Below are 57,443 nucleotides of genomic sequence, written 5' to 3'. Positions count from 1 at the left end.
GTCGGGCATGTTCCTCCGACTCGCGTTCGCGGTGGCGATCCACGTCGAACTGGACGTGCTCCTGATGGATGAGATTCTCTCGGTCGGGGACGTGCCGTTCCGAGAGAAATGTCGCGTGAAGTTCGAGGAGCTCCTCGCTGCGGGCAAGACGCTCGTCGTTGTCAGTCACGACATGGAGATGGTCCGTGATCTGTGCACGAGGGGCGTGGTCATCAACAAGGGCAGAGTCGTCTACGACGGCGAACTCGAGGGTGCGATCGCGCTGGTGGAAGGGTGAGCGCTGACTGGCTCGGGCAGATCCCGGCGTTCCTCATCGCATGCGTGCTCCTTGTCGGGCCTGGTCTTCCCGCAGCTCTGCTGCTGCGTTTGCGGGGGGTAGTGCTCCTCGCTGGTGCGATCGTCGTGTCGTTGGCCAGCATCGGCGCGGGGAGTCTGCTCGCGCCGTTGGTGGGGCTTCGCTGGTCTTTCGTCCCGGTCGTGATCGTCGCCGCAGTGATCACTGCGATCGCGGCCGGGCTGTGGTTCGTCCGGCGGTCTGCCGAGAGCATTCGCGGAGGCGATGGCCGGGGCGTATGGATCGGAATCGGCACCGCCGCGCTTGGCTGGATCGCGATCCTGGTCGTCGGCATCTCGAGTGTTGAGCACCCGACTCAGCTCTACGACGGCCTGTTCCACCTCAACGCCGTCGAGTTCATCCTGAGTAACGGCGATGCGTCGCCGTTTCACATGACGATGGTGCTCCCGGGTGCCACGAGCACGTTCTACCCGACGCTCTGGCACGCTTTGGTCGCGTTGATCGTCCCGTTCACTTCAGCGGTCGTCCCCGCGACCAACATCATGACGATCGCTGTGATCGCCGTCATCTGGCCGGTGGCGCTCGCGACGGTGACCAGCGTCCTGTTCCCTCGCCACCGTGCGGCGGCTGCCTGGGCCCCGCTCGTCGGATTCGGGTTCAGTGTTTTCCCGCTCGGCTTTCTGAACTGGGGCGTGCTCTATCCGAATCTGATCGGAACCCTGCAGATTCCGCTCATCCTCGCTTTCGTGATCCTGGCCTGCCGTCAGGGGCTGCCATGGGCGCAGCGCGTCGGACTGGCGCTGACGGCAATCGCGGCGATGGGCGCGACTGCCCTCGGCCACCCCTCGGCACTGCTCGGCGCGGTCGCGCTGCTGGTGCCGTTCGCTGCGTGGCGCGCCTGGCAGATGGCGAGAGCGGGAGGGATGCGCACCAGGGTGATCGTCGCGATCGTGGGTGCCGGCTGCGCCGTGGCGCTTCTCACCGTCTGGCGGTTCGCCAATGTGACCACCCACGAGTGGCTTCCGAACTCGACCCTCGCTGCCGCGCTCGGCGAGGTCGCCTTCCTGAGCCCGGTGGGGCGGGCAACCGGTCTCCTCGTGGGGCCGCTCGCGTTCATCGGCATCTGGACCGTCGTCAAGAGTCGACGATGGTGGATCCTCGCAAGTCACGCACTCGCGATCTTCCTTTTCCTCGCCGCGACCTGGCTGCCTGTGCTCTCGCTGCGGAGCGCGATCGTCGGCGTCTGGTATGACGACGCCACCCGTGTCGCAGCGCTCCTCGGTGTGATGGGCTTGCCGCTGGCCGCACTCGGGGCGACCGTCAGCTGGGACTGGATCCGCACACAGAAACAACAAGGCCGCACCGTCCGTGCCGTCGCGGTCCTCGTCGTCGGCATCCTGCTGGCTGCGACCCACCTGAGCGCCGTCGTCAGCGACGTGCGGTACATGCGGAACGTCAGCTTCCGCTTCGACGCGCAGTCGCAGGGCCTGTCTTCTGAAGAGGCCGAGCTGTTCTCCCTGGCGGCGACGAAACTCGGACCTGACAGCCTCGTGATCGGCGACCCCCTGACGGGCGCTGCACTGCTCTACGCCTACACCGGACGCGACGTCGTCTTCCCCCATGTCACGGGTAAGTACGGGGCTGACGCGGAATTCCTGGCGCGGTCTCTGAACACGGGGACCGCGGAGGTCTGCCAATCGATTGACGCTCTCGGCGTGACTCACGTTCTGGATTTCGGTGAGAGAGAACTCTTCGAGAACCACTTCACGACGTATCGCGGCCTGCACGAGCTTGCAGGTTCGCCGATTCTCACCCAGGTCGCCAGCGTAGGGGAGAGCGCAACGCTCTACGAGGTCACGGGGTGCCGGTGAGTTCCCCGTTTCACCGCGGGGAATGAGGCCGGGACACCGCCAGCACGCGGGGGAGCGTCAGGCGCGGTCGTTGTCGGACGGTAGTCGACGAGCTTCTTTCTCCGCCGCTTCGAGCAAGGCGATCTTGCGCGACAACAGGGTCAACTGGCGCTGGAGCTGGGTGTTGCGGCGGTATTGCGTGTACACGAACGCGAGGAACATCACGATGAGTCCGTACAGCACCAGGTCGGTACCGCGGCCCACGCCGACCAGCTGAGCGAGCCACGACAGCCATTGGGGAAAGAGCACCGAGAGCACGGCGACGACGACGAACAGCCCCATCAGGATGCGACGGATCGCCAAGTGGCTGTCGGCACCGGTTCGACGCATCATGAACACGGCGAGCACGATGATCGCCGAGATGAGAAGGATCTGAATCCACATGGGTCACCTCACCACGAGATCGACGAGGATGTTGACCGAGTTGAGCACGCTCTGTCCCTTGGCCTTCGAATAGTCGGTGTACAGAAGCTCCACGGGATACTCGCGCCAGGGCAGTCCGGTGCGTCCGAGCTCGAGCACGATCTCGGTAGCGTGCGCCATGCGATCCTGCTTCAGGTCGATGCCCTCGGCGGCGTCACGGCGGATCACCCGTAGTCCGTTGTGCGCATCGGTGAGCTTCAGACTGGTCGTCAGGTTCGTCACCCAGACGGCGGTCTTCAACACGATCTTCTTGACCCACCCGGGGTTCGTCCGGTCATCGAGAAACCGTGAACCGAAGACGATCGCGAGATCCTCGGCACGAGCCAGGTCCAGCATCCCGAGGGCATCCTCGATCCGGTGCTGTCCGTCGGCGTCGAACGTGACGATGTAATCGCATTCCGGATGCGTGAGAGCGAAGGAGATCCCGGTCTGCAGCGCGGCGCCCTGACCCAGGTTCACCGGGTGCTGGACGAGCATCGCGCCCGCCTCCGCGGCGACGCGGGCTGAGCCGTCCGTGGACCCGTCGTCGACGCAGACGACGTGGGTGAACTCCTCGCGTAGTTGAGTGATCACACCGCCGATGACGCTGGCTTCGTTGTACAACGGGATCACGATCCAGGCACGCCGCTGGGGCGTTCGAGGAGGGGGGACGCTCGCGGACATGATTCCATTGTGTCAGGTGTCTCCTCTGGACACCGCGAATCCCGACCCGTTGGACGTGATGACGAACCGAAATCGAGTGATCGTCGCGACGCGGCTGTACACCCCCGAGGTGACAGCGGCCAGTTTCCGTATGGAGGCCCTGGTGCGCGCCCTGGAGACGAACGCGGACGTGACCGTGCTCACCACCCGACCGCCGCTGGGCGTCGTCCCGGAAGGCGAGATGGGTTCGGCGAGGATCAAGCGCATGCCTGTGTTGCGCGATCGTTCTGGGGCCATCCGTGGCTACGTGCAGTACCTCTCGTTCGACGTCCCGTTGTTCTTCCGCCTGTTGGCGAACCGCTCCGACGTCATCGTTGCGGAGGCTCCGCCGACGACGGGACTGGTCGCTGCCGTCGCTGGCATGCTCACCCGGCGACCCGTCGTGTACTACCCGGGCGATGTGTGGTCGGACGCCGTGGCGTCCACGGATGCGCCGGGGCTGGTGGTGCGGCTGATGACCGCGGTCGAGCGGTTCGTGCTCCGGCGCTCCGCGCGATCCATCGCTGTGTCGGCGGAGGTCGCTGAGCGCCTGACCGCTGTGGGCGCAGAATCGGAGCGCGTCGTCGAAGTCGGCAACGGCATCGACACGAGCGTGTTCCACCCGGACGTTCCTCCGGCTCGAGCCGACCGCCCTTACTTCGTGTACACCGGCACGATGTCGGAGTGGCAGCAACCGGACGTGTTCGTTCGCGCGCTGGCCGAGCTCTCCGACCTCGACGTCGACATCCGGTTTTTCGGGCAGGGATCGGTGGAGACGGAACTGAGGGCACAGGCAGACGCCCTAGTGCCCGGACGAGTGCATTTCGGCGGCCTGGTGCCGCCGGATCTCTCCGCGTCCTGGATCAGGGGAGCAGTGGGTGCCCTCGTGAGCATCGTTCCCGGGATCGGTTACGATTTTGCACGTCCTACGAAGACCTATGCGGCGGCGGCAGTGGGGACCCCGGTGCTCTTCGCCGGTGCACCTACCGGCGCTGAGGTCGTGCGATCGGCGTCACTCGGCGAGACGAGCGATTTCACGGTGACGGCCGTCGCACAGGCGATGCGACGGCTCGTCGCGCAGGCACAGGACGGGACCACGGAGCGCGAACGTCGACGTCGAGCGCAGTGGGCCGTCTCCACGGTTTCCTGGCAGACGGTCGGCGGCAAGGCTGCGGACGTCGTTCGGGCGGTGCTTCAGGGAAAGCCTGGATGACGTCGGTAGAATCGCATGCGGTGCCGCCCTGTCCTGGCATCGTGCAAGGAGAGCAGTGACCGATTCATCCCGCGTGCGGATCGTGGATTCCGCCGATGTGTCCCCCGATGCGATCATCGGCGACGGCTCCTCGATCTGGCACCTCGCGCAGGTGCGCGAGCAGGCGCAGCTCGGTCAGAACTGTATCGTCGGACGCGGCTCGTACATCGGCAGCGGCGTCGTCATGGGCGACAACTGCAAGGTTCAGAACTACGCGTTGGTGTATGAGCCGGCGCGCCTGGGGGATGGCGTCTTCATCGGGCCGGCGGTGGTTCTCACCAATGACACCTACCCGCGTGCCATCAACCCCGACGGCTCGATCAAGAGCGCGCACGATTGGGCGCCGGTCGGAGTGACGATCGAGAAGGGCGCCGCAATCGGCGCCAGGGCGACGTGCGTCGCTCCGGTGACCATCGGCGCGTGGGCGACCGTCGCAGCGGGCGCGGTCGTCGTGAAGGACGTGCCCGCCTACGCACTCGTCGCCGGCGTCCCGGCCAAGCGCATCGGCTGGGTCGGTGAGTCGGGGGTGCCCTTGGCAGCCGACGGCGACACCGGTGGCTGGATCTGCCCGCGGAGCGGCGACCGCTACACAGAGAACGATGGAATCCTGACCAAGGAGGCAGTGTGAGCGAGTTCATCTCCCCGGCGAAGCCGATCATCGGCGACGAGGAGCGCGAGGCCGTCGATCGGGTGCTGCGCAGCGGCATGGTCGCGCAGGGCCCGGAGGTTGCAGCGTTCGAGGCCGAGTTCTCGGAGCATTTCGTGCCGGGTCGCCCGTCCGTCGCTGTCAACAGCGGCACCGCAGGCCTGCACCTGGGTCTGCTCGCCGCGGGCGTGGGACCGGGCGACGAGGTGATCGTTCCGTCATTCACGTTCGCGGCGACCGGGAACTCCGTCGCGCTGACCGGCGGGACGCCGGTGTTCGCCGACATCGAGCCCGAGACCTTCACACTGGATCCCGAGGCGGTCGCCGCAGCGATCACCCCGAAGACCAAGGGCATCCTTCCGGTGCACCTTTACGGCCACCCGGCCCGCATGCGCGAACTGGAAGCGCTGGCCGCCGAACGCGGCGTGGCGCTCTATGAAGATGCCGCGCAGGCGCATGGCGCGTCCTTGGACGGTCGCCCGGTCGGCAGCTTCGGACAATTCGCGATGTTCAGCCTCTACCCGACCAAGAACATGACCAGCGGCGAGGGCGGCATGGTCACAGCGGCGAACGAGGAAGTGGCCCGCATGCTCAAGCTTCTGCGCAACCAGGGCATGGAGCGTCAGTACGAGAACGAGATCATCGGCTTCAACGCCCGGATGACCGACATCCACGCCGCCATCGGCCGCGTGCAGCTCACGAAGGTCGACGCCTGGACGACCCAGCGCAGGGCCAACGCCGCCTTCCTGGATAGGAATCTGCGGGGCGTCGTGACGCCTCCGGTCGCCGACGGCGCCGTGCACGTCTATCATCAGTACACGGTCCGCGTCCCCGAAGACCGCGACGGATTCGTCGCCGCCCTGAAAGCGGAGTACAACGTGGGGTCGGGTGTCTACTATCCGATTCCGAACCACCGCCTGCCCTCGCTCGCGCCGTATGCCCCGGGGGTGCATCTTCCCGAGACCGAGCGAGCGGCCGGTGAGGTCGTATCACTGCCTGTACATCCATCGCTGTCGCAGAATGACCTCGACCGCATCGTGACCGCGGTGAACGCCCTCGCCGGAGCAGGCGCCTGATGGCGTTGAGGGCGGGCCTGCTCGGCGTCGGCATGATGGGGCGCCATCATGCGCGAGTGCTCCGCGAGGTGGACGGAATCGACCTGGTCGCGATCGCCGACCCGGGCGGCGACCCGCACGGCGTTGCGGGCGATCTGCGCATCTTGCCGGACATCGACGCGCTCATCAGCGAGGGAATCGACCTCGCCGTGGTCGCGGTGCCCACCCGTTTCCATGAGGAGGCGGCGCTCAAGCTGGCAGCCGCAGGCGTGCACACTCTCGTCGAGAAGCCGATCGCGCATAGCATCGAAGCGGGGCAGCGTATGGTCGACGCTTTCGCGGAAGCCGGTCTGATTGGCGCGGTCGGTCACATCGAGCGCTTCAATCCGGCCGTCCAGGAGCTGCGCCGCCGGATCGAGGCGGGTGAGCTCGGTGCGGTGTATCAGGTGGTCACGCGTCGGCAAGGACCCTTCCCCGCCCGCATCGCCGATGTGGGTGTCGCCAAGGATCTGGCCTCCCACGACGTGGATCTCACCGCCTGGGTCGTGCAGTCCGACTACGAGCGTGTCTTCGCTCAGACCGCCTTCAAGAGCGGCCGGGAGCACGAGGACATGATCACGATCACCGGGCGTACGGCGTCCGGCGTCATCGTGAACAACATCGTGAACTGGTTGTCTCCGATGAAAGAGCGGCTCACGGTCGTCACGGGCGAGAAGGGGGCGTTCGTCGCCGACACGTCGACAGGCGATCTCACGTTCTACGCAAACGGAACCATTCCGCTGGAGTGGGAATCGGTATCGACCTTCCGGGGCGTGTCCGAGGGCGACGTCACCCGGTATGCGTTCGCAAAGCGCGAGCCGCTTCGAGTCGAGCACGAGGCGTTCCGCGACGCGGTGCTCGGCGAGCGAAACGACGTCGTCACGATGGCGCAGGGGTTGCGCACGCTCGTCGTCGTGGAGGCAGCGCTGGACTCTGCACGCACCGGGGGCTCGATCTCGCTCTGAGCTCCCGGGATTTGGGGCGGCTCATCGAGCGGAGCCTCAGACGGCGTATTCCTCGAGAGCATCGAGGAATAGCCGGCTCTGGGCATCGCGAGTGAACTGCTCCGCATTCGCGAGCGCCGGGGCCTCCACGCGGCCTGTGCGCGTCTTCTGCTCGGCCATCGCGTGCAGGGCGTTCGCGATCTCCGAGGGATCGTTGCTCACGGTACCGAGGCCGTTCTCTCGGATCAGGTCGCCCGCCGCGCTCGCCTCGAGACCGGTCATGATGATCGGTCGTGCGGCGCCGATGTATTCGAAGACCTTGCCGCTCAGAACTCCCTTCTCGCCGGGGTCGTTCCAGAGCAGCAGCAGCAGGGCGTCGGAGTCGGCTTGGATCTCCAGCGACTCGGCGTGGCTCACCTTTCCGTGCTGGCGGGCCACTGCTTCGAGCCCGAGCGAGTCGATGGCTGCAGCCACCTCAGATGAGTGCGGACCATAGAAATCGACGGAGATTCGGGTACCGGGGTGCTGCCGGAGGAGCTCGGCCACACCGCCCAGGAATGGCAGGGGATCGCGGCGTTTCGGGATCACCCAGCCGCAGTACGCGATGCGCAGCTCGGACGAGGACGGACGGTAATCGAGGTGCACGAAGTCTTGCGGGTCATACCCGTTCGTCACGACGATGGTGCGGACGCCGTACGCCGCCTCGAGTTCCTCGGCGAGTGGCCCGCTGACTGTCGTGAGCATCGCTGCATCCGACACATGACGGCGTTCGACGGCGGCGTCCAGCCTGCGGCGCAGCGCGCCGTAAGGATAGTAGGCACCGTTCGAGAGCAGATCGCGGTAGTCGACCACGAGCTTCGCCCCGAACCTCTTCGCTAGCTTCGATCCGAGCATGAGGGCGCTGAACGGGCCGACGCTCGTCACGACGACATCAGGGCGCCAGTCCCAAGTGGTGGCATGGCGTCCGGCCGCCTTCGCCCAACGTCCGTAGATGTCGGGCCAGATGAACCTCATCGCGATCGCGTAGGCGATCGCGGCGGGACGGTGCCACCACCGGGGGCGTTGCGGCTTGAGGCCTTGCACGCCCGACACGGCCTTCATCATGGGGTCCGCGACTCGATGGACCGCGAGTCCAGGGTGCTCAGGGATCGCGAGGCCCTCATCGGCGCCGTCGCGGGTGAGAACGCGCACCTCGTGTCCTGCGGAGGCCCAATAGGAGGCGAGCTTCGAGATGCGCACTGCGGCGATCTTGTTCTCCGGCGGGAAGAACGGGCAGATGAGCAGGATTCGCATATTCCGGGTCTCTCCTGGGGAGGGGTAGCGGGGGTGTATGTGTTCGGCGCTAGGACACGAGTCCGGCCAGCGCAGCCTGGAATCGGAAGTCGGGCACTTGGTCGACGACCTCGTCGAAGGTACCGAATCCCTTGATCTGCCCCTGGTCGAGGTAGCAGACCTGGTCGTACTGACGGATCGTTGCGAGGCGGTGCGCGACGGTGATGAACGTGACCTGACCGCGTAGTTCGTTCATCGACTCGACCACGCGGTTCTCGGTGGCCGTGTCGAGCGAGCTCGTGGCCTCGTCCATCACCATCACGAGCGGATCCGTGTAGAGAGCGCGAGCGATTCCCAAGCGCTGCTGTTGTCCGCCGGACAGGGAGGATCCGCGTTCGCCAAGATGCTCCCCGAGCCCGCCCGGACGCTGTGCGAGTTCACTGATGTGTGCGCGGCGCAGCGCCTGGAGGACGCGATCCGAGTCGTAATCCGTCTCCCAGGTGAGCGCAACATTCTGTGCCACCGAGCCGTCGAACAGGGCCACCCGTTGCGGCACATATCCGACGTGGGTGCGCCACTGATGCAGCACGCTGTCGACCGGGTGCCCATCAATCTCGAGGGACCCTTCGGTCGGAACGCTGAGTCCGAGGATGATGTCGATCAGAGTGGACTTGCCGGCACCGGAAGGCCCTACGATTGCCAGGCTCGACCCGAACGGAACGCGCAGATCGACGTCCTTCAAGACCGGCTCGCGGTTGCCCGCGTAGCGGAAGGAGATGTTCCGCAGTCGCAGTTCGCGAGGGTGCTCAGGAAGTTCTTCCGTATCGCGCGGCTCGGTCTGTACGCTCGTGCTCGTCTCGGAGAGTTGCCGAATAACGTCCTTGGCATAAGCCTCGTTTGAGGATGCGGACGTCAGACTGGCCTGCACGGCGTTCATCGAGGGGATCATCCGGAATCCGGAGGCCGCGAACAGCGATACCGCGACGGCTGCGGCGGCAGCCCCGCCGGTGAGGAAGGCTGATGCGCCGATAAGGATGAAGCCTCCGATCAGTGCGGCCTCGAAGGCGTAGCGCGGGACGACCGTCATGAATGCCAGGTTCGCGCGCGCCCTGGTTGCAACCCCGCGGTTCTTCGAGATGACTCGTCCGGCTTCGTCGAGCTTGCCGCGCAGAGTGACTTCTTTCAGGGCCTCGACCATCTCCGTCATCACCGTCGCGACGCGGTAGGAGTAGTCGCGGTTGCGCTGACCCTCGGACTTCGACCGGCGGGACAGCGCGAGGGAGATGATCCCGAACACGAGCGACAGATAGAGGAAGGCGATCAGCGCGGTGAGCGGCTGAGCGATGACGAGGATCAGCAGCGCTGCGATGAAGGTGAAGAGGTTTCCCGGGATCTGGGAGAGCGCGAGCAGGAAGCCGCGGTTCGCGCTGCCGACCGAGGCGTCGACGATGCGTGTGAGCTCGGCCGTGCTGATACGCGACCGATCCTCCCAACTGGAGTGGGTGTATTCCGCGAACAGTCGATCGCCGAGATCGAGTTCGTACGCGGCGAAGCGACGCGTGGCACGCCAGTGGAGGAGCGCTGCGAGCACACCTTTGAGGATGAAGAGCACGGCGATGATGAGCACGACCCAGAACGTGGCTGATTCGGGGAGCGGTCCTATGAGCGGAACATCGATTGCATTGCCCGTGACCAGGGCGTTGACGGTGAGGACGATCAGGGCGAGTGCGGCGGTGTCCAGGATCGAGAGCATGCCGGTCGCGATCGAATACCAGAGGTAGAACGGGCGGGCACCGCGCGGAAGCACTCTGAGCAGGTCGAGCAGTGTTCGCCAGATGCTTCTCATCGGGGTGGTTCTCCTTGCGATCGCGCGGGCCCACGCGTGTGCGGGAAACCCCCATGGATCCTACCTGCTGGGAGCTGAGCCGATCTGAATGCGCGTGCAGGAGAGGGGAGCTCGAGCACGCGTGTGCGAGGATGGACCGCAGCCGATCCGACGGGAGCCCGATGAGTCACCCCGCAGCCTCGACACAGACTTCCGGGACCTGCCTGATCTTCGTCACGAACTGTTACCCCTTCGTTCCTGGGGAAGAGTTCATCGAATCGGAGATCGGGCACCTGGCCTCGACTTTCGATCGCGTGCTCCTCATACCCGTCGTGCGAACCGTCGATCAGACACGACGCCGTGAGGTGCCCGACAACGTCGAGGTGATCCTTCCCGAAGCGCTTTCGACGACGAAGGCCAGCGCCGGGAAGGTGGTGCGCTACACGCTGCGGCATCCGCTCCGAGCAGCGGCCTCGTTCGGCCGTGCGCTGCGGTCCTTCCCCCATCCGTGGCGGATGCTCTCCGATCTCCGTCTCGACCTTCTCGCCTGCATCGTCGCGGACCAGGTGCAGACGACGGTGCAGGAGCATCTCGCGCCCGGAACGCGCACCCTGCTGTACAGCTATTGGATGATGGTGCCCGCGCGTGTGGCGACGCGACTGAGCGCGCGGCTGGGTCGACACACCGTGCCGGTAGTCAGCCGGGCGCACGGCTACGATGTGTTCTCCGAGCGCAGCGCCATCGACTACCTGCCGCAGCGCGAACTGCTCTTCTCGCAGATCTCAGAGGTCTTCACGGCCTCTCGAAACGGTGCCGACTATCTCCGGGCGAAATACCCGTCCTTCGCGGACCGCATCGAGACCGGTCGCCTCGGTGTCGGGCCCGCGACGGCCGCGGGGAACGTCTCGCAGCAGTCCTTCAAGGTCTACACGTGCGCGTACCTCGTGCCGGTCAAGCGCATCCCGCTACTCATCGACGGACTGGCTACCGCGCAGCGCCGCGGTCTCAAGGTGAACTGGTCCCACATCGGTTCCGGACCCGCGGACTATGCCGCGGAGATCCAGCGACGAGCCGCGGATCAGCTGGACTCCGGATCGTTCGAATTCCTCGGGGATCTTTCCAACGACGAGGTCCGTGCGCGGTACGCCACTTCTCCGGGGGCCGTCTTCGTCAACGTCTCGGAGTCCGAAGGCGTCCCGGTATCGATCATGGAGGCGCTCGCGCAGGGGTTCCCGGTGATTGCGACGGATGTCGGCGGTAACAGCGAGCTGATCGACACCGAGAGCGGAATGTTCGACGGCCTGCTCGAGGGGACGCCGACCGCTGATGAGATCGCGGACCGGCTCGAGGCACTGTTCACCACCGAGACGGGGGAGTACCGGAGGTTCGTGGACGCGAGCATGGCGCAATGGCGGCGCAACTGGTCGAGTGACGTGAACTACGCCGCCTTCAGCGATCACCTGCTCCAGGCCGCAGAGCCGATCTGAGCACGCACGGTCTCGCTCGGCGCCAGTCCGCGAGATCCCTAGGATGGATGTCGTGAAGATCATGAGTGTCGTGGGCGCGCGCCCGCAGTTCGTCAAGCTCGCCCCAATCGCCCATGCCATGCAGGCCGCGGGACACGAGCATGTCATCGTGCACACCGGCCAGCACTACGACCCCATGCTGTCGGATGTGTTCTTCCGCGACCTCGGCATCCCCGAGCCCGATGCCCACCTGGGGGTCGGGTCAGGTTCGCACGGCGTCCAGACGGGCGCGATGCTCGCGCACATGGACGAGGTGCTCGCCCGTTTCGACCCCGACTGCGTGCTCGTCTATGGCGACACCAACTCCACCCTCGCTGCGGCGGTGAGCGCCGTGAAGCTGCATTACCCGGTTGCGCATCTCGAGGCGGGACTGCGGTCGTTCAACCGTGCCATGCCCGAGGAGCACAACCGGGTGCTGACCGATCATGCCGCTGATCTCTGCCTCGCCCCGACAGAGGTCGCCATGGGGCACCTCGCTGATGAAGGGCTCGTCGGCAGGTCTGTGCTGGTCGGCGACGTGATGACGGACGTGCTCTACGAAGTACGGGATGCAGTCACCCGTGACGGGGCGACGGCGGCGGAGGAGATCGGACCGCGTGGCGAGTACTACGTGGCGACCATCCACCGCGCCGAGAACACCGACAGCCCCGAACGGCTGCGGGAGGTGGTCGAGGCACTGGCCGCCGCGGACCGGCCCGTCGTCCTGCTGGCGCATCCGCGTGTGAGGGCCAAGGCGGCCGAACACGGCATTCCTCTCGATGTCGGCGCGCTGCGGACGCGTGATCCGCTCGCGTACCCCCAGTTGATCGCCGCCGTCCTCGACAGCGCCGGTGTGGTGACCGATTCGGGAGGTCTTCAGAAGGAGGCGTTCCTCCTCCGGGTGCCGTGCACAACGGTCCGACGCGAGACCGAATGGGTGGAGACGGTTCAGCTCGGATGGAACGTGCTGGCGAACAGTGCCGCGGAGATCACCGCCGCACTGACTCGGCCTTCCCCTGCGGCGACGGATGCAGCACCGTACGGCGACGGACATGCGGCCACACGTGCGGTCGATGCGATCGTGACCGCGTTCGGACACGGCTCGAAGCGCTGAGAGCCGCAGGGGCCAGCTCGCGAGCGCCTTCGGTAGCGACAGCGGGACCTGCATCTACCGGTCGTGCCCGTCGCAGCGGCGCTCTTCGCGCCCTCGAGCATCCGTCGGGGAGCGCCACCCCCGTAGAATGAAACCATGCGTATCGCCGTCGTGGCCCTCGGAAAGATCGGGCTCCCTCTCGCCGTCCAGTTCGCCTCCTCCGGCCACGACGTGATCGGCGTCGACGTGAACCAGAAGGCCGTCGACACGATCAACGCCGCGCAGGAGCCTTTCCCGGGTGAAGCTGAACTCCAGGAACGGCTCGCCGAGCTGGTCCCGTCCGGGCGGCTGCGGGCCACCACCGACTACGGGGACGCGATCCCCGGTGCGGACGCCGTGGTCCTCGTCGCGCCGGTCTTCGTCGACGACGAAACCTGGGAGCCGGACTTCCGGTACATGGACTCGGCGACGGCCTCTCTCGCCGAGCACCTGACTCCCGGCACCCTCATCTCCTATGAGACGACCTTGCCTGTCGGTACGACGCGAGGGCGTTTCACGCCGATGCTCGAAGCTGGTTCCGGACTCACCGAGGGGAAGGATTTCCACGTCGCGTACTCGCCCGAGCGTGTGCTCACCGGTCGGGTGTTCGCCGACCTTCGTAAGTATCCCAAGCTCATCGGCGCACTCTCCGACGAGGGCAACCGCCGCGCACGCGAGTTCTACGAGGCGGTGCTCCAGTTCGACGAGCGCCCCGATCTTCCGCGTCCGAACGGCGTCTGGGACCTCGGCACGACCGAGGCCTCCGAGATGGCGAAGCTCGCCGAGACGACCTACCGCGACGTGAACATCGGCCTCGCCAATCAGTTCGGCCTCTTCGCCGCCTCGCACGGCATCGATGTGTACAAAGTCATCGAAGCCTGCAACTCGCAGCCGTACAGTCACATCCACCGTCCCGGTATCGCCGTCGGCGGGCACTGCATCCCCGTCTACCCGCGTCTCTACTTGTCGACCGACCCCGATGCCGACATCGTCCGTGTGGCGCGTCAATTGAACGCTTCGATGCCGGAGCGTCTCGTCGCGCAGGCAGAAGGTATCCTTGGCGACCTGAGCGGGCAGCGCGCGGTCGTGCTCGGCGCGGCCTATCGCGGCGGCGTGAAGGAGACCGCGTTCTCCGGTGTGTTCCCGACGGTAAAGGCCCTCGAGGATCGCGGCGCCGAGGTCGTCGTGCATGACCCGCTGTACACCGACGAGGAGTTGCGAGGCCTCGGCTTCGAGCCATACGCGATCGGCGGAGAAGTCGACCTCGCGATCCTGCAGACGGACCACGCCGACTACCGTGAACTCGGGCCTGAGCAGCTTCCCGGCGTGAAGCTTCTCGTCGACGGACGCGCGGCGACGGATGCCGCGCGCTGGGCCGGTAGGCCGCGCATCGTCGTCGGCACCGCGGCATAGGGCGCGGCTCGGCAGGCTCTTCTGGCTCAAGTTCCCAGCCAGACGCCGATACGATGGACGACATGGATCTTCTTGTCGTCGGGTCGGGTTTCTTCGGCCTCACCATCGCCGAGCGTGCCGCCGAAGCCGGCCGCAAGGTGACAGTCATCGATCGCCGCCACCACATCGGAGGAAACGCCTACAGCGAGGCGGAGCCCGAGACCGGCATCGAGGTCCACCGCTACGGAGCGCATCTGTTCCACACCTCGAACGCGACGGTGTGGGAGTACGTCAACCGCTTCACGAGCTTCACGAACTACGTGCACCGCGTCTACACGACGCACAAGGGCACGGTCTTCCCCATGCCTGTCAACCTCGGCACCATCAATCAGTTCTTCCAGTCGGCGTACACACCCGACCAGGCACGCGCGCTCGTGAAGGAGCAGGCGGGGGAGTTCGACGTCAAGACGGCTTCGAACTTCGAGGAGAAGGGCATCGCCCTCGTGGGACGCCCGTTGTTCGAGGCGTTCTTCCGCGACTACACCGCGAAGCAGTGGCAGACCGACCCGCAGAAGCTCTCGGGCGACATCATCAGCCGCCTCCCGGTGCGCTACACGTACGACAACCGCTACTTCAACGACACGTGGGAGGGGCTTCCGACAGACGGCTACACCGCGTGGCTGGAACGCATGGCGGATCACCCCAACATCGAGGTGAAGCTGAACGTCGACTACTTCGACGACGCCCAGCCGCTCAGCAAGAAGGCGACCGTCGGACAGGTTCCCGTCGTCTACACCGGCCCGGTCGACCGCTACTTCGACTACGCCGAGGGGGCGCTCAGCTGGCGCACGCTCGATTTCGAGCAGGAGGTGCTGAACGTCGGCGACTTCCAGGGCACCAGCGTCATGAACTACCCCGACATGGACGTGCCGTACACGCGCATCCACGAGTTCAAGCACTTCCACCCGGAGCGCAAGGACGTGTACGACTCGGACAAGACGGTCATCATGCGGGAGTTCTCGCGGTTCGCCGAGCGCGAGGACGAGCCGTATTACCCGGTCAACACCCCGAGCGACCGTGAGGGGCTTCTGGCCTATCGCGAGCTTGCGAAGGGGGAGGACGGCGTGCACTTCGGCGGGCGCCTCGGCACGTACCAGTACCTCGACATGCACATGGCCATCGGCTCGGCGCTGTCGCTGTGGAACAACACTCTCTCCTAGACTCGACATCGTGAGTCACGCTGCTGTCGGGGCGCCCGGGACGCCCCGGCGTTATCTGCATTCGCTGTGGTTGCTCTCGGCTCGCGACCTGAAAGTCCGCTACGCTACGAGCTCCCTCGGGTACCTCTGGTCGATCCTCGACCCCCTGGTGATGAGCGCGATCTACTGGTTCGTGTTCACGGAGATCTTCCGACGCAGCGTGGGGGAAGATCCGTACATCGTCTTCCTCATCGTGGCGCTGCTGCCGTGGGTATGGTTCAACACCTCGGTGTCCGACTTCACCCGCGCGTTCAAGAAGGATGCCCGGCTCGTCCGTTCGACGGCGATCCCGCGCTCGATCTGGGTCAACCGCATCGTGCTGAGCAAGGGCATCGAGTTCCTCTTCTCGATGCCGGTCCTGGTGCTCTTCGCCGTGTTCAGCGGTGCGCATGTGAACTGGCTGCTGTTGTGGTTCCCGGTGGCGGTCCTCCTGCAGACGATGCTTCTGGTCGGGCTCGGGCTCCTGGTCGCGCCGCTCTGCGCGCTCTACACCGACCTGGAACGGACGACGGCGCTCATCCTGCGGGCACTCTTCTACGCCTCGCCGGTGATCTACAGTTTCCGGGACCTCCCGGCGCCGTTCGACGTGATCGGCGCCTTCAACCCGCTCGCCGGGATCTTCACCCTCTACCGCGTGGGCTTCTTCGCCGACCTCTGGGATCCGATGCCGATCCTGATCAGCGCGGTGATGTGCGTGGGTATCCTCGCGCTCGGGATGTGGACGTTCGGACGCCTGGAGCGACCCGTGCTGAAGGAGCTGTGATGGCTGCGGCGATCGAAGTCACGAACCTCGGTGTGCACTTCCGACGGAACCGGCGCGGGCGCCGGAGTTTCAAGGATCTCTTCGCCGGCGCCTCCCGCAGGTCTCGCCCGGGGGAGTTCTGGGCGCTGCGCAACGTCTCCTTCACCGTGCAACCCGGAGAGTCGATCGGCGTCGTCGGACGCAACGGTCAGGGCAAGTCCACGCTGCTCCGCCTGGTCGCGAAGGTGCTGCTCCCCGATGAGGGGACGGTCAGCGTGAACGGCGGCGTCGCTCCGTTGATCGAGATCACCGGGGGATTCGTGGGCGACCTCACCGTGCGCGAGAACGTCCGTCTCACGGCGGGCCTGCACGGGATGTCCCGCGACGAGGTGTCGCGTCGCTACGACGACATCATCGCGTTCGCCGAGCTGGCGGGGTTCGAGGAGACGCCCTACAAGCACCTCTCGAACGGCATGAAGGTCCGTCTGGCCTTCTCCGTGGTATCCCAGCTCGACGAGCCCATCCTGCTCGTGGACGAGGTGCTCGCCGTCGGCGACAAGGCTTTCCGGGACAAGTGCTACAAGCGCATCGACGAGCTGCTCGCCGACGGGCGCACGCTCTTCTTCGTCAGTCACAACGAACGAGATCTTCGTCGGTTCTGCACGCGGGGCCTCTACCTCGACAAGGGCGAGCTCGCTCTCGATGCGCCGATCAACGAGGTTCTGGACCGCTACAACGCCGACTACGCGGCGTGACGGCCGCTCAGAGCCCGGCCACGCTCCGCAACTGCTGAACCGATGAGCGGGCAGCCTCGACGGCTGCGGCGACCCCTGACCCGTCGGTGATCGCGCTACGCAACTGCGTGAGACGGGTGGCGTAGGCTGACACGCCGTCTTGCCACTGCTGCTCGATCGAGGACGGAGGGAGCGCGTCCGACATGCGCTGCGCGTCCTGCTGCAACGTGTCGAGGACCGGCAGCGCGTCCTGGCCGCTCGCGCCGGCGATGATGTCGAGCCCTCGGGGCGCGTCCCCCAACCATCCGCTGACCCGCTCGCGGAAGACCTCCACAGAGGGATCGACCACCGGCGGCGCCGTGACCTGGGGCGTCTGCCCCGGCTCGGGCGCGGGCGAGGAACTCGGCGTCTGGCTCGGGTTCGCGGAGGCAGAGGGCGACGGCGAAGGGGAATCCGTCGGTGACGGCGCAGCTCCACGGGGGAGCAGGAAGAACAGCAGCGCACCGACGATGGCGAGTCCAGCGACGACGAGCCCGACGATCAACCAGACCCTGCCGGCCGTCTTCGGCGGCGGGGGCAACGGAGCCCAGCGGAGCTCCGGCTGCGGTTCGTCCATCGTCACGCCTCCAAGGGGGGCATCGGCTGCCAGCTGCGGTCGCGGCCGACCTTGCCGCCGTCACGGATGCCGCGGAAGAGATTGCTCGTGCCGCGTACGGTCCGCTCGACGAAGACGAGGCGGATGAGTTCCTTGAAGAACGTCGCCGTGGTGCCCAGGCCGAAGAGGAGCGGGTTGTAGACGCCGTGGACCCGGTAGTACTGCTTGATGAAGCCGCGGTTGCGCATGATGTAGTAGCGGTAGGCGTTGCTCGAGGCGTTCATATGGCGGATGCCCATGTCCCACTGCTTGATCTCCCGCGTGCGGCGCAGCACGAACTCATCGACGATCACGGCCGTGGTCAGACGCGATGCCAACCAGCCGTACATCTGGTCGTCCCAGTAGATGAAGAAGCGCGGGTCGGGAAGACCGATCCGCTGCACCAGGGAGCGGTGGATGAACATGCCCTCGAAGCAACCGCTGTTCATCTCCTTGTATCCGCTCTCATCGAAGGCGGAAGGAGCGAACGGAATCGGGATGCCCATGCGCTCGGCGATGCGGTACTGCCAGTAGAACTCGCTGCCGTCGTAGTCGAATCGACGGCCTTGGATGCTCTTGAACCGGCTGCTCCACGCTCCCATCCTCGCGAGCCCCTCGGGAAGGACCTCGACGTCGTCGTCCATCATCCAGATCCACTCGGAGCCGAGGTCGTATGCGGTGCGCATGCCCTCGCTGAAGCCCCCCGATCCGCCGGTGTTCGTCTCCAGACGTCGGTACACGATCTCGGTGCCGATGTCATCGCGGAACGACTCGACGACGTCGGTGGTGTCGTCAGCCGAGGCGTTGTCGATGATCACGACGTGGCCCGGTTTGGGGTCCATCGCGGTGATGCTCGTGAGCAGGCCCGAGAGAAGGTGGGAACGGTTGAAGGTGACGATGACGATCGTGGCGGCCTTCGGGTCGAATGCAGCGGGCGCCGCGGTCATGCCTTCTCCTCGAAGATCTTCTGCCACGACGTGGGGGAGACGAGATCGGGCAACGCCTGACGGTACTGCTGCTGCAACTCGGGCCACCGGCGACGGAGTTCTGCGTGCAGTCGCATCGTGTCGCGAAGCATGCGGCGATACTTTGCGCGGTCGCGGGTGTAGATGTTCTTGCCGGATCCGTCGGCGGCACTCACCAGGGCACTGTCGAACGCCGGGACGCGCCACCAGTGCGCATCCTCCTTGCCGAACTCGACCTCGGGCTGCGCGATGTTCGCCGGGTCCGGCCGGTGCGTCCAGTGGGAAACGAGGGTCGACAGCGTGAACCAGCGCAGCCGTGGGCCCTTCGGGCTGTCGAAGTCGTTCTTCGACAGCTGCTTGTACACCTGGCGACCGCGCCGAGAGTGGAGGACCGTCGTCGGATCCCGATGAACGACCGTCTCCGGGTAGTCTGCGGCGAGGGCGCGAGCCGCGGGCATCGCTGTCGCCAGGTTCCGCCGCATGTGGTCGGGGCCGGAGAGCACATCACGGAGAGCCTGCGCACGGAGTGCGACGGGGTAGTACTGCATCATCATGAGATGCTTCAGGTCGACGCGTCGGCTGTGCCGGATCAATCGTCCGCCGCGCGGGGTGTTGGAGTGCAGAAGTCCGGCGACGAGGCGGTTGCGTGCATGGAAGTAGGCTTGCCAGTCGATCGAGTCGTCCTTGTTCACCCATGAGACGTGCCAGAGCGCGACCCCGGGCATCGACACGGTGGGGAAGCCGGCTTCACCCGCACGGAGGCAGAACTCGGCGTCGTCCCACTTGATGAAGGCGGGGAGCGACAGCCCGACTTTCCTGATCGCTTCGAGCGGGATCAAGCACATCCACCAGCCGTTGTAGTCGGCATCCATGCGCATGTGCAGAAGAGTCGATTGGCGCAGGTTCGAGACGCCGAAGTCATGCGGCATCTTCTCCTGATAGAGGTTTCGCCACATGAACGGGCCCTCGTCGACGACCTCCGCCCATCCGTGCAGCTTCGGGCGGTCGAGGAGATCGAACATATGACCGCCGACGAGGACAGGGGTGGTCGCATACCGACCGAAGACGATGGAGCGGCGCAGCGACTCCGGTTCGAGACGGATGTCGTCGTCGAGCAGCTGCACGAAATCGCTCTCCGGACGCTGCAGCGTCTCGTGCATCGCCCGGGCGAATCCTCCGGAGCCGCCCAGGTTGTCCTGGCGGATCACCTGGAGTGTTTCCCCGAGGGTCTCCGCGACGTCGTCATAACCGTCCTGTTCGGCGACGAGCTGGGTGCCCTGGTCGATCAGGAAGATGCGGTCGATGTATTCCAGCGCGTCGGGCGACGCGGCCAGTGCGCGGAGGGTCTCGACGCAATAGTCCGGCTTGTTGTAGGTGGTGATCCCGAGAGATGCCTTGCCTCCGCGAGCGGGCTCCTGTTCGGTGGTCCACTCCGCACCTTCGAGTACGGCGGGCTTCTCATCTGCGACGATGTCGAACCAGATCCACCCGCCGTCGCTGTACTGCGTGAGCTCGAGGTCGAAAGAGGTCGACGCTTCGCCGGTCACTTCTCGGGTGGCGACGCGCTGACGCACGCCCGAGCCGTTGGAACGGTACACCAGGATCGTCGCCGGGCCGGTGGTGCGCACCGTGAGCCGCACTTCGCGGACGCTGGTCCAGTGCTGCCAGTAAGACGCGGGGAAGGCGTTGAAATACGTCCCCATCGACACTCGACGTCCGGCCACGATGCGGGCACGGTTCCGCCCGAGGATGTTCCCGAGGTGAGCGCGGTTCGAGACGCGGACGGGTTCGTCTTCGATTACGGACCATGTCTCCGGATCGGCATACAGCGGAAGGAGGTCGGGGTCGCGATCAAGTGGGAAGACGACGTTCTGAAGGACGTGGGCCACTGGGAGGTTCTCCGATGTTGATGCCGCAGGCCGCTGTCAGCGGACAGCGCGGGACTCGACGAGCAGTGAGTAGCCTACCGTCGATGACCTCTGCATCTGCGGAGAGTCTCCCGCCGGGCCTGCAGATGTACTGAGTAGACTGACCGCGATGAAGGTATTGATCACCGGCGGCGCCGGCTACATTGGCTCAACCATCGCGACGGCGTGCATCGAAGCCGGCCTCGACGTGGTCCTCCTCGATGACCTCTCCCGCGGGCTCCGGTCCTTCGGGGAGGGGCGCGACCTGTACGTCGGCGACATCGCCGACGTCGCCGTGGTCGACCGACTTCTGGCCGATCACCCCGACATCGATGCGGTCATCCACTGCGCCGCACGCATCGTCGTCCCGGAATCCGTCGCCGACCCGCTCGGGTACTACGAGGCGAATGTCGGGAAGACGATCGTGCTTCTCCAGCGCTTGCGGGACGCGGGCATCCCTCGCATCGTGTTCAGCTCCTCGGCGGCCGTGTACGCCGGTGAGGGAGGCGACGGCGTGGATGAGGCCGGCCGACTGGCGCCGGCGAGCCCGTACGCCACGAGCAAGGCGATGGTCGAGCAGATTCTCGACGATGCAGCGAACGCCGGCGACTTCCGCGCGATCGCGCTGCGGTACTTCAACCCGATCGGGGCCGACCCGCAGTTGCGCACCGGCCTGCAGAATCCGACTCCTTCGCACGCGCTGGGAAAGATCATGCAGGCCAGCGCGTCCGGAGAGCCCTTCACGATCACCGGAACCGACTGGGCCACGCGCGACGGCTCGGGTCTCCGCGACTACATCCACGTCTGGGATCTCGCTCTGGCGCACGTCGCGGCTGTTCAGAAGTTCGACGATGTCGCCACCCACGATGAGCCGTACCAGGTGATCAACCTCGGCACCGGCGACGGTGTGACGGTCCGAGAGCTCGTGGCCGCGTTCGAACGCGTCATCGGTGAACCTCTCGCGGTGATCGAGACCGATCGCCGCCCAGGAGATCAGGCGGGTGCATTCGCGATCGTCGACCGTGCGGCCGAGGTGCTGGACTGGCGTGCAGAGCGCTCGGTCGACGATGGTGTGCGCGACGCGATCGCCTGGGCCGAGAAGCTGCGCTCGCTGAGCTGAGCGCCGCGGCGCCCTCAGTAACGCCTGTGGGCGGTTACTCCTGCGGGCGGAGCGTCGGGATCGCGCCCGTGTGCACAGCGTCGATGTTCTCGCGCCAGGACCGCGATTGTCCGGCGCGCAACGCGCAGAGCACCAGCATGAACCACCCGGCGCCGACCAGCGTGAAGCTCTCGAACATCGAGTCGACGGCCAACGTGACCAGCATGATCGGCGTCCAGGCGTAGACGACGGATCGTCGCACGCTGGCGACCAGCCAGGAGCGGATCAGCGCGACGCCGCCCAGCAACAGGAAGAGCACCAGACCGGCCGCGCCGAGCTGGAGCAGCACATCGAAGAACGCGTTCAGTGCGCTCTGGTGATGGTCGTCGAGCTGGAAGTTGATGAAGGTGAACGGGTATTCGCCACGGGCCCACTCACCGAACCATCCCCACCCGTTGATCGGTCTGACGGCGACGAAGTCGAGGATCGTGTTCCACAGAGACGCGCGGATCGAGAAGTCCGATCCGGCGTCCAGCAGCGCGATGATCTGGTGGCGCAGCGCGAACGCGATCGTGAGCGTCAGGGTCACGAGGATGCCGAGGACGAGCTGCACGATGTTGCGCCGCGCGGGTGACGTGTGTCGCACGATCGTCAGCGCGAGCGTGACGGTGCCCACGGCGACGGCGAGAACGAGCACGGTCGGCGATGCCGAGAGGAAGGCCAGGGAACCGGCGAGGCCGATCGAGACCACGGCGAGCGGCGGGTTCACGGACTGTGTGCGCCACTCGATGACGAACGTGATGAGGGCGATGACCGCGATGAACCCGAGCATGTTGCGGCTGCCGAACAGGCCCTGGATCGGACCGCCTTCCGCCAGGTTTCCCTGGATGGCGAGGAAGGTGAACGGGAGATCGAGGAGGATGCCGGACAGGATCTCGAGTCCCAGCGAGACGGCGAGGAGGGCGCGCAGGGTGTCGCCGATCGCGCGAACGGTCTGGAGGGTGTCACGGATGTGGCCGATCGTGATCGCGAGGAACGCGTAACCGAACAGCGACATCCAGCCGAACAGCGTGTCCGAGCGGTCCGTCGTCCACACCAGGCTCACCAGAGCCCAGCCGAGGAAGGCGATGAGCGACGATGGGGCGATCCGGAGGAGGGACAGCTCATCCCGTCGGACCCACAGGATCGCCGCGCCCAGGAAGCAGAGCACCGTGATGATGGTGGCCAGCGTGACCTTCGACGTCATCCGCTCGATCGCGTACGAGGCGAAGACCGTGGTCAGAGTGGCGAGGGCGAAGGCGCGAGCCAGCTCGACCGATCCGAGCAGCCGCACCAGGGGGCGCGACGACGTCACGGAACCCGCCGTTGCCGTGCACCGCGCTCGAACACGAGGTCGCGCTCGCCGACCCCGACCAGCGGGACCGACTTCAGCTTGAACGACAGGAGCACCACGAGCATCCAGCCCCACAGCATGATCGGTGTCGACTCAGCGAACCCCTGGACGAGGAGGACCACGGTGAACAGGCTGGGCAACAGCGTCAGCGGAGAGAAGGGGCGCGCGGAATCGAGGTCCCACCGGGGGCGATCGACGGCGAAGAACCAGGAGCGCCACAACAGGCTCAGGTACGCCACGCCCATCAGGATGACGCCGACGACGCCGAGCTGGAACAGGACATCGAGCCACATGTTGTGCGCGTGGAAGACGGTGATGCCGTGATCGGTGATCCAGTGATCGAACGACGGGTCGGTGGGGATCCAGGGGCTGGAGAAGCCGTTGCCGAGAATCGGGTGCTCGCGGACCCGCTCCAGGACCTTCGCCCAGATCAGATCGGAGCGCCCGGTGAGATCGGAGGTGCGGCCGACGAGTCCGAGGAGTGGCTCTCGGAGCAGCCAGACCACGGCCGCGGCCAGAGCCGTCCCGCCGATGGCGACGACGTAGATGCGCGTTCGTGCGCCGGGAGTGCGGGCGCGACGCATGAGGAGTGCGACCACGAGGACGACCGCGGTCGCGGCTGCGCAGATGAAGGCGGTCACGGAGGACGTGCGCAACAGGAAGTATGCCGCGAGGAGCATCCAGAGTGCGAGCGTGGTGCGCCAGCGCGCGCGGGCGACGAACAGCACCCCGAAAGTGATGATCGAGAACAGCGAGATGATCGCCAGCACGTTCGCATTGCCGACGATCCCCTGGATCCTGCCGCCGTCGAAGAGGTTGTCGCGCACCCAGTAGAGCTGCGGGTCGATCCGGCCGTCCGGCAGCGTCGCGAAATTCGGCAGGAGCGGACCGTGCAGGACGAGTGAGACCCACAGCTCGAGGGCGAGCGAGAGGCCGAGGATCCACTTGAACGCGGAGGAGAGGGCCCGCACGATCTCATGCCAGGTGAGCACGTGCGCGATGAAGAGGCCGTTGACGGTCACCGCGGCGAGGAGGAACCAGGTGATCAGAGTCGGCCCCCGCCATTGCGACCAGGCGACGGACAGGAGGGCGAACGCCGTGTAACCGATCGCCGTCCAGGGCAGGCGCCGCCAGCGGAACGGCTGCGGGTGATTGCGGGCCAGCATCGGGACGCCGATGGCCAGCGTCGCGAGTGTGAAGGCGACGAGAGTGGCACCGGCCCCCTCCATGCCGACGAGGTTGTACACCGCGGTGTGCGCGAACGTCACGATCAGCACGAGGATCACGTAGCCGCGCAGCATCAGATGCCCCGTCGACTCGCGCTCCGGCGGTGTCGGCGGGGCTGCCACCGGGTGCTTGGTGTACTGGGCCATCGCGTTCAGGCTACCGCGCCGCGCTCGGCGCGTCGCTGAACGCCGCAGTGCACCCTACGCTGGGACCATGCTGCTGAGCCTCACGAATGCTCCCCGCGACTACGCGTGGGGATCCGACTCCCTCCTCGCCGGACTCGAAGGGCGCACGCCGACAGGCGCGCCGGAGGCCGAGGTCTGGTTCGGGGACCACCCCGGGGATCCGTCCGATGTCGCCGGAGGGGGAACCCTCGATCAGGTCACCGGGGGGACCCTGCCGTACCTGCTCAAGCTCCTCGCAGCCGGGCGTCCGCTGTCGATCCAGGTGCACCCGACGATCGCGCAGGCACGCGCGGGCTGGGAGCGCGAGAGCGAACTCGCCGCGGACGATCCGCGGCGCAACTACCGGGACGACAACCACAAGCCCGAGCTCATCGTCGCCCTCAGCGAGCGGTTCGAGTCGCTGAGCGGTCTTCGTCCGGTCGACGAGACACTCGCGCTGCTGGGGCTGCTCGACGACAGCGAGGGCGTCGTTCAGCTGCGCGACCGACTCGGCGCCGGCGACGATTCCCTTCGGGACACGATCGGCTGGCTGCTCGGGGGCGGAGCGAACGCTGCGGTCGACGACATCATCTCGGCCGTCGTGGCCGCGTCCGTGCGTGGAGACGGTGACACGGGGGAGTGGGGGACGACGCTCCGTGCCATCGCGAGCGTCGCCGAGAACTATCCGGGGGATCCGGGCGTCGTGGTCGCGCTGCTCATGAACCACGTCGTCCTGCGACGCGGCGAGGCGGTGTTCCTGCGCGCCGGTCTGCTCCACGCGTACCTGTCCGGACTCGGGGTGGAGATCATGGCGGCGAGCGACAACGTGCTGCGGGGCGGGCTCACCCCGAAACGCATCGATGTCCCCGAACTGCTCGCGATCCTCGACGCGACTCCCGGTGAGGTTCCGGTGCTGCGCCCCCACGGTGACGGCGGGGTCACGGCTTATCCGGTTCCGGTGCCCGACTTCGCGCTCACGAGGATCGAGCTCGACGGTACCCCCGTCGCCCTAGACGTGTCCGGGCCGACGATGGTGCTCGCGACGGGCGGGCAGGTCGCCGTCGCTTCTGCGGACGGCGAGCGAATCGACGTCGTGGTCGGTGCAGCGGCGTTCGCGAGTGCCGACGAAGACACCCTCACCGTTTCCGGCGTCGGCGAGGTCTTCATCGCGAGCCCCGGGCGCTGAGCAGACCCGACCGCGCGACACGCCGATCGACCCTCAAGAACCTTAAAGAGCCGCTTGAGGGTTTACGATCCGCGACTTGACCGGAGCGAATGACACGGGTGTAATTAGTCATGAGCACGGCCCGCCGGGGGGCGGAGACAGGGTTGGAGATCGAGATGACGGGATACCGTTCCGACGTACCGGAGAACTGGTTCGTCGATCCGATCAACCTCGGTGTTCCCGGGGTTCGACGGACCGAAGCATCCGACGATGACAACGCCCTCGCCTGGCAGAGCGACGCACTCTGCTCGCAGACGGACCCGGAGGCGTTCTTCCCTGAGAAGGGTGGATCCACCAGGGACGCCAAGCGCATCTGCACGACGTGCGACGTCCGCAGCGAGTGCCTCGAGTACGCGCTCAACAACGACGAGCGCTTCGGCATCTGGGGCGGTCTCTCGGAGCGCGAACGCCGCAAGCTCAAGCGCCGCGCCAGCTGATCGTCCGCATCGTCTCCGCGTGGCACGGCTTCGCGGGCGCGCCGCACGGGCTGCTCCAGCGCCGCCAGACCCGCGCATAGGCTGACGAGGACATGCCAGCCCGAGTTCACGCCATCATCGTCGCGCGCCCCGGATCCGCCTCCCGCGCGCAGCTCCTCCGCACTCTCGACGCCGTGCGATCCCAGACCGCACCCGCGGACGCCGTGACGCTCGTCGTCTGCGGGGATTCGTCTTCGATGCGGGAGAGCGAAGCGGTCGCCGCGACGGTCGAGGGCATCATCGAGGCACGCGCCAGCACCTCCTTCGCCGAGGCGGTCGACCTCGCTCGGCCGCGGGTGCTCGACGGCTCAGCGATCTGGTTGCTCGCCCAGGACACGGCCCCGCATCCGCGCGCACTGGAGCGTCTTCGCGGAACGCTGGAACGCTCGCCCTCCGCGGCGATCATCGCGCCCAAGCTCGTCGCGACCGACAACGACCGCGAGATCGTCTCCCTCGGGGTGACGATGACGGCTCTCGGCCGCTCGGTCGAGCTCGCGGCCGGCGAACTCGACCAGGGCCAGCACGATCGCATGGATGACGCTCTCGGGTCGGATGTGCGGGGCATCCTCATCCGTGGCGAAGTCCGCGATGCTCTGCGTCTCGACCCCGCTCTCGCCGGCGCCGATGAGGGACTCGACCTCGGGGTGCGGGCACGCCTCGGCGGCGGACGCGTCGTACTCGCACCGAGCGCACGAATCTCGGCTGCTCCCGGCGGTCCTGCGGCGCTGCCGTCCGGGCGGTCGCGCCGGGCGTACGTCACGCGGCTCGCCCAATTGCATCGACGCCTGGCCTACGCTCCCGCCGCGGCGGTGCCGCTGCACTGGCTGAGCCTGCTTCCGCTCGCGCTGTGGCGCTCCCTCACCCACCTCATCGGCAAGCGGCCCGAGGCCGTGCTCCCTGAATGGGGGGCAGCGCTCACCGCGATGATCCGCCTCGGAGCGATCGCGCGATCGAGGTCGCGCATCCGCGCCTTCCGAACGTCGACGTGGGCGAGCATCGCGCCGCTGCGCATCACCTCCTCGGATCTGCGTCGGCACCTCGACGACGGGCATGGCAGCGAGGGTGGCGCGGTCAGCGAACTGCGCTTCTTCTCCGGAGGGGGAGCGTGGGCCGTGCTCGGGGCGCTCGTCGTCAGCATCGCCTCGTTCACCACCCTCCTGGCGTGGCCGGCACTCGGCGGCGGCGGACTGCTCCCGCTCCGTCAGACCGTCGCCGCGCTGTGGAGCGACGCGGCCTGGGGCCTTCGGGGCACCGCCGTCGACCTCATCGGACCTGCCGATCCGTTCGCAGCGATCGTGGCGGTGCTCGGCACCCTGTGGCCTGCTGGTCCGTCGTTCGCGATGGTGCTCCTGTGGATGCTCGCCCTCCCACTCGCCGTCCTCGGGGGATGGTTCGCCGCGACTCGGGTGACCGACCGGTCGGGCTTGCGCATCTTCGCCGGCGTCGCCTGGGCGCTCACCCCTCCGTTCCTCACGGCGCTCGTCGAGGGGCGTCCGAGCGCCGTCCTCGTACATCTCCTCCTTCCCTGGCTCTTCCACACCGCCGTGGTCGCCCACCGATCGTGGGGAGCCGCCGGCAGCGCGTCGCTGCTGCTCGCGGCCGTCCTCGCGTGCGCGCCCTCGCTGGCGCCCGCGCTGGTCCTGCTGTGGGTCATGGCGCTCGGCATCGTGCTCGGCACGGCGCAGTTCCGGGGGGCCGCGCGTCTGCTCTGGCTGCCGGTGCCGACGGTGGCGCTGTTCGCCCCCCTCGTCTTCTGGCAGTTCGCGCACGGGACGCCGTGGGGTGTCCTGGGCGACCCGGGGCTGATCTGGGCGGGCTCGCAGGCCTCAGCCGACGCCGCGGGGAGGTTGGCCCTCGCGATGGGCTTCCCGACCACGGACCTCGCCGGGTGGGCATCGTTCGCGCCCGAAGCGGTCACGCTCTGGGTCTGGGTCCTCTGTGCCCCGACCGCCCTCCTCGCTCTGGGTTCCGCCCTGGCGCCGCGGTGGCGGGCGGGGATCACGCTTCTCGTCGTCGCGGTCACCGGCCTCGCCACCGCCTTCTTCGCCGTGGGCGTCACCGTGAGCTTCGACCAGGGCGCTGGAGTGGCGATCTGGCCGGGGGCAGGCCTCAGCCTGGCCTGGATCGGGGTGCTCGGCGCTGCGCTCGTCACGCTGGACACGGCCATCACGGCGCCGCGCCTGCGAGGTGTCGCAGCGACCGTCGCGGCCCTGTCCCTGGCGGTCTGCGCGGTCCCGGCGCTCACGGCTTTCCACACGGATCGCTCCCTCCTCACGAACGGTCCAGAATCCACTCTGCCCGCCTACGTCGCAGCCCAGGCAGCGGGTGATCGCGACGTCGCGACGCTCGTCCTCACCCCGAAGAACGACGGCGGACTCGCGGTCGAGGTCGTCCGGGGGGCGAGCAAGACCTTGGGGTCGCAGACGACCATGACCTCGACGGCGACGGAACCGCAGGGGGCGGACGTCTCCACCCTCGCGGTGGACCTGCTGTCCGCTCGCGAGTTCGATGCGCCGGGTGAGCTGGCGGTGAAGGGGATCAGCTACGTGCTGGTCGCTCAGGGCGCCGGCAGCGACGGAGACAAGGCGCGTGCCCTCCGTGCCATGGCCATCGCCTCGATCGATCAGCGGCCCGGGCTCGTGCATGCGGGCCGCACGGATCGCGGGGTGCTCTGGCGGCTGGAGGCGGAGGCTGCGGCCTCTCCTGCCCTCAGCGCCGCTCAGCAGGGGACGGTCAGGCTCGTCCTCACGCTCCAGCTGATGGCGGTGCTCGCCGCATTGCTGTTGTCGATCCCCACGCGCGCCTCGCGCCGCGCGGCGCGCGCGCAGTCCCGGATCGTCGGGCGCGCTCCGGATGAGCCTCTGGTGCTTCCGCGGCATGCGGAGGACCGGCACGATCTCGAGGAGCAGCCCCCGGTCGGCGCTCTCGAGGAGCCGCAGGATGCCGCTGCCCTGAACGACGAGGCGCTGGTGCCGATCGCTGAACCTGAGCCCGACCCCGAGCCGAGCGGCGATGAGGCTGCCGCAGCGGACGACGCGTCCCCACCGGCAGGCGCTGATGAGGACGGCCCCGACAGGTCCGTGGAGGGAGACCGATGAGCCGCTCACGCGCAATCCGCGTCGCCGCCACCAGTGCGCGCCTGGTCACGGGAGGCGTGGTCATCGTCGCCTGTGTGGCAGGGGTCGCTGCGGCGGTGCATGCGCCCTGGCCGAGCATCAGCCACGACGCGGCCCAGATGCAGGTTACGCCCCTTCCCGGCGACAGCGTGCTCGTCTGCAACGGGGACCTCCGCGCGCTCGGTCGCGACGCGATCGATCCGCTCAGCATGTCGTCCGCCGCGCGGCCGAGCGTGACCCTCGGCGGAACTGCGGGAGACCCTGCGTCCGAGGGTCTCGCCGTGAAAGATGTGCCGGATGCCGGCGAGGTCCGCGTACTGACCGGCACTGTGGAAGGACGCACCGCTCCGTTGATCGCCGCCGCCGAGTCGGTCAGCATCGCGACGGAGGATCTCGCCGGATACGCGGCCGCCCCCTGCGGTGTTCCGAAGCTGGACTCGTGGCTCGTGGGCGGCAGCACCGCGACCGGCACCGAAGACATCGTGATCCTGACGAACGCGGCCGAGGTGCCGTCGACCGTCACGCTCTCGGTCTATGGAGAGACGAGGAGCGCGCGCACCGTGATCGTGCCCGCTCGCACGCAGACCGCGCTCCCACTGACGTCGATCGCGGCGGGGAACACCACGCCGGTGGTTCGCGTCGGGGCAGTGGGGGCACCCGTCCGTGCCGTCCTCCAATCCTCCCTCGTGCAGGTCCTCGACCCGGCGGGTATCGATCTGCAGGACGCCGTCGCGGGCCCGCAGGAGAACCTCGTGCTGGCCGGGGTCCAAGTCTTCGCATCCGCAGGGGACGATGCCGAGATGGCCGTCCTCCGAGTGCTGTCACCGGGAGTGGATGCTCGGGTGCAGGTCCGGGTGCGGGCCGAGGGATCGTCCGCCGTGGTCGATGAGTTCTCGGTCCCCGTCGAAGCCGACCTGCCCGCGCAGGTCGCGCTCACCGGCCTGGCACCGGGTTCGTACACGGTCGACGTCGTTTCGGACGCTCCGGTCGTGGCCGCGCTCCGGGAGCAGGACGGCTTCGGTCGCGACTCCGACTTCGCCTGGATCACCCCGGCGCCGGAGATCGAGGGCGATGTCCTGTTCGCCGTGCCGTCGGGGCCGGCGCCCCGGGTCCAGCTCGCGAACACGTCGGATCAGGATGTGACGGTGACCCTCGAGACGTCGGACGGGGGTCTGCCCGAGGAGATGGTCATCGCCGCAGGCGAGTCGCTCGGCGTGGAAGTCGATCCCGGCGCCACCTACCGGATGAGGACGGACGGCTCGATTCGCGCCGCCGTGACCCTCACCGCCCCGGGAGCGATCGCCGTGTCACCTGTGCAGGCCAGCGCCGGCGTGGAGAAGGCGATAACGGTCTACCCCTGATCTCCCGCGGGGAAAGGTCAGTGCTCGTGGCCCAGATCCCACGGCTCGCGACCGACGTACTCGGCGGCGGCCCGGAATACGGCGCTCTCGATCGCCATCCGCCGATGCGGCGCGTCGTCGTGACCCGGGGGAAGCAACCGTTCGATGGGCAGGCGGAACAGCACGATGCGTCGGTTCTCACGGTCGAGGTACCAGCGTGGAACCTCGTCGGTCGCGTCGAAACCCGGGATCGCCCCGATCTCGAATCGCACCTCCTGCAGCTCCGGCCAGGTTCCACGGAGGAACTCGACCGCCGTGCCGACCGTGAGGTCGAAGCGGTCCAGGCGTCCGTCGAGGGGCGCGAGGGGAGGTCGTACGACCTCGCTGCGGCCCAGACGTCCGTGACGTCCGTGCCGGGCACCGCGCCGAGGGGCGGCGGAGGCGTGGGCAGTGCGACGACGGGGCATGACGAAAGTCTAGGTGGTGTCCGCGTCTGCGGCGCGGCATCCCGAGCGTCGACGGACGGCAGCCGTACGCTGGCGGAGATGGACGGACGACTGTGCTCGAAGGTCGGCTGCGTGCGAGAAGCCGTGGCCACCCTCACCTATGACTATGGCGACCAGATGGCGGCGCTCGGACCGCTCGGTGCCGCGAACGACCCTCAGGCCCACGACCTCTGCTCGCCGCACGCGGATCGACTCTCAGTCCCGGCCGGCTGGCTCGTCGTCCGCCACGAAGCCCTCCGCGTCTGACGGCGCCCGTCCGGGCCGGACACGCGGTGTCCGCCGCCCCAGGAGAACGCTTGCGCCTGGATACGCTGTCCCGAGGCGTGCCAGGGCGGCGCAGCCGGAAAGGCACTCGTGATCGTCTGGCGTCGCTGGATCTTCCCCCTGCTTCTCGTCGTGGTCTTCGGTGCGTGCGCCGCCGCGCTCGTCAAGATCGCCTTCTTCCCCGACCGGGCCGAGACCATCGTCAGCCCTGATGCCGGGATCACCGACCCGATCGTCGCCGTGGAACGTGGTTCGGTCGTCAATGCTCTGACCCTGACCGGCAACATCGCTCGCGACGAGAGCTTCGGGGTGCGCAGCGAACTCGACGGGACGGTCACGGCCGTCCACGTGAGCGAAGGCGCGGCGGTGAGCGCCGGTCAGAAGCTCTTCACCGTTCGTCAGGAGTATCCCCGGAAGGACATCGACGTGCTCGCCCCCGAAGCCGGCGACGTGTCGGAGATCGCTCTCGTGAAGGGGCAGATGACGTCCGTCGGTACCGAGACGTACAAGCTCACGCCCGCGCGCTACCACCTGCTGGCGACCGTCGACCCGGTCCAGCTGTACCGTCTCGTGAACGCGCCGAGCGAGGCCACGATCACCATCACGGGCGGACCGGCCCCGTTCGCGTGCACCGGCGTGCGCGTCCAGGTCTCGGCAGAGGGGACAGCCAGCGTGCGGTGCGCCATCCCGAAGGACCAGACGGTCTTCGCCGGGCTTCCCGCAACCTTGGACCTCGCGCTCGGCCAGGTCGACGACGCACTCGTGGTCCCGGTCACCGCGGTGCAGGGCGGTGCCGGATCAGGCACGGTCTGGGTCGACGCGGCTGACGGCTCCGAGCCGGAGGAGCGCACGGTGACGCTCGGGGTCAATGACGGGGTGATCGTCGAGGTCACGGAGGGACTGGCGGAAGGCGACAGCATCCGCGAGTTCGTGCCCGGTTTCGTCGCCCCCGTCGAGGAGTTCTGCTACGAAGTGTCGCCGGGGGTCGAACAGTGCGACAGCGGGATGAGCTGGTGAGCCTCGTCGCTCTCGACGACGTCGCGAAGAGCGTTCTGCTCCCGGACGACTCGCGGCTCGAGATCCTTCGCGGCATCACCGTGGAAGTCGGCGCCGGGGACCACGTGTCGATCGTCGGGCGCTCGGGGTCCGGCAAGTCGACGCTGCTCAACATCCTCGGGATGCTGGATGCGCCGACCTCCGGTTCCGTCTCCTTCGAAGGGCGTGAAGTGCGCCGGATGCGGTCGGGACGCCTCGACCGGCTGCGTGGCGACAACGTGGGCTTCGTCTTCCAGCAGTTCAATCTGCTCCCCGGGCGCACCGCGCTCGACAACGTGACGATGCCTCTCGGACATGCGAAGGGCCGGATGTTCTGGAACCGCAGACAGATCGCCGCGGACATGCTCGAGCGTGTCGGCCTCGGCCATCGCGTCGACCAGATCGCCGACAAGCTCTCCGGGGGTGAACAGCAGCGGGTCGCGATCGCCAGGGCGCTGGTGCGGAAGCCCGTCCTGATCCTCGCGGATGAGCCGACGGGCGCCCTCGACATCGATACCGGGGCCTCCGTGATGTCCCTTCTCGACGAGGTGGCCACCGAGACCGATGCGGCGCTCGTCACCATCACGCACGACCTGCACGTCGCCGCGCGCGCACGCAGGCACTACCGCCTGGACGCCGGACGCCTGGAACCGGTGGACCTGGGCCGCGCCTTCGAGGCCTCGACGCTCGCGGCGTCCGTGCCCTCGGAGGGGACACCCGCGGTGGCGGAGTCCGTCTCGTGACCGGGTTCCTCGGCGCGCTCTCCGACGCCTGGGCGGAGATCCGCGTCCACAAGCTGCGTGTGCTGCTGAGCCTGATCGGCATCGCCGTCTCGGTCGGCGCGCTCACCGCGGTCGTGGCGATCTCGGAGTACCAGCGCCAGTTCCAGGCGGAGCAGTCCGACCGGTGGGGCGGACGCGCCGCGACCATCGCCGTCTCGGCGAGCACGGCCGACGGCACGCCGATCGACGCCGACGAATTCGACGATCGCTTCACCCGGGTGTCCGAGCGGTTCGGTTTCAGTCACACCACGCGGATCGCGCAGGGCGTCATGCTGGATGTGCATCTTCCCGAGGGCATCACCCCGGTCCCCGCGCGCATCATGGACCCGGCATTCCCGCAGATCCATCGCGAGAAGCTCCTGGAGGGACGCTGGTTCCTCGACTCCGACCTGGAGGCGATGGCACCTCCGGTCGTGATCACGGAGGCGCTCTGGGACCGTCTGGGGAGGGTGCCGCTGTCTCAGCACCCCACCGTCGAGTTCGGCGGCGCGGCAGGCGGCACGTATCAGGTGATCGGCATCGTTCCCCGGCAGGGCTTCGGGGACGAGGAGCTGCGGGTCGATCTGCTGTACGACGACTATCGCGACAGAGTGGACGCTCTGCCCGCGGAAGTCTCGACGCAGTACGAGGTGTGGGTCGGTGTCGATCAAGCCGATCAGATCGGCCCGGTGCTGGCGATGGATCTGCGCGCGGGGCTGCCCGAGGGGCAGACGATCTCGGTGAGTCGCACCGACTGGGCGGCGCAGCCGGGAGCCCTGGACGTCCAGGCGACTTTCGAGATGATCACGGGAGGAATCGCCTCGCTGATCCTCGCCCTCGGTGCTCTCAGCCTGATCAACATCCAGCTCGTGGCGATGCGGCAGCGCGTGCGGGAGATCGGCGTGCGACGCGCCTTCGGCGCCAGTTCGGGCCGGGTCTTCTTCTCGGTCTTCCTCGAGAGCCTCGTCGCGACGACCGTCGCCGGAGTCATCGGGATCGCGATCGTCGTCGCCGTCCTGCGATCGGACTGGATCGTGACCACGATGTTCTACGGGATCCAGGACGTCCCGCCGTTCCCGATGAGGGCGGCGCTGGTCGGACTCATCGCCTCGGTCGTCGTGGGCGCCGTGTCGGGGTTCATCCCCGCGCTCGTCGCGCTACGGGTGAAGGTGATCGACGCGATCCGCTTCTGACACACACGGTCGTGAGGGGCCGACAGGATGGAAGAATGAGCGCATGCCTGAGCTCGAGTACCGTGTGGCCGATCTGTCCCTCGCCGAAGCCGGCCGTCACCAGCTGCGGCTCGCGGAGAACGAGATGCCCGGACTCATGGCACTCCGGGAGGAGTTCGGCGGGGCTCAGCCGCTGAAGGGCGCCAGGATCGCGGGCTCCCTCCACATGACGGTGCAGACCGCGGTCCTCATCGAGACGCTCGTGGCCCTCGGCGCCGAGGTCCGGTGGGCGAGCTGCAACATCTTCTCCACGCAGGACGAGGCGGCCGCCGCCGTCGTCGTGGGCCGCGAAGGCACCGTCGACGCCCCGGCAGGCGTGCCCGTCTTCGCCTGGAAGGGGGAGACCCTCGAGGAGTACTGGGCCTGCACGGCGCGGATCTTCGATTGGTCGTCGAGCGGGTTCGACGGACCCAACCTGATCCTCGACGACGGCGGCGATGCGACTCTGCTCGTGCACAAGGGCGTCGAGTTCGAGAAGGCCGGAGCAGTACCTGCACCGACCGAGACCGATTCACAGGAATACTCGATCATCCTCGACCTCCTGCGCCGCTCCCTCGCGGAGTCGAGCGATCACTGGACGGCGCTCGCCGCAGGGCTGATCGGGGTCACGGAAGAGACCACGACAGGTGTGCATCGTCTCTACGAGCTCGCCGCCTCCGAAGATCTGCTGTTCCCGGCGATCAACGTCAACGACTCGGTGACCAAGAGCAAGTTCGACAACAAGTACGGAATCCGCCACTCCCTCCCCGATGGGCTCAACCGCGCGACCGACGTGCTCATCGGCGGCAAGGTGGCCTTCGTCTGCGGGTACGGCGACGTCGGCAAGGGGGCGGCAGAAGCCCTCCGTGGACAGGGAGCCAGGGTCATCGTCAGTGAAGTCGATCCGATCTGCGCGCTCCAGGCCGCCATGGACGGCTTCCAGGTGGCGCGTCTGCTCGACGTCGCGGGCGAGGTCGACATCGTCGTGACCGGGACCGGCAACCGCGATGTCGTCACGACCGAGCACATGCTGGCGCTGAAGCACCTGGCGATCGTCGCCAACGTCGGGCACTTCGACAACGAGATCGACATGGCGGGTCTGGAAGCCCTCGACGGCGCGGAGAAGATCGAGATCAAGCCGCAGGTCCACGAGTGGCGTCTGCCCCACGGGCGCAGTGTGCTCGTGCTCAGCGAGGGCCGCTTGATGAACCTCGGCAACGCCACCGGCCACCCGTCCTTCGTGATGAGTGCGTCCTTCACGAACCAGGTTCTGGCGCAGCTCGAGCTCTACACGAACATCGAGGCGTACCCGATCGGCGTGTACGTGCTTCCCAAGTCCCTGGACGAGAAGGTGGCCCGCCTCCATCTCGACGCGTTGGGGGTGCAGCTGACCACGCTCAGCGACGCGCAGGCCGCATACATCGGCGTGCCGGTCGAGGGGCCGTACAAGCTCGAGCACTACCGCTACTGACCGCGTCCGTGTCGGCGCTCGTCCGTGTCGGCGCTCGTCCTCCGGGCGGGACTCAGACGCCGACGTGACGTCCGGTGAGCCGTTCGGCGCGGCGGTCGGCGTTCTCCAGCGCTCGGCGCTCCCGTTCGCGGCGCAGCACGGTGATGCCGACGAGAACCTGCTCGGGTGACACGGGCGGCACCGGCGACACGAACGGTGTCGCTTCCGCCAGCAGCTCCTGCGCGACGCGGGCCCGCGCGGCGGGGATCATCCGCGGAGCGCTCACCAGGAACTGCGAGATGCGCCGAGCCAGCCGGTCGGGCATTCGTGCGACGTCGGCGATCTGCGCCCACCCGGCCAGCGCCGGGGGCAGCACGGGGGCGTGCGAGATGAGGGCCGGAGTGCGGACGCGCTGGCTGTAGGTCCCCGCGACGAGGTCGCCCAGCCGCTGGGACCGCGCCGTGAAGGCGCCCGTGAGCACGGCGATGCCGCCGAACGTGATGTAGATCTCCAGCACGCCGATGAGCGCGCGGATGAAGGCATGGCGGAATCCGGCGGCGCCTCCGTCGACGCGGACGATGCGTCCGCCGATCGCGAGCTTGCCCAGACTGCGGCCCTTGAGCGCGACCTCCATGGTGATCGGCAGCACCACGAAGCTGACCACGATCGCCGCGACCGTCGCGATGCGGTCGGTGGCATCGTCGAGCACGCCGGCGTTCAGCAGCCAGATGCGCAGGAAGAGCCACAGTGCGAACACGGCGTATCCGAGGAGCATGTCGATGGCGGCACCGAGCGCGCGCAGCAGGAAGCCGACCGGCTGCACATCGATGGCGACGGCTTCGCCGGAGAGCACCTCGTCGGAGACGTCGATCGGGGTGGACATGAGTACAGTAAATCAGGTGGATGCCGACGCGTTGACCGATGCACGCCGTGCCGAGTGGGAACGGCTCGACGAGCTCAGCCGCGCCCGACTCGACGGCAGTGGAGTGGATGAGCTCATCGTCCGCTACCGCGCCGCGTCGGCCGACCTCGCCGAACTGAAGACCTCGGTCGGAGACTCGCCGCAGGGTGCGTACCTGTCCACGATCCTCGTGAGAGCCCGGCTCCGCCTCACCGGCGCGTCCGACAGCATCCTCACCCAGACGGCACGGTTCTTCCGACTGCAGCTTCCTGCCGCTCTCTACCGCCTGCGATGGACCACTCTGGTGATCGCGGTCGCCTTCATCGCCGTCGCGGTCGGCACAGCCGCATGGATCGCGAGCGACCCGGCGCTGATCGCGACCCTCGGTCCGCCCGACGCCCTCGAGCAGTACGCGGACGAGAGCTTCACGGGCTACTACACCGAGAACGCCGCGGCCACGTTCATGGGCATGGTGTGGACGAACAACGCCTGGATCGCGATGCAGTGCGTGCTGTTCGGCGTCACCGGGATCTGGCCCGTCTACATGCTCGTGCAGAACGCGATGGGGATCGGCACTGCCGGCGCGATCATGGCGGCGCACGACAAGGCCGATCTGATGGTGCTCTACATCCTCCCGCACGGCATGCTCGAGATGACCTGCATCTTCGTCGCCGGCGCCGCGGGGCTGCACATCTTCTGGGCCTGGGTCGCTCCCGGGCACCGCACCCGCGGGGAGGCTCTCGCCGAGGAGGGGAGGGCACTCGCCACGGTCGCGATCGGACTCATCTTCGCGCTGTTCCTGTCGGGGCTCGTCGAGGGCTTCGTGACCGGCTGGGGTCTCCCGTGGCCGGTGAAGATCGGGATCGGTGCGGCCGCGCTCGCGGTGTTCCTGATCTACATGCTCGTCATCGGCGGGCGTGCGCACCGGGCGGGGGAGACCGGCGACCTCGTCGAGTACGAGGCGGGGACTCCGCGGCTCATCTCCGGCTGATCGCTCTCAGCGCACGGGCACGGCACAGGTCAGAGGCGTCCTGCGGCCTTCAGCTCGAGGTAGCGATCCGCGATGCGAGGGGGGAGTTCCTCCGGGTCGGCGGCGATCGCCTCTCCACCGGCTCTGCGGATCGCGTCGGCGACGTTCTCCGCGTCACGGAGGGTGCGTTCGGCCGCGGCGGCGAGATACACCTCTTCCCGGGAACCTCGTTCTCGGGCCAGGGCACCGATGCCATCGTCCGTCACCGAACCGACGAGGACCGTCGTCGCCCGTGACGCCCGGGGGAAGGCCCCGAGGAAGCCGCGCGCCGATTCTGCGGCATCCTGCGCGGTGAGCGCGACGATCAGCGACGGTCGTGTGGTGAGCGAGCGGACCGCGGCGAAGGCACCGTGCCAGTCGGTGTCGACCAGGCGTGCGTGCACCGGGGCCATCGCGTCGGTCATCGCCGGGAGGAGCGCGGTGCCGTCGATTCCGGTCACCCTGCCACGGACGACGCGGTCGTACAGGAGCAGGTGCACGTGATCGCCAGCACGGGAGGCGAGCGCGGCGAGGAGCAGAGCGGCCTCGAGGGAGGCATCGACACGGGTGCCGTCCCCGACTCGGGCAGCGGCTGTGCGGCCCGTGTCGATGATGATGACCACGTGCCTGTCGCGCTCAGGACGCCACGTGCGCAGCATCGTCGTTCCGGCTCGAGCCGTGGCCCGCCAGTCGATCGAGCGCACGTCATCACCCCGTACGTATTCGCGCAGCGAATCGAACTCGGTTCCCTGACCGCGCACCTGGATGCTGGTGTTGCCGTCCAGTTCGCGCAACCGTGCGAGGCGCGAGGGCAGGTGTTTGCGCGAGGAGAAGGCAGGCAGCACCCGGATCGCGCCGCGGACGACGTGTCGCGCTTGTCGGCCGGCGAGGCCGAGCGGGCCGCGCGAGCGGATCATCACGAAGTCGCTCACCAGTTCCCCACGTCGCCGGGGGCGGAGGGTGATCGAGACCCGGGCGCGTTCCCCCTGCGCCACACGCAGGTGCTGGCGTTCGGCGGGAGCGCCGGCCGTGGGCTGCCAGGCGTCGCGGATCACGGCGTTCAGTGTCCTGGTGCCGTGGTTGTGGACGGCGACACTCACCGGGACCTGCTCGCCCAGACGAGCTCGCTGGGGCACCCGGCGGCTCACGGTCACCGATCGGGGGTTCGCAGCGAGTGCGACATCCAGCGCGACCAGCAGCACGCACAGGCCGATCCAGGCCCCGAGGGCGGGGTACGCCGGATAGCCCGCCAGTCCGATGAGGACGAGCGGGAGGACGCCCACGGCGAGGGCGATGGTGAGCCGGCCGGTGATGAACACCTAGATCGGCACCCGGGTCTGCTGCACCACGGAAGTGAGGACCGCATCGGCCGACACGCCTTCCATCTGGGCATCCGGCCGCAACTGGAGCCGGTGGCGCCAGACCGGAACCAGCATGGTCTGCACGTGGTCGGGGGTCACCGCGGAGGAGGCATTGAGCCAAGCCCAGGCTTTGGCAGCCGCGAGCAGTCCCGTCGAGGCGCGGGGGCTGGCACCGAGCTCGACCGAGGGGGACTGGCGTGTCGCGCGCGCGAGGTCGACGACGTAGCCGAGCACGTCGTCGGTGACCTCGACCGCCGCTGCGCGCTCCTGGGCGGCACGGATCTCGTCCGGCGAGACCACCGGATCGATACCCGTCAGCTCGCGGGGGGAGAAGCCGTCGGCGTGGCGGCGCAGCACCGAGAGCTCGGCATCGCGTTCGGGCATGCCGACGACGAGCTTCATCAGGAAGCGGTCCAGCTGTGCCTCGGGCAGTGAGTAGGTGCCCTCGTGCTCGATCGGGTTCTGGGTCGCAGCGACGAGGAACGGATCCGGCAGAGGACGACTGACACCGTCGGCCGACACCTGGCGCTCCTCCATCGCCTCGAGAAGGGCTGCCTGCGTCTTCGGAGGCGTGCGGTTGATCTCGTCCGCGAGCAGGATGTTGGTGAACACGGGGCCGGCCCGGAAATCGAACTCACCGGTGCGCGCGTCGTACACGAGCGAACCGGTGACATCGCCCGGCATGAGGTCTGGCGTGAACTGGACGCGCTTCGTGTCGAGGCCGAGCGCTCGAGCGAAGGACCGGACCACCAGCGTCTTCGCGACCCCGGGCACGCCCTCGAGGAGGACGTGGCCCCGGGCGAGCAGGGACACCAGGAGTCCGGTGACGGTGCCGGCCTGCCCGACGACGGCCTTGTCGACCTCGGTGCGGACCCGATGCATGGCCTGACGAAGCGCGGCGTCGTCGGCGGGGAGATTCTCAACGGTCACGGGGTTCCCTCGGCTTCTCTGGGTGGATGGAAGGGTCGGCTCGTTCGATCATTCGTCATTCCTCGCGCTGCGCGTGCTCGACTCCACTGCGGCCTCGAGGTCGTCGAGCCGTCGTGCGAGATCGATCAGGGCTGTGTCGTCGGTGGGCAGGGGCCCGGCCAGCAGGGCTTGCAGGGTTCCGCGCGGGATCCGAAGCCGGTCGGAGGCCGCGTCGGCGACCTCGTCGGCGCCGGCGTGTGCGGCGAGCCCGAGGCGGCGTGCGAGTCGGCGCTGGGCGCCGTCGCGGAGAGCTTCCGCGGCGTGCGCCGAGTCCGCGGCCCTGGCCGTCAGACGCGCGCGCCCGTGCATCGTCTCGGAGGCGCGGACGGTCACGGGCAGGGTCTCGGCCACCAGCGGGCCGAAGCGCTGACCGCGCCAGACGGCTGCGGCGATCCCCGTGAGGAGCAGCAGGAGGATCACCGGAGTGACCCAGGGCGGTGTCAAGGTTCCGAGCGTGTCGATCGACTCGCCCTCGATGTCGGAGTCCGCGAAACTCGGGACGTACCAGACGACGTGGTCCGTCTGCCCGAGTAGGGCGAGGGCCAGCGCGGCGTTGCCGTTCTCCGCGAGGGAGGCGTTTCCGAAGAGCCTCGAGCCCTCCACGACGATGCGGCGGTCGTCCGTGCGGTCGTCCACGAGTACCGCGGCGCCGTTCGCATCGCCGAAGCAGGGCACCACCCCACTCGTGGGGGAGAAGAGTCTGTCCGCGCGGATCGTCCCCACTCGGGCGAACTCGGCGACATCGCACTCGGCGGACACCGCAGGAAGCGTCCCCGGGGCGTTCTCGCCGATGTCGAGTGCGCTCAGGAGATGGGTGCCTGCGGAGAGGAACACGATGCGGTCCGCCGGTTCCATCAGCGTCTCCAGGGCGTCGTCCGTCAACGTGTACGGATTCGCCATCACGAGGGTCGTGTCGTCGCCGATCGCCGCGCGCGCGGCCGTCCGGGAACGCTCGACGTCGACGTCGACTCCTCGGTCGCGAAGGATCTCGGCGAGGGCGAGCGCGCCCGCGTCGTCCCGGCCCTCCGGATCGAGCGCTCCGCGTGCTCCCGGCGGTGTCACACTGACGCGGAGCGCGACGAAGGCGACGATCAGCACGAGCGCCACCACGATCAGCCAGCCCACGATCGCCTTCGTCTTGCGCGGTCGGTGCTCGGCGGTCGACGGGACCGACGGGGTTTGAGCGGTCATGCTCACGCCGACACCTCCTCGGGGCGAAGCGACAGGAGTCGGGCGTCGGTCGCGGCGAGCTCTCGATAGGTCTGCTCCGTCGCGGCGTGCCCGAGGTAGCGGACGTCGTCGAACGCAGTGGCCGCGCGGCGCATCGCCTCCGCCTCCTGCTCGAACACCCGGATCGCGTCGCGCGCGATGGACTGCGCGGTGGCGCCGGGGGCGGGATCGATCAGATCCCGCTCCAGCAGGCTCCGGGCGATGGCGCGGTACCGGAGGATCGTCGCCGTGCTCCAATCGCCTTCGCGTGCTCGGCGCTCGGCGTCGCTGCGCAGTTGTGACGCCGAGCGATCATCGGCCGCGCCCAGGAGATCCGCGCGGCCGCGTCGGACGGTGCGAGACCTTCGAGGCCGACCCCAGATGATGAGGGCCGCGATCAACGCGGCGACGATGAGGGCGATCACGATGATGAGGGCGGCCGGCCCCACATTCGCACTGTTGTCGGCGTTGAACAGATCGGCGAGGAAACGGCCCACGTCACGGGCGAAGAGGTCGAACCACGTCGGCTTCGCGTCGGCATAGCGCGGGTTGGAGAGCTCCTCCTCGGCCCAGCGTCGCGCCTCATCGCCGTCGGGGACGAACAGGTCGTCGAACGGTCGGATCATGCCGTGTCATCGCCGCCGGGCGCAGCCCACCCGGTCTCCCGCGGTGCGGTCGGTGCGGGCGGTGCGGGCGGAGGCGGGGGCGGGAACCCCGTCGGCGCGGTCCCCATCGATCCCGTGCTCCCCGGCGATGGTGGCGGCACCGGGGGTGCGGAGGGCTGCGCCGGGGGCGGTGGTGAAGGCTGTCCCGGGTAGGGCTGCGCTGCCGTGTAGGGCTGTGCTGCCGGGTAGGGGGAGGAGGGAGCACCTGGTGCGGTGCCGTACGGAGCAGAGGCGTAGCCCTGGGTCATCTGCACGTGCTCTGGGACCTGTCGGGGCGGTGGTGCGGAGCTGACGGCACGGGCGGGGTCCACGCGGAACGGGTCACCCTGCTGCTCGTCCGTCCAGCCGAGGTCCCGGCGTTCCACATACGCGATGAGTGTCTGATCCAGACCCTCGTACCGCATCCGGCAGTCGACGTAGATGAGTGCGGCACCGGTGCTCTGGACCACCGCCGCGATCGCCTGGATCACGAGGATCAGGATCTGCGGCGCGAGGATCGCGAGGACGAAACCGACGACGGCCGCAGGTTCCACGGCGCCGGTGGGCGCGATCACGGGAGTGAGGAGCGTGCTCAGCAGCGTCGAGGGGATGCTCACGACCTGCATCGCCACACCCATGATGAGGTTGATGAGGAACACGACCCCGAAGGCGACCCAGAAGCGGCCCCGGGTGAGGCGCCAGGACCGGACGAGTGCGTCGCGGAAGCGTGCGCGTTCGAGGACGAGGATCGACGGCACCAGCAGCAGCTTCGTCGTCAGCCACACGAACAGCGGGATGGCGGCCAGCACGATGACGATCACCGTGAGGACGACGACGCCGATGAGCTCGGCACTGCCACCCAGGCCGCCCGCCACGAACGCGGCGATGATCGCCGCGACGATCGCGAAGAGCCCGAAGACCGCGGCCACCGTCAGCGACGCGAAGCCGGCGAGCCGCCAGAACGACGGCGCCATCCTGCGCCAGAGCATCCGGAGCGTGGCCTTCACGCCGACGGCTGCGTAGCCGATCTCGGCGGCGACGACGCCCTGCATGACCGCGGTGAACGCGATCGTCGCGAGGCCCACGGCGATTCCGGCGATGAGGTTGATCCCGACCGTCCCGGCCAGCACCGCCTCGAAGTCCGGTGACGAGGGGGAGACCGTCTCCAACCGGGAGAACGTCGTGAAGAACACGACCCCCATCACGCCCGCGGTGACGAGAACGACGACGAGCTGGATGACGACGGCGAACCCGAACAGCACCTTCGGGTTGTGCCGAAGCGCCGCGAAGGCCTTCCCCAGCAGCATTCCGAATGTCAGCGGATGAAGAGGGATGATCCCCTTCTTCGGGGCGGGCGTCCATGTCTGGCCACTCAAAAGGCACTCCCTCCATCGTGCGGTCCCATCGTGTCATATCCACGACGTGGTGCGCAGACCTGGGGCCTCTGGGACTGGGTGCCATAAGGTAACAGTTATGACCTCACGCATTCTCGTGGTCGACGATGACACAGCACTCGCCGAGATGATCGGAATCGTGCTGCGCACCGAGGGTTTCGAGCCGGTCTTCTGCGCGGACGGAGCGCGAGCCGTCGAGGAGTGGCGCACGCAGCGGCCCGATCTGGTGCTGCTCGACCTCATGCTCCCCGGGATGGACGGGATCGAGATCTGCACGCGCATCCGCGCCGAATCCGGGGTGCCGATCATCATGCTCACGGCACGCAGCGACACCGCCGACGTCGTCCGTGGGCTCGAGGTGGGCGCGGACGACTACATGGTCAAGCCGTTCAACCCCAAGGAACTCGTGGCGCGGATCCGTACTCGTCTCCGCCCGACGCCGCAGGCCACCAGCGAACAGCTGCGGGTCGGCGACCTCACCGTCGACGTGGACGCGCATGAGGTGCGTCGAGGGACGGACCCGATCGCACTCACGCCTTTGGAGTTCCAGCTGCTCGTCGCTCTCGCCTCGAAGCCGCAGCAGGTCTTCTCCCGGGAGATGCTCCTGGAACAGGTGTGGGGATACCACTACAAGGCCGACACACGACTCGTGAACGTGCACGTGCAGCGCCTTCGCGCCAAGGTCGAGCTCGACCCGGACAACCCCAAGATCGTGATGACGGTGCGTGGTGTGGGCTACCGTGCCGGGAGCGTGGGCTAGGAGCACGATGGCTGCGACGACAGCGACCACGACGACGGTCGCCGTCCTGCGCGACTGGCGAGGCTGGCCGACGATGCTCGGCCTCCTGTGGAGACGGTCCCTCCGGTTCCGCACCCTCTCGATCACGCTGCTCGCGACCTCGTTGGCGATCTTCATCACGTGCGTGACGATGGCTCTCGCGATCCAGAACGACCTCTTCATCTCGCGGAAGAACGTCGCCCTCGAAGACGCCCGTCGGGCGGTCGACCAGGCGCAGCGGATCCTCGATGTGGCCGAGGTGGGCGACGACCCGGCTGCGCTCAGCACTCTCTGGGACGGCATCAGGGACACGCTGGCACGGACATCGAGCACCGACCAGCTCGCGGGATACAAGATCGAGACGGGCGCCGACACCTCGCCGTTGAACGGGTTCGAGGCCGGGCTGAACGAAAGCCTGTTGAGCCCGGAACTGCGCAGGCGCGTGGTCGAGCTCGATGACCGCCAGGAGTGGCAGTCCGTCGCGCTCCCGGTCGAGAACGGCGGGGTGGTCCCCGGGATCGTCGTGGGGCAGCAGCTCCAGGTCCCGGAAGCAGGGCCGTTCGAGATCTACTTCGCCTATGACCTGGGCGATGCCGATCAGACGCTCCTGTTCGTGCAGCGCACGCTCTGGATCGCCGGGATCGGGCTCGTGGCGATCGTGGCGGCGATCTCCTGGATCGTCCTGCGAGCCGTGTCGACACCGATCGTCCAGGCCGCCGAGACGAGTGCGCGACTCGCCGCGGGCGATCTGGGAGTGCGGATCGATGTGCACGGCGAGGACGAGCTGGCCGTCCTCGGGCGTTCGTTCAACGCCATGGCCGACAGCATCGAGGCGCAGATCAAGGAACTCGGCGAGCTGTCGATGGTGCAGCAGCGCTTCGTCTCCGATGTCTCGCACGAGTTGCGTACACCGCTGACCACCATCCGACTCGCCGCGGACATGCTGAACGACCAGCGTGCGGAGTTCGAGCCGACCACGGCGCGCGCGGCGGAACTGCTGCACGCGCAGGTGCAGAGGTTCGAGACGCTGCTCTCGGATCTGCTCGAGATCAGTCGCTACGACGCGGGATCGGTGCAGCTCGAGCTCGAGGCCACGAGTCTCGCGCACCTGGCCGAGGACATCATCGAACAGATGAGACCGCTCGCGGATGGCCACGGCACCGAATTGCGCTTGGTGGCGCCGGGCGGCTACTCGCCCGTGGACATGGACCCCCGCCGGGTGCGCCGGGTGCTGCGCAATCTGATCGGCAACGCGATCGAGCACGGCGAGGGCCGTCCGGTCGTCATCACGGTCGATAGCAACCAGCACGCGGTCGCCGCCGGTGTGCGGGACTTCGGTCTCGGGATGGAGCCGGGTGACGCCGAGCGGGTGTTCGACCGGTTCTGGCGGGCGGACCCGTCCCGACAGCGCACCATCGGCGGCACGGGGCTCGGGCTGTCGATCGCTCTCGGCGACGCCACCCTGCACGGAGGAACGCTGGCGGTCTGGTCGGAACTCGGTGTCGGGACGAACTTCGTGCTGACCATTCCTCGGCACGAGGGAACGCTGGACGGACCGAGCCCGGTCCCCGTCGAGCCGCAGGAGCCCTTGGCGGAACTGGGCGACGCGACGCAGCCGATCTCGCTCGCCGAGAGTCGCATCGAGCTGTTCGACGAGGGGGAGGGGCCATGATCCGCGCACGATCGAAGCGACGATTGCGTGGCGCGGCGCTGGCGCTCGCCGCGCTGCTGCTGCCGGCGTGTGCAGGGCTTCCGACCAGCGGCGACGTGACGGTCGGCCTCAAGCTCGGCGAATCCTCGCAGGACATCGATTTCCTTCCGGTCGCCTCGGGTCCGGTCAAGGGGGCGGGCCCCGAGCGCATCGTGGAGGGCTTCCTGGAGGCCGGCATCACGACGGCTGACAACTGGGCCACAGCGCGGGAGTTCCTTTCGCCGGCGTTGCAGCGCACCTGGCGACCTGCGTCCGGCGTGTCCGTCGACGCGGGCCCAGAGTCCCGCATCCTCACCTCGACGGTCCCCGAAGAGCTGGTCGAGGAGGCCGATACGGCCGAGGTGCAGGTCGAGCTGGACCTGGTCGCGAGTGTCGACGAATCCGGTGCCTACGCGGATGCGCCCGGGGCCTCGACCATGCCGTTCGCCCTCGAGCGGATGGACGACGGCGAATGGCGCATCACGGAAGCGCTCGACGGGGTCGTGATCGACGACCCGCGGTTCGACAAGGTGTACGACGCCTACCCGTTGCAGTACTTCGACGTCAGCTGGTCGCGACTCGTCCCCGACATGAGGTGGTTCCCCCGGCGCCAGAGTCCGGCGACGACGGTGACGCGGGCACTGATCGGCGGTGTGCCCAGCGCCTGGCTGGATCCCGTCGTGCAGAACTCGTTCCCCGCCGACGTCCAGCTGGCCCAGGACGCGGTTCCGATCACCGGGCAGGTGGCCGAAGTCGCGCTCACTCGTCCGGCGGTCGCGCTCGACGAGACGACGCTCGCGCGGATGCGCACCCAGCTGCAGGCGACGCTGAGGGCCGCGGGGGTCGCAGTCACGCGCGTGCAGTTCACCGTGGACGGTCGCGACCTCGATGCCGGCGTGGTCGACGTGATCGAACCTTCGACCGAGATCGGCACGCTCGTCCTGAAGGACGGGGTCTTCGGCAAGATCGTGGGAGATGAGATCTCGCCGCTCCCCGGCATCAGCACCGAGATCGCCGCGATCGCTCAACCCATCCTCTCCCTCGATGTGGCGGCGGACGAGTCCCAGGTCGCGGCGCGACTCGGAGACGGTCATGTCTACCTCGTCCGCGACGGCAGCCGCATCGAGCTGGATTCGCGTACCGGGCTCATCGATCCTTCGCTCGACCCGTACGGGTACACCTGGTCGGTGCCGCGAGGGGATCCTTCCGCCCTGCGCGCCTGGGACGCTGAGGTGGTTCCGCAGACGGTGGCGAACGCCTGGCCGAATGCTTCCGCGATCTCGGACCTCCGGGTCGCCGCGGACGGCAGTCGGGTTGCCGCGGTCATCACGGTCGGTAGGCAGTACTGGGTGGTCGTGGCCGGCATCGTCCGCGACGCCGCGGGCGTTCCGATCGAGCTCAGCGATGCCAAGCAGCTGATCCAGCTCTCCGAGCCGGCGACGGGCCTGGTGTGGTTGGGTCCCGACCAGCTGGGTGTGCTGATGGACCCGAGCAGTCCGAAACTCATCACTCAGATGGTCGGGGGACCGGGTACCTCGGAGGCCGCTCCGGGCGATGCGATCTCCGCCGCCGGTGCGCGGACGACCGCGGGAGTGCGCATCCTCGGTGCGGGCGGACAGCTGTTCGCACATGCGGGGACGGCCTGGCGTGAAGTCGCGTCCGGGATCTCCGTCCTCGCCACCCGCGCAGGCGAATGACCCTTCCTGCACGACGCGGTCCCGTCCGAGGGTTGTACAGGACGGCCGGCGGCTCGACGGTGTGACCGATGCCAGGAGTCGCAGAATCGTCGGATGCCGGAAGAATCCCGTCTCCTTCGGATCGGCGCCGAGGTCGCCGCGTTCCTGCTCGCCGCGAACTGCGCGGGCTGCGGTGAGCCCGGCCTCCTGCTGTGCCCGGGCTGTCGGAGTGCCTTGGCGCCGCGGGCGCAGGAGTCGGTGACACCGGCGGGGCTGCCCGTCTGGTCCTCCCTCGAGTTCGACGGGGTGGCGGCGCGCTGCATCCGGCGGCTCAAGGGGGAGGGGGACACGCTCATCGCGCGCCCGCTCGGTGCGGCGCTGGCGAGCGTCCTCAGCCCGCTGGTGACATCGGCGACGTGGATCGTGCCCGTTCCGACGAGCCGGGCCGCTTTCCGACGTCGGGGCTACCGCGTCCCGGACCTGCTGGTCCGCCGTGCGCACGCGGATCCGCAGGCCGTGCTCACCGTCGAGGGAGCGCGCCCGGATCAGCGCGGCCTGGGTGCTCGCGCACGCCAGACGAACGTCCGCGGAGCGATGCGTGCCCGGCACCGAGGAGAGGGAGCCGAGGCGGTCATCGTCGACGACGTGATCACGACCGGGGCGACATTCGACGAGGCAGCGCGCGCCCTCACGGTGGCCGGGTTCCGAGTCGTCGCGGCCGTCGCGCTCGCCGCCACGCCGCTTCGTGGCGGATTCGCATGAACCTCATCGACAACCCACCGGAGACACAGGAGAACCAGCTCGTGACATCCGTCGACGGGCGGACTACGGTGGGGGGACACAAGGCGACCACGGTCCGCCCTTGGCCGGGAGGACCGGGACAAGGAGGCAGCAATGGAAACAAGCATCGTTGGCGTCGGAGTGGGTATCACCGATCGCTTCCGAACCGTTGTCGAAGAGAAGATCGCCAAGATCCAGATGCTCGCGTCTCGCGCGCAGCGGCTGGATGTGAAGGTCACCCATCGCGTGTATCGCAACGGTCATGTGCCCGATGAGACCGTCGAGCTCACGCTGATCGGGAAGGGACCGGTCGTCCGAGCCGAAGCGACGGATGGAGACAAGTTCGTCGCTCTCGATCTCGCGGTGGACAAGATGTCCGAGCAGCTGCGTCGCGCGAAGGAGAAGCGGGTCGATGGACGACAGCACCCGCGCGGCGCTCACTTCGAGAAGGAGAGCGGAGCTCTCACGGGCATCGACGTCCAGCCGGCCTCGGCGGACGTCCTGCATGCCGTCGCCACCGGCAACGTGCCGGTGCAGCAGACGGAAGAGGAGGACTATTCGCCCGTCGTCATCCGCACGAAGAGCTTCGACGCCGAGTGGATGACCGTCGAGGAGGCCGTCGACCGGATGGAACTGGTCGGACACGACTTCTTCCTCTTCGTGGACGTCCGTACCGACCACCCGAGTGTCGTGTATCGGCGCAAGGGCTGGGACTACGGCGTGATCGCGTTGAGCACCCAGGCTCCGCCGTCCGAGGCTCTCGCCTCCTGATCGACGTTGCGAAACGGCCCGGCCCCTGGGAAAGGGACCGGGCCGTTTCGACGTCCGGGAGGCGTGAGGGCTCGGGTCAGTCGAAGATTCCGTCGAGCAGGCTGCCGATCACGAGTCCACCGAGGATGCCGGATGCGAGGTCACCGCCGCCACCGCGTCGTCCGCCGCCGCCTCCCCATCCGCCGCCGCCCCAGCCCTCGTCCTGCGGGCGGGACGAATCGATGTCGCGCTGGGCGAGCTGCAGCGCCTCGGAGGCGAGGTGTGCGACCCGTCGTGCCTGCACGAGCGCGGCTTCGCGGGTCTCTTCGGCCGGGAGGAGGTCGGAGAGGTCGACACGAAGTCGTTCCGCCTCGGCGAGGCGTGTGCGGGCGTCCGCGCCGATCCAGCCGCGATGACCGGCGATCAAGCCGCGTGCCACACCCAGCTGCCGGTCGGCGTCGTCGATCGCGTGCTGCACCTGGGCGATGCTCGGGAGCGGGTTCTCGGCGCGGTGGCGTGCCTTCGCGATGGCGTCGTCCAGCGCGGAGTTGGCGTCACGCAGGCGGGAGAGCTCCGCGAACGGATCGTTGGGTTGTCCCGACGGCGTCAGCGCCGAGAGCGCGGCCTGGAGGTCTGCGACAGCTGACGCCACCGCCGGTACCGCGGGAGCGTTGCGTGCGGCGATGAGGTCGTTGCGGGAGTCTGCCACGACTTCGGCGAGCGTGGATTCGGCGCGCAATGCTTCGATCTCGAAGTCCTCGACGGCCTCGAGGAGCGTGGATGCTCGCCGGGTCGCTTCGGTCGCGGTCTCGAGCGCGACGTTCGCCTCTTCGTTCTGCTTCGCCGCTCGACGGCGCTCCGACACGTCGGCGCTGTGGGTTGCGAAGCTGATGAGCTGCTCCGCTTCGGCGGCGCTGGCCGTGATCTGATGCATCGCGGAATCGGCGTAGCGTGCGGAGAGACGTGCGACAGCCTCGTTGGTCTGCGGGATGCGGGCGCTGAGCGCCGCAGCCTCCGCGCGCACTCGTGCGATGATCTCGGGCGCGCGTCGAACCGTGGAGACGGACTCCGCGAGCTCGGAGGTCTTCTCGTCGAGGAGGTCCTGCGCCCAGTCGCACAGCTGCAGGATGCGTGCGTTGCGGGTGCGCAGCTCTTCGTCTGTGTCGGGGATCTCATCGTGATTCAGCTGGTGGAGCTGGAACGCCTCGCGCAGGTGGGTGCGCACCGCGGCGAGTGCCGTCCGCAGGTCGGAGGTCAGGCCTTCGCCGAGTTCGGCCTCGGCGAAGGAGAGCTCGTCGGCTGTGGTGCGGATCCGCTCGTCCGCTCCGACGAGGGCCTGCTCCGCACGCCGAGCCAGATCGGCGTCCCGAGCGGCGAGCTCTTCCTGTTCGCGTTTGCGCTTGCCCCAAAAACCAGCCATGGGTCGATCCTAGTTTCCCCGGCGCATGAGCCGGCTGAGCATCCGCTCCGGGCGAACGGGGAAGTTCGGCCGAGCGGCCCTGAGGTCGTCGCGACGGTGTTCGCTCAGGCTGCAGGCGCGGTTTCGGTGATCTCGGCGCCGGTGATCTCGGCATCGGTGATCGCGGCGCCGGATTTCGCAGGGCGTCCGCGTTTGGGGCGCTCCTCCGTGAGTTCGAGCGCCATCGCGTGCTGCGGGCGTCCGGTGAGGCGCTCGGCAGCGTGGTCGAGCCAGCGCACCTCGGCTTCGGCGGAGAAGATCATCGAGTCGACCACCAGTGACCAGGCGAGTCCCTCGGGGCCGTCCTCACCGCGCTTCGTCCGTCTGGCCTGCCGCAGCGTCTCGAGATGCTCCAGGGATGCCGCGCGCTGGGCGTGGATCGTGGCCGCGGCGTCGACACCGGGGAGGGTCGCGGCGACGGCGAGCTTGATCGCCAGCTCATCACGGGCTCCCTTGGCTCGCGCGAGGGGGGAGGCGAGCCACCGTGCGACCTCCGCATCTCCGGCGCGGGTGATCCGCCAGTACACATGCCCCTGCTCATCGGTGTGGCCGCGCTGCACGAGGCCGTCCCGTTCGAGTCGTTCGAGGGTGTTGTAGATCTGGCCGACGTTCAACGGCCAGACCGAACCGGTGCGCCGGTCGAACTCGTGCCGGAGCTGGTATCCGTAGCAGGGCCCCTGGGCGAGGATGGCGAGCATGCTCTGGCGTACGGACATCGTCGTCTCCTCGTGTGATCGGGCTGAATGCGATACCGAGTATATGGTTACCGGGCATGCTCTCGTCATGGCGCGCGGTGTCGCCGTGCGGCGACGTGCAGGCGACGTGGAGGTCACGGCCCGGTAACATGGCGAAGTATGCCTGGCGTCGGGTCCACCGATGGCCGGCGATTTACCCACTGACAGGGAGATGACATCCGTGGCCAATCCTCTTGAGAAGCTGCTGCGTGCGGGCGAGGGGCGGGTCATCCGCCGCCTGAATCAGGTCGTCAAGGCAGTGGGAGCGCTGGAAGAGGACATCTCCAAGCTCACCGACGACGAACTGCGCAACGAGACGACGGAGCTGCGGGCGCGGTACGAGAAGGGTGAGACGCTCGACCAGTTGATGCCCGAGGCGTTCGCCGCGGTGCGCGAAGCCGCCAAGCGCACGCTCGGTATGCGCGCCTACGACGTGCAGATCATGGGTGGCGCGGCGCTGCACCTCGGGAACATCGCGGAGATGAAGACCGGTGAGGGCAAGACCCTCGTCGCCACCCTCCCCGCGTACCTGAACGCGATCGCCGGCAAGGGCGTCCACGTCATCACCGTCAACGACTTCCTCGCGAGCTACCAGGCGGAACTCATGGGGCGCGTGTTCCGTGCCCTGGGCATGACCACCGGCATCATCGTCTCCGGTCAGACGCCGGCGATCCGCCGTGAGCAGTACGCCGCAGACATCACCTACGGCACGAACAACGAATTCGGGTTCGACTACCTGCGCGACAACATGGCGTGGCGGAAGGAAGACCTCGTCCAGCGCGAGCACTTCTTCGCGATCGTCGACGAGGTCGACTCGATCCTCATCGACGAGGCCCGTACGCCGCTCATCATCTCCGGACCGTCCTCCGGCGAGGCCAACCGCTGGTTCGCCGAGTTCGCGAAGATCGCCCGCACCCTCGAGGTGGGGGAGGACTACGAAGTCGACGAGAAGAAGCGCACCGTCGGCGTGCTCGAGCCCGGGATCGAGAAGGTCGAGGACTACCTCGGCATCGACAACCTGTACGAGTCCGCGAACACTCCGCTCATCTCGTTCCTGAACAACTCGATCAAGGCACTGGCGCTGTTCAAGAAGGACACCGACTACGTCGTCATGAACGACGAGGTCATGATCGTCGATGAGCACACCGGCCGCATCCTGGTCGGACGCCGCTACAACGAGGGCATCCACCAGGCGATCGAGGCCAAGGAGGGCGTGCCGGTCAAGGCCGAGAACCAGACGCTCGCGACCGTCACGCTGCAGAACTACTTCCGCCTCTACGACAAGCTCGCCGGCATGACCGGTACCGCCGAGACCGAAGCGGCTGAGTTCATGTCGACGTACAAGCTCGGCGTGATCCCGATCCCGACGAACCGTCCCATGATCCGCAAGGACCAGTCGGACCTCGTCTACAAGAACGAGACCGCCAAGTTCGCTCAGGTCGTCGAGGACATCGCCGAGCGTCATGCCGAAGGTCAGCCGGTGCTGGTCGGAACCGTCAGCGTCGAGAAGAGCGAGTACCTGTCCCGCCTGCTCGCGAAGAAGGGCATCAAGCACGAGGTCCTCAACGCGAAGAACCACGCGCGTGAGGCCGAGATCGTCGCCCGCGCGGGTCGCCTGGGAGCGATCACCGTCGCCACGAACATGGCAGGTCGAGGCACCGACATCATGCTCGGCGGGAACGCCGAGTTCCTCGCGGTGCAGGATCTCAAGGCCAAGGGCCTCGATCCGGTCGAGACCCCCGAGGAATACGAGACCGCCTGGGACGAGACCTACGAGGCGATGAAGAGCGTCGTGGCCGAGGAGGCCGAGAAGGTCATCGAGGCCGGCGGGCTCTACGTGCTCGGCACCGAGCGTCACGAGTCGCGCCGTATCGACAACCAGCTCCGCGGTCGCTCGGGTCGTCAGGGTGACCCCGGTGAGAGTCGCTTCTACCTGAGCCTCACCGATGACCTGATGCGACTGTTCCAGTCCGGTGCCGCCGAGGCCATCCTGGCGCGCACCAACTTCCCGGACGACGTGCCGATCGAGTCCGGCCTCGTCTCCCGCGCCATCCGCAGCGCGCAGTCGCAGGTCGAGTCGCGCAACGCCGAGATGCGCAAGAACGTGCTCAAGTACGACGACGTCCTGAACCGTCAGCGCGAGGCGATCTACGCCGACCGCCGTCACATCCTGCAGGGCGACGACATCGCCGACAGGGTGCAGCACTTCATCGAGGACGCGATCGCCGGAGTCGTCCGCGACCACACCGGCGAGGGCCACAACGAGAGCTGGGACTTCGATGCTCTGTGGACGGAGCTCAAGACGCTCTATCCGGTCGGAGTCACCATCGACGAGGTCGTCTCGGAGGCTGCAGGGCGCAAGGGCGGCATCACCGCGGAAGGTCTCACGCGCGAGTTGCTCTCCGACGCGAAGATCGCCTACGAAGCCCGCGAGGAGTCGCTGGGCGAGGCCGCGACCCGCGAACTCGAGCGACGCGTCGTGCTGCAGGTGCTCGATCGCCGCTGGCGGGACCACCTCTACGAGATGGACTACCTCAAGGACGGCATTGGCCTGCGAGCCATGGCGCAGCGCGACCCGCTGATCGAGTATCAGCGTGAGGGCTACGCGATGTTCCAGTCGATGATGGGGCAGATCAAGGAGGAGTCGGTCGGCTACCTCTACAACCTCGAGGTCGAGGTGCGCCGTGCCGCCGACTCGGACACCACCGAGGTCGAAGCCAAGGGCCTCGCCGCGGGCGGAGGCGAGCAGCGTCTCGAGTACTCCGCCGCGAACGATGCGGGCGAGGTCGAGGTGCGCAACGACCGCGGCCAGGTTCAGCAGGCGGCGACGGATCGCGTCCGTCAGGCCGCCGTGCGCGCGCAGGCTCCGCAGACCGAGCCCGAGGAGGCGCCCCGCGGTGCGTTCGGGCAGCGCACGGACGGTGACGCACCGGCCGCCGGCAACCGTGAACAGCGTCGCGCGCAGAGCAAGAAGAAGAAGTAGCGTTCGGTGAGGAGGAGGGCCAGTCCGGGTGGATTGGCCCTCCTTTCGTCGCTGTAGGCTTGGTCGATGACCCCAACGCGCAACTTCGATCAGTCGTCGAAGCTCAAGAACGTCCTGTACGAGATTCGCGGAAACGCCCTCGTCGAGGCGGCGCGCTTGGAAGCGGAGGGTCACAAGATCCTCAAGCTGAACACCGGCAATCCGGCCATCTTCGGCTTCGATGCACCGCACCAGATCGTGCACGACATGCTCGCCGCGATGCCCACGGCGCACGGTTACAGCGACAGCAAGGGCATCATCTCCGCCCGTCGCGCGGTCGTGAGCCGGTACGAGCAGATCGAGGGGTTCCCCCGGTTCGACCCCGATGACGTCTACCTCGGCAACGGCGTCTCCGAACTCATCACGATGACGATGCAGGCTCTGCTCGACGAGGGCGACGAGGTTCTGATCCCCGCCCCCGACTATCCGCTGTGGACCGCGATGACCAGTCTCGCGGGAGGCACGCCCGTGCATTACCTCTGCGACGAGGACGACGAGTGGCAGCCGGATCTCGAGGACATCCGCTCGAAGATCACGCCTCGCACCAAGGCTCTGGTCATCATCAACCCGAACAACCCGACGGGTGTCGTCTATTCGCGTGAAATCCTGGAAGGTCTCGTGCAGATCGCGCGGGAGCACCAGCTGCTCCTCCTGTCCGACGAGATCTACGACCGGATCCTGTTCGACGACGCGGTCCACATCCCGACCGCGACACTCGCTCCCGACCTGCTCTGCCTCACGTTCAACGGTTTGTCCAAGACCTATCGGGTGGCGGGATACCGCTCGGGGTGGATGGTCATCACCGGCCCGCAGGGGCACGCCAAGGGCTTCCTGGAGGGGATCACGCTGCTGGCGTCGACGCGGTTGTGCCCGAACGTCCCTGCGCAGCACGCCGTCCAGGCGGCTCTTTCGGGTGTGCAGTCCATCGAGGCGCTGATCGCTCCCACCGGGCGTCTGCGCGAGCAACGAGACATCGCCTGGGAAGGGCTGGAGTCGATTCCCGGGGTGTCCTGCGTCAAGCCGCAGGGCGCGCTCTACGCGTTCCCGCGTCTCGATCCGAACGTGCACGAGATCAGGGACGACGCTCGCCTCGTCTACGACCTCCTCGTCTCCGAGCACATCCTCCTGGTGCAGGGCACCGGCTTCAACTGGCCGACCCCGGACCACCTGCGACTGGTGACGCTGCCCGAGCCGCGAGTGCTGAGCGAAGCCGTCGAACGACTGGGGAACTTCCTCTCGAGCTACCGCCAGTAGGAAGCTCCGGACGTGTGGGAGACAGGGTCGCGGCCAGCCTCCTCACGCCGGCGACGAGCTGTGAACGGGGCGTGACGTCGGTCATCGGCCGGGCGTGCAGCAGTGCGGCGTCGGCGGCGCGCTGATCGAAGGGCAGGAACGTGACCTCGGTGATGCCCGCGAATCGCTCGAGGGTGCGCCGGACCTGCCTGCGCGCATCGATGCCGAGCGGACCCTGCCTGACCTGATTGACGACCACGGCGAGGGGCGTCGGGGCCGTGAGGCGTCGCAGTTCGGCGTGGTCACGCAGGAACCGGCTGAGGCTGAGAGGATCCGCCGCCGCGACGGCCACGATCAGGTCCGCCTCGATCAGCGTCGCCGAGGTCGCCGCATGTCGACGGGGCCCGGCGAGGTCGTACGTGACCTCGTCGTCCGCGTCGAAGGCTGCGGCCACATCCACGACCGTCTCCTCGCTCCACCCACGACAGGCCTGCAGCGTGGTGCGGAGACGGGCTGATGCCAGTTCCGGCCAGCGGCTCGGGCGATTGATCCCCGCCAGTACCTCGACGTCCTGACCTCCGCTCAGGATTCGGGTGGACAAGCGGGACAGTTCGTCGTCGTCGAGGGCACCTCGTTCGGCTCGACGACAGGCGGCGGCGATTCCGGGAGCGTCGTCGCTGAGCCCGAGCAGCAGGGCGATCGACGGCGCGACGGTGTCGGCGTCGATCAGAGCCGTGCGGCGGCCGGCCCGGGCGAGTTCGACCGCGAGTTGGATCGCGACGGTCGAGCGTCCAGGGGCGCCGTGCGGTCCCCAGACGGCGATGACGCGGTGGGGCTCGGGGCCGCGAGGCAGTGGCGCGTCGACGGTCTCGGTGCCCAGCGCCGCGGCGACCTCCCAGCCGGTGGCTTCGGTGGGCAGTGGTGCAGACAACCCGAGTCGTCCCCGCAGGCGGCTGTCCGCTCCGCCGAGGGCGAGGACGCGCACTCCCGCACGATCACACGTCGAGATCAGCTCGGTGGTCAGCACGGCCCGGGTCGCCGGAACGATGAGCGCTTCGGTGCCGGGAGGCAGGTCGACGACCGGAGTGCCGGCCGTCAGGACTGCGAGCACGTCGATCCCCTCGAGTTCCAGTTCGGCGGCCAGTGCGCTCGCGCGTGGCTCCGCGATTGCCACGACCACCGCGGTCATGAGGCGCCTCCGACAGGCAGCACCGAAAGGGCGGATCCGCCGGTGACCGCGGCGAGGACCTCCGCCGCGTCGGATCGGTCGATCACGAGCTCGAGCCGGGTGCCCGCCGAAGCCAGGACCCCGTCCGGCTCGATCACGTCGCGCACGATCACGTCGGCGACGAGGATACGGGGCGCCTCGTGCGAGCGCCCGTCGTCGATCGGCGGAGCGTGCCAGACCTCGACGACGGTGCCGGGCTCCACCTCCTCCGGGATGCCGGTGTTGCTCTCGATCACGATCGTGGTCTTCCGGCTCCGGTCCGCGTCGGTGAGAGACGACAACGGCACGATCTCGCCCTTCTCGATCGTCCGTGCCGCGATCTGCCCCGATCGCAGGTCTTCGGGCCCGAGGTAGTCGTCGCTCAGCAACCCGAGTCCCACCTCGACGACCTGGAAGTCGTCCGCGGTGAGGGTCTCGCCCTCGACGATGGTGTGGTCTGCTCGGAGTACCGGTTCCGCGTCGTCTGCCGTATCGATGATGAGCCACACGGCGGTGATCGAGAGCGCGACGAGAGCGATCCCGATGAGGAACCGCAGGTCGCCCCAGAACGCGCGCCGAGGTCGGGAGAGGAAAGGCATGGCGCTATCGTCACAGAGATCGAAACGGGACCTCCTCGGTTATCCACAGGGTTCCGTCCGACCCGATCCGGGGGAACGTGTCAGGGAGAATGGGGGCATGTCAGCCCCGTCCTCGCGCGCGCCGCGATTCCTCGCCCCCGCGCAGGTCG

51 protein-coding genes (2 of these 51 only partly in view) are annotated in these 57,443 nt (G+C 68.0%); 31 read left to right on the top strand and 20 right to left on the bottom strand.

Annotated features, from left to right (window positions below; genetic code table 11):
• Both ACLF6J_RS04700 and ACLF6J_RS04695 read left to right on the top strand, forming a co-directional pair.
• Positions 1-277, top strand: the 3' portion of a protein-coding gene (locus ACLF6J_RS04700) for an ABC transporter ATP-binding protein (protein WP_134353438.1). 458 nt of this gene lie to the left of the window's left edge; 277 of the gene's 735 nt are visible here — the last part of the coding sequence; its start codon lies beyond the left edge, outside the window; its stop codon occupies positions 275-277.
• Positions 274-2,166 (top strand): DUF6541 family protein, encoded by a 1,893-nt coding sequence (locus tag ACLF6J_RS04695; RefSeq protein ID WP_134353439.1) that lies wholly within the window; start codon positions 274-276, stop codon positions 2,164-2,166. The genes ACLF6J_RS04700 and ACLF6J_RS04695 overlap by 4 nt, the downstream gene beginning before the upstream one ends.
• A gap of 57 nt (positions 2,167-2,223) precedes the next feature.
• On the opposite strand, the gene ACLF6J_RS04690 is transcribed toward ACLF6J_RS04695, so the two are convergent.
• Entirely contained in the window at positions 2,224-2,589 is a 366-nt protein-coding gene (locus ACLF6J_RS04690; protein ID WP_134353441.1) for a DUF2304 domain-containing protein, read from the bottom strand.
• Positions 2,590-2,592: 3 nt separating this feature from the next.
• Entirely contained in the window at positions 2,593-3,291 is a 699-nt protein-coding gene (locus ACLF6J_RS04685; RefSeq protein ID WP_134353443.1) for a glycosyltransferase family 2 protein, read from the bottom strand.
• A gap of 58 nt (positions 3,292-3,349) precedes the next feature.
• On the opposite strand from ACLF6J_RS04685, the gene ACLF6J_RS04680 reads away from it, so the two are divergent.
• The 4 genes from ACLF6J_RS04680 to ACLF6J_RS04665 are packed head-to-tail and all read left to right on the top strand — an operon-like array spanning position 3,350 to position 7,266.
• Positions 3,350-4,522 (top strand): glycosyltransferase, encoded by a 1,173-nt coding sequence (locus tag ACLF6J_RS04680; RefSeq protein WP_244093680.1) that lies wholly within the window; start codon positions 3,350-3,352, stop codon positions 4,520-4,522.
• 55 nt (positions 4,523-4,577) lie between these two features.
• Positions 4,578-5,189: an acyltransferase gene (locus ACLF6J_RS04675; RefSeq protein WP_244093625.1), complete on the top strand. Its 612-nt coding sequence runs from the start codon at positions 4,578-4,580 to the stop codon at positions 5,187-5,189.
• Positions 5,186-6,283, top strand: coding sequence for a DegT/DnrJ/EryC1/StrS family aminotransferase (locus ACLF6J_RS04670; protein ID WP_134353445.1), 1,098 nt, complete (start codon positions 5,186-5,188; stop codon positions 6,281-6,283). The genes ACLF6J_RS04675 and ACLF6J_RS04670 overlap by 4 nt, the downstream gene beginning before the upstream one ends.
• Positions 6,280-7,266: a Gfo/Idh/MocA family protein gene (locus ACLF6J_RS04665; RefSeq protein ID WP_208526587.1), complete on the top strand. Its 987-nt coding sequence runs from the start codon at positions 6,280-6,282 to the stop codon at positions 7,264-7,266. Before ACLF6J_RS04670 ends, ACLF6J_RS04665 begins: the two co-directional genes overlap by 4 nt.
• 36 nt (positions 7,267-7,302) lie before the next feature.
• Here the strand turns inward: ACLF6J_RS04665 and ACLF6J_RS04660 are convergent, their stop codons facing one another.
• Both ACLF6J_RS04660 and ACLF6J_RS04655 read right to left on the bottom strand, forming a co-directional pair.
• Positions 7,303-8,538, bottom strand: coding sequence for a glycosyltransferase (locus ACLF6J_RS04660; protein ID WP_134353447.1), 1,236 nt, complete (start codon positions 8,536-8,538; stop codon positions 7,303-7,305).
• Positions 8,539-8,587: 49 nt separating this feature from the next.
• Entirely contained in the window at positions 8,588-10,363 is a 1,776-nt protein-coding gene (locus ACLF6J_RS04655; RefSeq protein WP_134353448.1) for an ABC transporter ATP-binding protein, read from the bottom strand.
• A gap of 293 nt (positions 10,364-10,656) precedes the next feature.
• Here ACLF6J_RS04655 and ACLF6J_RS04650 point away from each other — a divergent pair, with 293 nt between their 5' ends.
• The 6 genes from ACLF6J_RS04650 to ACLF6J_RS04625 all read left to right on the top strand — a co-directional run bounded on the left by ACLF6J_RS04650 (position 10,657) and on the right by ACLF6J_RS04625 (position 17,127).
• On the top strand, positions 10,657-11,829 hold the full coding sequence (locus ACLF6J_RS04650) for a glycosyltransferase (protein WP_166804717.1): 1,173 nt from the start codon (positions 10,657-10,659) through the stop codon (positions 11,827-11,829).
• Between the two features lie 52 nt (positions 11,830-11,881).
• Positions 11,882-12,961, top strand: a complete 1,080-nt coding sequence (gene wecB / locus ACLF6J_RS04645; protein WP_134353450.1) for a non-hydrolyzing UDP-N-acetylglucosamine 2-epimerase — start codon at positions 11,882-11,884, stop codon at positions 12,959-12,961.
• Between the two features lie 135 nt (positions 12,962-13,096).
• Positions 13,097-14,392, top strand: a complete 1,296-nt coding sequence (locus tag ACLF6J_RS04640) for a nucleotide sugar dehydrogenase (protein ID WP_134353451.1) — start codon at positions 13,097-13,099, stop codon at positions 14,390-14,392.
• Positions 14,393-14,454: 62 nt separating this feature from the next.
• The gene (glf, locus tag ACLF6J_RS04635) at positions 14,455-15,591 is read left to right on the top strand and encodes a UDP-galactopyranose mutase (protein WP_131491965.1); all 1,137 of its coding nucleotides are present in this window, start codon (positions 14,455-14,457) and stop codon (positions 15,589-15,591) included.
• 10 nt (positions 15,592-15,601) lie between these two features.
• Positions 15,602-16,393 (top strand): ABC transporter permease, encoded by a 792-nt coding sequence (locus ACLF6J_RS04630; RefSeq protein ID WP_134353452.1) that lies wholly within the window; start codon positions 15,602-15,604, stop codon positions 16,391-16,393.
• Complete coding sequence (locus tag ACLF6J_RS04625; RefSeq protein ID WP_134353453.1) at positions 16,393-17,127, top strand: ABC transporter ATP-binding protein; 735 nt, start codon at positions 16,393-16,395, stop codon at positions 17,125-17,127. Before ACLF6J_RS04630 ends, ACLF6J_RS04625 begins: the two co-directional genes overlap by 1 nt.
• A gap of 7 nt (positions 17,128-17,134) precedes the next feature.
• Here the strand turns inward: ACLF6J_RS04625 and ACLF6J_RS04620 are convergent, their stop codons facing one another.
• Genes ACLF6J_RS04620 through ACLF6J_RS04610 form a run of 3 tightly spaced genes read right to left on the bottom strand, consistent with a single transcriptional unit; the run spans position 17,135 to position 20,594 of the window.
• Positions 17,135-17,722 (bottom strand): hypothetical protein, encoded by a 588-nt coding sequence (locus ACLF6J_RS04620; protein WP_134353454.1) that lies wholly within the window; start codon positions 17,720-17,722, stop codon positions 17,135-17,137.
• A gap of 2 nt (positions 17,723-17,724) precedes the next feature.
• Positions 17,725-18,687: a glycosyltransferase gene (locus ACLF6J_RS04615; protein ID WP_134353455.1), complete on the bottom strand. Its 963-nt coding sequence runs from the start codon at positions 18,685-18,687 to the stop codon at positions 17,725-17,727.
• Positions 18,684-20,594 (bottom strand): glycosyltransferase, encoded by a 1,911-nt coding sequence (locus tag ACLF6J_RS04610; RefSeq protein WP_134353456.1) that lies wholly within the window; start codon positions 20,592-20,594, stop codon positions 18,684-18,686. Before ACLF6J_RS04610 ends, ACLF6J_RS04615 begins: the two co-directional genes overlap by 4 nt.
• Before the next feature lie 148 nt (positions 20,595-20,742).
• On the opposite strand from ACLF6J_RS04610, the gene galE reads away from it, so the two are divergent.
• Entirely contained in the window at positions 20,743-21,732 is a 990-nt protein-coding gene (gene galE / locus ACLF6J_RS04605; protein WP_134353457.1) for a UDP-glucose 4-epimerase GalE, read from the top strand.
• A 34-nt stretch (positions 21,733-21,766) separates the two neighbouring features.
• Here galE and ACLF6J_RS04600 read toward each other — a convergent pair whose 3' ends face one another.
• The gene (locus ACLF6J_RS04600) at positions 21,767-23,065 is read right to left on the bottom strand and encodes an O-antigen ligase family protein (protein WP_134353458.1); all 1,299 of its coding nucleotides are present in this window, start codon (positions 23,063-23,065) and stop codon (positions 21,767-21,769) included.
• Positions 23,062-24,477, bottom strand: coding sequence for an O-antigen ligase family protein (locus ACLF6J_RS04595; protein ID WP_134353459.1), 1,416 nt, complete (start codon positions 24,475-24,477; stop codon positions 23,062-23,064). The genes ACLF6J_RS04600 and ACLF6J_RS04595 overlap by 4 nt, the downstream gene beginning before the upstream one ends.
• Positions 24,478-24,544: 67 nt before the next feature.
• Between ACLF6J_RS04595 and manA the strand changes: the two genes are divergently transcribed.
• The 4 genes from manA to ACLF6J_RS04575 all read left to right on the top strand — a co-directional run bounded on the left by manA (position 24,545) and on the right by ACLF6J_RS04575 (position 30,673).
• Complete coding sequence (gene manA, locus ACLF6J_RS04590) at positions 24,545-25,681, top strand: mannose-6-phosphate isomerase, class I (protein ID WP_134353460.1); 1,137 nt, start codon at positions 24,545-24,547, stop codon at positions 25,679-25,681.
• 155 nt (positions 25,682-25,836) lie between these two features.
• Positions 25,837-26,157, top strand: coding sequence for a WhiB family transcriptional regulator (locus ACLF6J_RS04585; protein WP_081997016.1), 321 nt, complete (start codon positions 25,837-25,839; stop codon positions 26,155-26,157).
• A 92-nt stretch (positions 26,158-26,249) separates the two neighbouring features.
• A complete protein-coding gene (locus tag ACLF6J_RS04580; protein ID WP_134353461.1) occupies positions 26,250-29,294 on the top strand; it encodes a glycosyltransferase in 3,045 nt (1,014 codons plus the stop codon).
• Positions 29,291-30,673: a DUF5719 family protein gene (locus ACLF6J_RS04575; protein WP_134353462.1), complete on the top strand. Its 1,383-nt coding sequence runs from the start codon at positions 29,291-29,293 to the stop codon at positions 30,671-30,673. The genes ACLF6J_RS04580 and ACLF6J_RS04575 overlap by 4 nt, the downstream gene beginning before the upstream one ends.
• A 17-nt stretch (positions 30,674-30,690) precedes the next feature.
• Here ACLF6J_RS04575 and ACLF6J_RS04570 read toward each other — a convergent pair whose 3' ends face one another.
• Positions 30,691-31,119 (bottom strand): hypothetical protein, encoded by a 429-nt coding sequence (locus tag ACLF6J_RS04570; RefSeq protein WP_244093626.1) that lies wholly within the window; start codon positions 31,117-31,119, stop codon positions 30,691-30,693.
• 78 nt (positions 31,120-31,197) lie between these two features.
• Between ACLF6J_RS04570 and ACLF6J_RS04565 the strand changes: the two genes are divergently transcribed.
• The 5 genes from ACLF6J_RS04565 to ahcY all read left to right on the top strand — a co-directional run bounded on the left by ACLF6J_RS04565 (position 31,198) and on the right by ahcY (position 35,900).
• Positions 31,198-31,404, top strand: coding sequence for a DUF3499 family protein (locus ACLF6J_RS04565; protein ID WP_047523011.1), 207 nt, complete (start codon positions 31,198-31,200; stop codon positions 31,402-31,404).
• 108 nt (positions 31,405-31,512) lie between these two features.
• Positions 31,513-32,439 carry an efflux RND transporter periplasmic adaptor subunit gene (locus ACLF6J_RS04560; protein WP_134353463.1) on the top strand — a complete coding sequence of 309 codons (927 nt, stop codon included), beginning with the start codon at positions 31,513-31,515 and terminating at the stop codon, positions 32,437-32,439.
• A complete protein-coding gene (locus ACLF6J_RS04555; protein ID WP_134353464.1) occupies positions 32,436-33,200 on the top strand; it encodes an ABC transporter ATP-binding protein in 765 nt (254 codons plus the stop codon). The genes ACLF6J_RS04560 and ACLF6J_RS04555 overlap by 4 nt, the downstream gene beginning before the upstream one ends.
• The gene (locus tag ACLF6J_RS04550) at positions 33,197-34,411 is read left to right on the top strand and encodes an ABC transporter permease (protein WP_134353465.1); all 1,215 of its coding nucleotides are present in this window, start codon (positions 33,197-33,199) and stop codon (positions 34,409-34,411) included. The genes ACLF6J_RS04555 and ACLF6J_RS04550 overlap by 4 nt, the downstream gene beginning before the upstream one ends.
• 43 nt (positions 34,412-34,454) lie before the next feature.
• On the top strand, positions 34,455-35,900 hold the full coding sequence (ahcY, locus tag ACLF6J_RS04545) for an adenosylhomocysteinase (protein ID WP_134353466.1): 1,446 nt from the start codon (positions 34,455-34,457) through the stop codon (positions 35,898-35,900).
• A gap of 52 nt (positions 35,901-35,952) precedes the next feature.
• On the opposite strand, the gene ACLF6J_RS04540 is transcribed toward ahcY, so the two are convergent.
• On the bottom strand, positions 35,953-36,762 hold the full coding sequence (locus ACLF6J_RS04540; RefSeq protein ID WP_131491981.1) for an RDD family protein: 810 nt from the start codon (positions 36,760-36,762) through the stop codon (positions 35,953-35,955).
• A 16-nt stretch (positions 36,763-36,778) separates the two neighbouring features.
• On the opposite strand from ACLF6J_RS04540, the gene ACLF6J_RS04535 reads away from it, so the two are divergent.
• Complete coding sequence (locus ACLF6J_RS04535; RefSeq protein WP_134353990.1) at positions 36,779-37,771, top strand: stage II sporulation protein M; 993 nt, start codon at positions 36,779-36,781, stop codon at positions 37,769-37,771.
• Between the two features lie 29 nt (positions 37,772-37,800).
• On the opposite strand, the gene ACLF6J_RS04530 is transcribed toward ACLF6J_RS04535, so the two are convergent.
• The 5 genes from ACLF6J_RS04530 to ACLF6J_RS04510 form a co-directional block, all read right to left on the bottom strand.
• Complete coding sequence (locus ACLF6J_RS04530; RefSeq protein WP_421076834.1) at positions 37,801-39,108, bottom strand: DUF58 domain-containing protein; 1,308 nt, start codon at positions 39,106-39,108, stop codon at positions 37,801-37,803.
• Positions 39,109-40,032, bottom strand: a complete 924-nt coding sequence (locus ACLF6J_RS04525) for an AAA family ATPase (protein ID WP_227992070.1) — start codon at positions 40,030-40,032, stop codon at positions 39,109-39,111.
• A 96-nt stretch (positions 40,033-40,128) separates the two neighbouring features.
• Positions 40,129-41,310 (bottom strand): DUF4350 domain-containing protein, encoded by a 1,182-nt coding sequence (locus ACLF6J_RS04520; RefSeq protein ID WP_134353468.1) that lies wholly within the window; start codon positions 41,308-41,310, stop codon positions 40,129-40,131.
• 2 nt (positions 41,311-41,312) lie between these two features.
• Positions 41,313-41,954: a DUF4129 domain-containing protein gene (locus ACLF6J_RS04515; RefSeq protein ID WP_134353469.1), complete on the bottom strand. Its 642-nt coding sequence runs from the start codon at positions 41,952-41,954 to the stop codon at positions 41,313-41,315.
• Positions 41,951-43,348: a hypothetical protein gene (locus ACLF6J_RS04510; RefSeq protein ID WP_279586698.1), complete on the bottom strand. Its 1,398-nt coding sequence runs from the start codon at positions 43,346-43,348 to the stop codon at positions 41,951-41,953. The genes ACLF6J_RS04515 and ACLF6J_RS04510 overlap by 4 nt, the downstream gene beginning before the upstream one ends.
• Positions 43,349-43,445: 97 nt before the next feature.
• Here ACLF6J_RS04510 and mtrA point away from each other — a divergent pair, with 97 nt between their 5' ends.
• The 5 genes from mtrA (at position 43,446) to hpf (ending at position 49,061) form a co-directional block, all read left to right on the top strand.
• Complete coding sequence (gene mtrA / locus ACLF6J_RS04505) at positions 43,446-44,126, top strand: MtrAB system response regulator MtrA (RefSeq protein WP_047524414.1); 681 nt, start codon at positions 43,446-43,448, stop codon at positions 44,124-44,126.
• 7 nt (positions 44,127-44,133) lie between these two features.
• Complete coding sequence (mtrB, locus tag ACLF6J_RS04500) at positions 44,134-45,816, top strand: MtrAB system histidine kinase MtrB (RefSeq protein ID WP_047524413.1); 1,683 nt, start codon at positions 44,134-44,136, stop codon at positions 45,814-45,816.
• Entirely contained in the window at positions 45,813-47,531 is a 1,719-nt protein-coding gene (locus ACLF6J_RS04495; RefSeq protein WP_244093627.1) for an LpqB family beta-propeller domain-containing protein, read from the top strand. The genes mtrB and ACLF6J_RS04495 overlap by 4 nt, the downstream gene beginning before the upstream one ends.
• A 93-nt stretch (positions 47,532-47,624) precedes the next feature.
• Entirely contained in the window at positions 47,625-48,272 is a 648-nt protein-coding gene (locus ACLF6J_RS04490) for a ComF family protein (RefSeq protein ID WP_134353470.1), read from the top strand.
• A 132-nt stretch (positions 48,273-48,404) separates the two neighbouring features.
• On the top strand, positions 48,405-49,061 hold the full coding sequence (hpf, locus tag ACLF6J_RS04485; protein ID WP_134353471.1) for a ribosome hibernation-promoting factor, HPF/YfiA family: 657 nt from the start codon (positions 48,405-48,407) through the stop codon (positions 49,059-49,061).
• Positions 49,062-49,137: 76 nt separating this feature from the next.
• Here the strand turns inward: hpf and ACLF6J_RS04480 are convergent, their stop codons facing one another.
• The gene (locus ACLF6J_RS04480) at positions 49,138-50,460 is read right to left on the bottom strand and encodes a hypothetical protein (protein ID WP_134353472.1); all 1,323 of its coding nucleotides are present in this window, start codon (positions 50,458-50,460) and stop codon (positions 49,138-49,140) included.
• Positions 50,461-50,564: 104 nt separating this feature from the next.
• Positions 50,565-51,215, bottom strand: a complete 651-nt coding sequence (locus tag ACLF6J_RS04475) for a PadR family transcriptional regulator (protein WP_134353473.1) — start codon at positions 51,213-51,215, stop codon at positions 50,565-50,567.
• A 199-nt stretch (positions 51,216-51,414) separates the two neighbouring features.
• Here ACLF6J_RS04475 and secA point away from each other — a divergent pair, with 199 nt between their 5' ends.
• Together secA and ACLF6J_RS04465 are read left to right on the top strand one after the other, a co-directional pair.
• The gene (gene secA, locus ACLF6J_RS04470; RefSeq protein ID WP_421076833.1) at positions 51,415-54,216 is read left to right on the top strand and encodes a preprotein translocase subunit SecA; all 2,802 of its coding nucleotides are present in this window, start codon (positions 51,415-51,417) and stop codon (positions 54,214-54,216) included.
• Between the two features lie 66 nt (positions 54,217-54,282).
• On the top strand, positions 54,283-55,509 hold the full coding sequence (locus ACLF6J_RS04465) for a pyridoxal phosphate-dependent aminotransferase (RefSeq protein ID WP_047524408.1): 1,227 nt from the start codon (positions 54,283-54,285) through the stop codon (positions 55,507-55,509).
• Here the strand turns inward: ACLF6J_RS04465 and ACLF6J_RS04460 are convergent.
• Positions 55,400-56,677 (bottom strand): AAA family ATPase, encoded by a 1,278-nt coding sequence (locus ACLF6J_RS04460; protein WP_134353474.1) that lies wholly within the window; start codon positions 56,675-56,677, stop codon positions 55,400-55,402. The two genes, ACLF6J_RS04465 and ACLF6J_RS04460, sit on opposite strands and share 110 nt — an antisense overlap.
• Positions 56,674-57,294, bottom strand: a complete 621-nt coding sequence (locus ACLF6J_RS04455; protein ID WP_134353475.1) for an SAF domain-containing protein — start codon at positions 57,292-57,294, stop codon at positions 56,674-56,676. Before ACLF6J_RS04455 ends, ACLF6J_RS04460 begins: the two co-directional genes overlap by 4 nt.
• A gap of 97 nt (positions 57,295-57,391) precedes the next feature.
• Here ACLF6J_RS04455 and ACLF6J_RS04450 point away from each other — a divergent pair, with 97 nt between their 5' ends.
• A protein-coding gene (locus tag ACLF6J_RS04450; protein WP_047524406.1) for a helix-turn-helix domain-containing protein crosses the window boundary here: on the top strand, positions 57,392-57,443 show its 5' end (the start). The gene runs 227 nt beyond the window's last position; only the first 52 of its 279 coding nucleotides appear in the window; it begins with the start codon at positions 57,392-57,394; the stop codon falls past the right edge of the window.

It is taken from the genome of Microbacterium sp. IO18 (genome assembly GCF_049099505.1).
Lineage (GTDB): Bacteria > Actinomycetota > Actinomycetes > Actinomycetales > Microbacteriaceae > Microbacterium > Microbacterium aurugineum.
This window is presented reverse-complemented; position numbering and strand designations above follow the sequence as displayed.

Excerpts from the sequence above, each read along its gene's own strand:
- ACLF6J_RS04540 (WP_131491981.1), bottom strand. The coding sequence starts at position 36,762 with ATGTCCACCCCGATCGACGTCTCCGACGAGGTGCTCTCCGGCGAAGCC.
- ACLF6J_RS04460 (WP_134353474.1), bottom strand. The coding sequence starts at position 56,677 with ATGACCGCGGTGGTCGTGGCAATCGCGGAGCCACGCGCGAGCGCACTG.
- ACLF6J_RS04615 (WP_134353455.1), bottom strand. The coding sequence starts at position 18,687 with ATGACCGCGGCGCCCGCTGCATTCGACCCGAAGGCCGCCACGATCGTC.
- ACLF6J_RS04520 (WP_134353468.1), bottom strand. The coding sequence starts at position 41,310 with ATGACCGCTCAAACCCCGTCGGTCCCGTCGACCGCCGAGCACCGACCG.
- ACLF6J_RS04640 (WP_134353451.1), top strand. The coding sequence starts at position 13,097 with ATGCGTATCGCCGTCGTGGCCCTCGGAAAGATCGGGCTCCCTCTCGCC.
- ACLF6J_RS04690 (WP_134353441.1), bottom strand. The coding sequence starts at position 2,589 with ATGTGGATTCAGATCCTTCTCATCTCGGCGATCATCGTGCTCGCCGTG.
- ACLF6J_RS04660 (WP_134353447.1), bottom strand. The coding sequence starts at position 8,538 with ATGCGAATCCTGCTCATCTGCCCGTTCTTCCCGCCGGAGAACAAGATC.
- manA (WP_134353460.1), top strand. The coding sequence starts at position 24,545 with ATGCTGCTGAGCCTCACGAATGCTCCCCGCGACTACGCGTGGGGATCC.
- ACLF6J_RS04585 (WP_081997016.1), top strand. The coding sequence starts at position 25,837 with ATGACGGGATACCGTTCCGACGTACCGGAGAACTGGTTCGTCGATCCG.
- glf (WP_131491965.1), top strand. The coding sequence starts at position 14,455 with ATGGATCTTCTTGTCGTCGGGTCGGGTTTCTTCGGCCTCACCATCGCC.
- ACLF6J_RS04575 (WP_134353462.1), top strand. The coding sequence starts at position 29,291 with ATGAGCCGCTCACGCGCAATCCGCGTCGCCGCCACCAGTGCGCGCCTG.
- galE (WP_134353457.1), top strand. The coding sequence starts at position 20,743 with ATGAAGGTATTGATCACCGGCGGCGCCGGCTACATTGGCTCAACCATC.
- ACLF6J_RS04480 (WP_134353472.1), bottom strand. The coding sequence starts at position 50,460 with ATGGCTGGTTTTTGGGGCAAGCGCAAACGCGAACAGGAAGAGCTCGCC.
- mtrB (WP_047524413.1), top strand. The coding sequence starts at position 44,134 with ATGGCTGCGACGACAGCGACCACGACGACGGTCGCCGTCCTGCGCGAC.
- ACLF6J_RS04465 (WP_047524408.1), top strand. The coding sequence starts at position 54,283 with ATGACCCCAACGCGCAACTTCGATCAGTCGTCGAAGCTCAAGAACGTC.
- ACLF6J_RS04685 (WP_134353443.1), bottom strand. The coding sequence starts at position 3,291 with ATGTCCGCGAGCGTCCCCCCTCCTCGAACGCCCCAGCGGCGTGCCTGG.
- ACLF6J_RS04655 (WP_134353448.1), bottom strand. The coding sequence starts at position 10,363 with ATGAGAAGCATCTGGCGAACACTGCTCGACCTGCTCAGAGTGCTTCCG.
- ACLF6J_RS04455 (WP_134353475.1), bottom strand. The coding sequence starts at position 57,294 with ATGCCTTTCCTCTCCCGACCTCGGCGCGCGTTCTGGGGCGACCTGCGG.
- ACLF6J_RS04515 (WP_134353469.1), bottom strand. The coding sequence starts at position 41,954 with ATGATCCGACCGTTCGACGACCTGTTCGTCCCCGACGGCGATGAGGCG.
- ACLF6J_RS04495 (WP_244093627.1), top strand. The coding sequence starts at position 45,813 with ATGATCCGCGCACGATCGAAGCGACGATTGCGTGGCGCGGCGCTGGCG.
- ACLF6J_RS04475 (WP_134353473.1), bottom strand. The coding sequence starts at position 51,215 with ATGTCCGTACGCCAGAGCATGCTCGCCATCCTCGCCCAGGGGCCCTGC.
- ACLF6J_RS04490 (WP_134353470.1), top strand. The coding sequence starts at position 47,625 with ATGCCGGAAGAATCCCGTCTCCTTCGGATCGGCGCCGAGGTCGCCGCG.
- ACLF6J_RS04525 (WP_227992070.1), bottom strand. The coding sequence starts at position 40,032 with ATGCATCGGGTCCGCACCGAGGTCGACAAGGCCGTCGTCGGGCAGGCC.
- ACLF6J_RS04680 (WP_244093680.1), top strand. The coding sequence starts at position 3,350 with ATGACGAACCGAAATCGAGTGATCGTCGCGACGCGGCTGTACACCCCC.
- ACLF6J_RS04595 (WP_134353459.1), bottom strand. The coding sequence starts at position 24,477 with ATGGCCCAGTACACCAAGCACCCGGTGGCAGCCCCGCCGACACCGCCG.
- ACLF6J_RS04625 (WP_134353453.1), top strand. The coding sequence starts at position 16,393 with ATGGCTGCGGCGATCGAAGTCACGAACCTCGGTGTGCACTTCCGACGG.
- ACLF6J_RS04565 (WP_047523011.1), top strand. The coding sequence starts at position 31,198 with ATGGACGGACGACTGTGCTCGAAGGTCGGCTGCGTGCGAGAAGCCGTG.
- ahcY (WP_134353466.1), top strand. The coding sequence starts at position 34,455 with ATGCCTGAGCTCGAGTACCGTGTGGCCGATCTGTCCCTCGCCGAAGCC.
- ACLF6J_RS04570 (WP_244093626.1), bottom strand. The coding sequence starts at position 31,119 with ATGCCCCGTCGTCGCACTGCCCACGCCTCCGCCGCCCCTCGGCGCGGT.
- ACLF6J_RS04580 (WP_134353461.1), top strand. The coding sequence starts at position 26,250 with ATGCCAGCCCGAGTTCACGCCATCATCGTCGCGCGCCCCGGATCCGCC.
- ACLF6J_RS04620 (WP_134353454.1), bottom strand. The coding sequence starts at position 17,722 with ATGGACGAACCGCAGCCGGAGCTCCGCTGGGCTCCGTTGCCCCCGCCG.
- mtrA (WP_047524414.1), top strand. The coding sequence starts at position 43,446 with ATGACCTCACGCATTCTCGTGGTCGACGATGACACAGCACTCGCCGAG.
- hpf (WP_134353471.1), top strand. The coding sequence starts at position 48,405 with ATGGAAACAAGCATCGTTGGCGTCGGAGTGGGTATCACCGATCGCTTC.